This window comes from Mesorhizobium sp. B3-1-9, assembly GCF_006439595.1.
Lineage (GTDB): Bacteria > Pseudomonadota > Alphaproteobacteria > Rhizobiales > Rhizobiaceae > Mesorhizobium.
Genome location: NZ_VFTJ01000002.1, coordinates 277,122 through 330,980, shown reverse-complemented (window position 1 = coordinate 330,980; position 53,859 = coordinate 277,122). Strand labels below are relative to the sequence as shown.

The window sequence follows — 53,859 nt, the reverse complement described above, 5'->3', positions numbered from 1 at the left end:
GAAGCGAACGACGGTCGGCGTGGTGCGAGTGGTCACTTGCGGCTTCCTGCGGAAACGCGCGCATGCGCCTTCCGCTTCAATTCCAGCCGAACCGCCGAAACGATGTCCGACGCTGCCAGTACATCCGTGGTCAACGCCGGCATCATTTCAGGGTTCAAACGAAGCGAGTTGCCGCGCCGGGAGCGGCGCAGTGCATTCGCTATCGAAAATTCGGAGGCGGATGGCGAGGCTTCACTATGACGAAAGCCACCTCGACCAAATCAACGAATTTTATGTATGCACCCCAATTACGCTGCGAACAAGATGGCGGACGCGCTTTATTTTTCCTGGTTAAATAAAAAAGCGTCGCTTGGAGACTGAAAAACAAACAGAAATTCTTCTCATCCGCGCTGATATTTTCCGAGTCTCGTAATTATTCCGCCCGATATTTTTAGGGAATCCAGCTGTTGATTTCGGCATTCCTATCTATCGCCCGTCAGGCCGTCTATAAAGACAGGCATCCTCGCCTTTGCCGACACAGGAAGACGCACCCTTGAAATCCGCTCTCCCAAACAATCGCGTCATCCGGCGCGCCGCTCCCGGCACCCGCCACCACCTCGATACTCGGGGTCCTCTCCATGCCTGAACCGACGCCTCACGCCCTCGGCAAATTCGACGCCAAGGCGCCGGCCGCCGTGACGGAGCCAGCCAGACCGAAGCGCCTGGAGAATGCAGCGGCGCGTGGGCTGGCGGCGCTCTCTTCACACGGATCGCTCGCCTTGAAGCTGTATGTGATGCTTTGGATCGTCGCCTTGGCGGTGTCGGTATTTGTCATGGTGAAGGCCTGACAAGGTCGGCCCGTCGCCTGGAGGCGCAAACGAAAAGGAATGTGTGCATGGCAAACCGTTACGCGCTTCGAATGGACCGGCCAAACAGCTGGACCGTCTTCGACATCTTCACCGGCCAACCTGCCGAGGTCGAGCAGAAGATCATGGTCGGCATCAGGACACGCCGGGCCGAAAAGCTGGTTGTCGAACTGAACATCCAAGACGTCAAACGGCGGGAAGACGCTCACAGGACGTCCTGATCCCGCCAAGGCGGGTGGCTCCCATGCTTTGCTGCATCTATAGGGTAAGGATTCCTGGATGGAGCCAGCCAGCGTGAGCGACGACAAAGCCCTCATCACCTCCCTTCGCATTGCCTGCGCCACCTCCACCATCTGGAACGCCGCCGAGCTCGCGTCGCGCGATCCCGGCTTCGATGCCCGCAATTTCGGCGCCTCGGCGCTGGTGCGGCCGCGCGATGTCGAGGGTGTTGTGGCGCTGGTGAAATTCTGCGCGGAGCATGGCATTAGCCTTGTCCCCCAGGGTGGGCGCACGGGGCTGGCGGGCGGGGCGGCGACTTGCTCCGGCCAGGTGATCTGCGATCTCGGCGGGCTGAACCGGATCGAGGAGATCGACCCGTTCGCGCGCGTGGCGATCGTGCAGGCGGGCGTGACGCTCGGCGCGTTGCGGGAGGGGGCGGCCCGGCATGGGCTGGACCCGGGCGTCGACCTTGCCGCGCGCGGCAGCGCCACGATCGGCGGCATGGTTTCCACCAATGCCGGCGGCATCATGGCGTTTCGCAACGGCACGATGCGCCACCGCGTGCTCGGCCTGGAAGCCGTGCTGCCGGACGGGCGGGTGTTTTGCGATCTCACCCGGGTGCTCAAGACCAGCGCCGGCTATGATTTGAAACATCTCTTCATCGGCGCGGAGGGCACGCTGGGCATCGTCACCCGCGTGGCGGTGCGGCTCGATCCGGTTGCCGGCGCCAGCGCCACCGCGCTTGTCGGCGTGCCGGATGCACGAAGCGCGCAGCGCATCGTGCGGCATTTTCTGGGCTCGACCAGCGCCCGGCTCACCGGCGCCGAGATCCTGTGGCGCAATTTCGCTTCGCTCATGCAGCGGGCGCTGAACTATGCGCCAGGCAGCCTGCCGCTCGACGCGCCCTGCCTTCTGGTGCTGGGGCTCGGCGCCGACAGCGTCGAGGCGGCGCGACAAGTGCTTGAGGGCGGGCTGGCGGCGGTCTGGGAAGAGGCCGGCATCATCGATGGGCTGGTGGCGAGCTCCGAGGCCCAAGCCGCCGCGATGTGGCGGCTGCGCGAGGAGACCGAGCAGATCGAGCGCGCGCATCCCCTGGCGCCCTCCTTCGATGTGTCCGTGCCAGGCGGCGGGCTGGATCAGTATGTGGCGCGCATCGAGGCGGGGCTGAAGACGCTCGACGCCTCTTACGCACCATACGTCTACGGCCATCTCGCCGACGGCAATCTGCACATCTCGATCAATTGCGACGGGCCGGTCTCGCATGAGCGGCACGCGGCGATCGAGGACGTGCTTTACGAGGGTCTGCGCGAGGCCGGCGGCTCATTCTCGGCCGAGCACGGGGTCGGGCTGGAGAAGCGCGACGCCTATGAGCGGCACGCGGACCCGGTGAAGCGGGATTTGGCAAAGGCGATCAAAGAGATGATCGATCCGGGTAATGTGATGAATCCGGGAAAGGTCGTAGGGTGAGGTTGGCGGCCCTAGCCTTTCGGAGTGCGACTCTTCCCCCTACTCGCACTGGCGGCGCGGACCGCCGTCGAAGGGCTGGTAGGAGTTGTCCTGCGGGTCGTAGGAGCGGTAGCGGCTGAAGCAGTAGTCGACGTGGTCGCCCGATACCGGGCGACCCGATGCCTGTTCCCGGGCGGCCTCTGCCTCGGGCGAAATCTCTTCCGGCGGGCCGCCATAGGTGGTGGCGTAGCCGTCGGCCGACGGGGCGTAGCCTTCCATCTCGGCCTGGTCGTCGCTCATCTGATCGTCGCTCGTCCGGTCGTCAGGCATGGCGTTCTGGCGATCGCTCGCTGCTGTCTGGTCATTCTGGCCTGCGCCCGTCGAGGCGGTGCGGCCGTCGCCGGGATCGTAATAGGGTGAGACGCAGGGGCGCAGCTCGCCGCTGTAGGAACGGTAGCTGTTTTCCGCCGGGCGGTAGCTGCGATAGCGGGTGGCGCACCATTGCAAGTGGGCGACGGGCAATTGCTGCTGCTGCGCCTGCTGATCGACTGTCGCCGGCTGTTTGGCCACGCCGGCGTCGGGCGCTGGCTGGCCCGGGCCAGAGACGTCGGGCAATGGCTGCAGTGGCGGCGCCGCAGGAGCCGCCGTGGCCCCGCCAAGCGCCGTCGTCTGCATTCCGCTATCGGCCTTGGCCGGCTCGCCAGTCTTGGCGGGCGCAGCCACTACCTGTCGGGCGGGAATGCGTTGAAGGTTCTGTTCCTGCCGATCGACCGGCTGGGCATCCTTCGTCCAGAGCTCGGAAACGCCGATCGCAGGCGTTGCCTGCCGCACCGGCTTGGCGGCGAGCAGCCAGGTGGCGAAGGCAAGCCCGCTGGCAAACACGGCCAGGGTCAACACGAAGCCGCCGGCAATTCCCAACAAAGCCTTCACGCAACGCTCCTTCAGCTCCCTCTCATAGAATGCAGGGCGCGGGATGGAGTTCCTTGTGCCGCGCAATGGGGCCAAAGTCGGGCGGGCACGCGCAGTCGCCGAACGCCGGTAACGCAGATCGTCGCGGCCTAGACAATCACTTCCTTGTACTCCCGCACCTTGCCGTCCTGGCCGCTGATCCGCCAGGTATCGCCTTCGCGGCCCTCGATATGGCTCGCGGCCAGCGCCACCTTGCCGCCGCCGTCGGGGAGGTCGATGACATAAGTCGGGTTGCAGATGCCGGAGAGGCGCCGGCGCAGTTCGGCGACCAGCACCTGGCCTTCGGCAATCGTGGTGCGGCGGTGCGCCATGCCGCGCGCGAGGTCGCCGTGGTGCAGGTAATAGGGTTTCACGCCCAGCCGGTACATCAGCTCGCGGCAGAGTTCCTCCAGCACCTCGACCTTGTCGTTGACGCCTTTCAGGAGAACGCTCTGGTTGAGCAGCACGAAGCCCGCCTGTCGCATCGTGCGGCAGGCCGCCTCGGCTTCGGCGGTGAGCTCGCGCGGATGGTTGAAGTGGGTCACAACAGTCACCATCAGCCGGCCATGCAGCGCCTCGACCAGGCCGAGTGTGATGCGTGACGGCAGCGCCACCGGCACGCGGGTGTGGATGCGCAGAAGCCTGAGATGCGGGATCGCCTCCAGGCGGGCGCGGATTTCGGCCAGCGCCTTGTCGGGCAGCGACAGCGGATCGCCGCCGGTCAGGATCACCTCGCGGATTTCCTTGTGTCCGGCGATATAGGCCAGCGCCGGCTCCAGCGCCTCGCGCGTATAGCCGCGGCCGATCGAGGTCAGCGACTCTTTCCTGAAGCAGAAGCGGCAATAGACCGCGCATTGATAGGTGGGGAACAGAAGCACGCGGTCGGCATGGCGGTGCGTCAGCCTGGCCACCGGGCTGAAGGCATGGTCGCCAATCGGATCGTCGAGCTCGCCTTCGGCGGCGACAAGCTCATCCGGCGACGGGATCACTTGGGCGCGGATCGGGTCGTCAGGGTCGTTCCAGTCGATCAGATCGAGATAGGGTTTGGGCACGCGCACCTTGTGCGCGGTTGCGGCTTCCTGCGCGGCGGCGCGCTCGGCTGGCGAGAGCGGCAGGGACGCGAGGTCGCGGACATGGCGCACACCGGCGCGGACGTCGTCTTGCCAGGCGGCGCCATTTTTTCGGGCGGAATCAGGATCGCCCGCGGCGGCCGGTTCTCTGAGGTCTGAGGTCATCGGGATCTCGGGTGGCAATTCGCGCTGGATATCGGCCCGATCGACGGCGGGGTCAATGGCGAGCGACGTCGCGGCTCCAGCAGCACCATAGGTATTTGAGCGAAATAGCTTTAGTCTGCGCTCTCAGGGGCTTCGGGACGACACAAATGAATTTCAGCGCAGGTCATGGCTACCTCCTCATCGGCGGTCTCATCCTGGTCGGCGCGGGACTGCTGATCCTCTCGCTGATCGTCAATCTGCGCGTAGCCCTCAGCGTGCGCGACGACGTGCGCCACCGCGAAAAACTGCTGGAATACTACCGCAACGTCTTCTCGCAGCTGGGGGTGATCCTGATCGGCATCGGCGTCTCGCTGTTCATCTTTTTCTTCCAACAGAACTACCAGGACCAGCGCAAACGCGAGACCGAGCTGCAGCAGGTGCTCGCCAAGCTCGCCGCACGCATCGCCCGCGGCGCGCCGGTCATGCAGTCGCTCGATGAGTTCGACGAGTTGCTGGATGAGGGCGGCCCGTATCTCAGCCCCGATCTCGGCGGCAAGAACACCGCCGTCAGCCTACAGGGGACAGAGCTCGGCAAACAGGCGGCCAAGATTCTCCTGGTCGAGCGCGACGTCGATCTTGGCGACTTCGAAATACTGAACCTGTCGCGCGATTTCGAATCCTCCTTCGTCGTCAATGAGCTTGATCCCAGGCTGTGGTTCGACATCGTGCGCGACGAGAGCGAGATCAAATACGCCACCACACAGCTTGCGCTCGACTACAAGGACCTGCAGCAGACGATCGGCGGCGAGCCGGCGCAGACAGGGGTCGCCGATCCCGAAAAGGAGCGCAGGATCAAACAGGAGGTGCTCGACATCTTCTACGATGCCGACTTGCTGCGCCAGCGCGCCAGAAGGCATCTGGCCCGGGCCTGCTGGCTTTTCAGCCAGGGGCGCGGCTTCGTCAAAGCTGTCCCGGTCGATGAGATCGAGGCCGATGCCAAATCGCACCAGCAATGGCTCGACCGGTCGAAGCCGGTGCTGACGCAGTCGAAATCAGGCAGCGGCGACTGTTTCGCGCTGCTCCAGTACGGGCGGGCGTCCTGACCGCCCGACCGCTTTCAATCGGAGATACGTCGCAGCGTGCCCATGTGATTGTCGTCGAGGAAATCGATGGTCATCGCCGACGCTTTGCCGTCGGGGCCGACGGCAAAGCTGACGCCGGCGGGCCTGTCGGGTGTCTCCGCGTCAGGGAAGGTCACGAAGCGGTCGCCATCGAAATGCGCCAACGAATAGGATCGCGCCCCTGACGGTCCGAGCTTGAGCACAAGGCCCTCGCCGGCGCCCGACACCACGGCATCGCCGATGAAGTCGTTGGCATAGCGGCCGGCATAGGCGCCGGCGCGCCGGGACGGGGTCGGCCTGGGCGGCGGGCTAGCATAGGCGGCCTTGGCCGCCTCGATCATCGGGCCGAACAGCCCGACATAGATGCCGTTCCACGCCGCGATCCAATCTTTCTCGACTTTACCGTCGAAGACGAGATCGGCGAAGCTGTCGGACAGCCCCTCCGGCACTCCTGTCGGAAAGGCGTTGGCGAGGATGACGATACCGAGCTTCTCCTTTGGAAAGATCGTCACCAGAGTGCGGGCGCCGACGCTGAAGGCACCGGCATGGCTCCAGCTCAGGCCGTGCCGGCCGAATTCGATGTTCCAGCCAAGGCCGTAGAAGGATTCGCCGCCGGAGACCGGGTTCTTGCCGCGCGTCATCAAGGGCACGTGGGTTTGGTCCAGCGCATCGGCGGCAATCAGGGTCTTGCCGGCATAGGAGCCGTCGCCGAGCAGGAGGCGTACCCATTGCGCGAGATCGCGCGCGGTTGAGCTGACGCCGCCGGCAGGCGCCTGGGCGTCCGGATCGCGCCTGATCTTGGCAGCCCAGACGCCGTCGACCCTGACGTGGAGCGCGGCGCGATCGGCGCGCCTCATGAAGTCGGCGTGACGGGAGCTGGTCGAGGCCATGCCGAGCCGACGGTAGAGTTTCTCCTCGGCGATTTCTTCCCACGGCTTGCCTGTCGGTTTGGCGGCCGCGACGGCGCCTTCGGTCAGACCGAAATTGGAGTAGGAGTAGCCGGCGCGAAAGCTCGACGATGGCGGCACGAAGCGCAGGCGGTGGAGGATCGTGGCGCGATCATAGCCTATGTCCTCGAGATCGTCTCCAGCGGTGCCTGGAAGCCCGCTGCGATGCGAAAACAGATCGCGGATGGTGAGCTCACTGGTTGGATAGGGATCGGCAAGCCGGAAGGCCGGATCGAGGTCGACGACCTTGGAATCCCAGGATACTGCTCCGTCGCTGACCAGCGCGGCTACGATCGTGGCCGAGACCGGCTTGGAGAGCGAAGCGATCTGGAACACCGTGTCGGCATCGACGGCCTCCGGCTTTCCGGCTTCGCGATGACCGAACCCCTTGAGAAAGACCACCTCGTCGTCGTGCACGACGGCGATGGCGAGGCCGGGAACATCACCATTGGCGACGGCGCCTTGCGCCAGCACTTCGAGCCTGGATAGCGCGGCAGTGATCCGCTCGGGCGTGATGGGGTCAGCCGCCGTCGCATGGGGCCAAAGTGCGAACCCCACGACGACGGCCCAAATCCTGAAACGACAGAGATTCCGATCAAGCCGCATGCGCGCCCTCCCCTCCCTGCATTCACCAGGCCATAGTACAGGGTGGTGCGCACGCGGCCAATCCTTGCACAACTCTCCTCCGCAGCAGCTTCGGAATGGGCAGGAGGGGAAACACTGGCGAAATGCGCCCGCCCCTGTCGATCTGCCTCACCGCTCGAACTTCCTGATCGCCTCAGCCGTCACCGGGGTGAAGAAATTCACCAGATTGCCGTCGGGATCGCGAAACAGAAGCGAGCGGTTGCTCCATGGCATGGTGGTGGGCGCCTGCACCAGCGCGCCATCGATGAAACCGCCCAGCCGACGGTACGCGTCATCGACATCGGCGACGCGGAACTCGACGATGGCGCCGCGGTTCTCGCCGGGGCTAGCGACATGGTCGCCACCGAAGAGTCGAAGCGTGCGCGTGCTGCCGATCGCCAGCGTGCCGGCCGCGGTGACGAGCTCGGCGAAATCCTCGGTGTAGAGTGTGAGCTTGATGCCCGTGACCGTCTCGTAGAAGGCCACGAGCCGCTTGACGTCGGTCGTGATGATGCGGGTCGAAACGAAATTCATTTGGTCGTCTCCGTGGAGTGGCCGACGAAGAAATCTTCGCGGCTGGACGCGCCCGTTCAGGCACCCTGCCCCGACTTGTGGACCAGGCCTGCTGCCACCATAGTGGCAACAGGAGACATGCCTTGCGCCGCGCCGACAGACTGTTTCAGATCATCCAGATCCTGCGGCGCTCGAGCCGGCCGATCACCGCCGGCCAGATCGCCGAAGAGCTCGAAATCTCGCGCCGCTCGGTCTATCGCGACATCGCCGACCTCATCGGACAGCGCGTGCCGATCCAGGGCGAGGCCGGCCTCGGTTATGTGCTCGACCGCGACTACGACATGCCGCCGCTGATGCTGACGCCGGACGAGCTGGAGGCGGCGGTGCTCGGCGCGCAATGGGTGGCCGACAAGGGCGATGCGGTGCTGGCGGGCGCGGCGCGCGACCTGATCGCCAAGATCACCACCGTCGTACCCGAGCGGCTGCGCCCCTTCGTCAGCCAGCCCAGCGTCGGCGCGCCGCTCAGCCGCGCGAGCCTGCCCGACGGGCTGGATATCGCGCGGGCGCGGGCCTCGATCCGCAACGGCCACAAGATCCGTATCTTCTACCGCAACGAACAGGGCGACGAGAGTGAGCGCGTCGTCTGGCCGACGATGATCGGCTATGCCGAAACGGTGCGGCTGCTCGCCGCCTGGTGCGAGCTGCGCCAGGATTTCCGTCATTTCCGCACCGACCGGATATCCGCCGCGACTTTTCTCGACGAGCGCATCGGCTGCCGGCCGGCTGAGCTGCGCGGCCGCTGGAAACGGCACATGGAAGCGCAGGGAATTCAACTGCCGCAAAGCTAGCTGGCCCCTAACTTGCTGGTTGGAAACGCTTTGAGCGGCGAAAGCTTCCTTCGCGCAACCGTCGTCGCCTCACTCTCGACTTTCGCCGCAATCGACCCGCGTCCTCTTTTCATGCAATCTCGCCGAGCGGCGATCATGGGGAGATGTGCGCCGCCGAGGGAGGATTGCCATGACCAAGACGCAAGCGCGGCCGCGCTATGAGGATGCCGTTGCGCAATTCCGCATCGAGGACGAGATCGCGCGCCTTCATGGCGACCCGGCCACCGGCATCAACGCCTATGTCGAATGCTGCGGTCGCTACACGGGCGAGAGCCGGCTGGCGCTCCGCGCGATCTCGGCTGGCGGGGAGTTGCGCGAATATTCCTTCGACGACCTCGCCGACATGTCGGGCCGCGTCGGCACAATGCTGAAGGAGCTTGGCGTACGGCCCGGCGATGTCGTCGCGGGCATGCTGCCGCGCATTCCCGAGCTGGTGGCGTTGATCCTCGGCGCATGGCGCGTGGGCGCGGTCTACCAGCCGCTGTTCACGGCTTTCGGGCCGAAGGCGATCGAGCATCGCCTGAGCTACAGCAAGGCCAGGCTGGTGGTGACCAACCCCGCCAACCGCGGCAAGCTCGACGAGGTGGAGAACCGTCCGCGCATCGCCACCATCCTTGGCCGCGGCGACATGCTGCCCGCCGGCGACATCGATTTCCGCGCGGTGCTCGCGACCGCCTCCCCCGACTGCGAGCCCGTGATGCGCAAGGGCCCGGACCTGTTCATGATGATGTCGACCTCCGGCACCACCGGGCACCCGAAGGGCGTGCCGGTGCCGCTCAGCGCGTTGCTCGCCTTCGGCGCCTATATGCGCGACGCGATCGGACTACAGCCCGACGACATCTTCTGGAACATCGCCGATCCCGGGTGGGCCTATGGGCTCTACTACGCCATCACGGGGCCGTTGCAGCTCGGCATCGCCACCACCTTCTACGAAGGCGCCTTCAACGCCAAATCGACCTACGACATCATCGAGCGCCTGGGCGTCACCAGCCTCGCCGGCTCGCCGACGGCCTATCGCCTGCTGATGGCGGAAGGGTCCGAGGCCGCGGCGCGCGTCAAAGGCAGGTTGCGCGTCGTGAGCAGCGCCGGCGAACCGCTCAACCCGGAAGTGATCCGCTGGTTCGACGCCAATCTCACCGCGCCGATCCACGACCATTACGGCCAGACCGAGAACGGCATGATGGTCAACAACCATCATGGGCTGGCGCATATCGTGCGCACAGGCTCGGCCGGCTTCGCCATGCCGGGATACCGCATGGTGGTGCTGGATGACGAAGGCAACGAGGTCGGCCCCAACCAGCCGGGCGTGCTCGCGGTCGATATCGCCAGATCGCCGCTGCGCTGGTTCGGCGGCTACCACGAGGCCGAGACGCCGGCGATCGTGGGCGGCTATTACCGCACCGGCGACACGGTGGAATATGAGCCGGACGGCTCGGTCTCCTTCATCGGCCGGGCCGATGACGTCATCACCTCGTCCGGCTACCGCATCGGTCCGTTCGATGTCGAAAGCGCGCTGATAGAGCATCCAGCGGTCAATGAGGCGGCGGTGGTCGGCGTGCCCGATCCGCAGCGCACCGAGATCGTCAAGGCCTTCGTGGTGCTGGCGCCCGCCTTCAAGGGCAGCGAGGCGCTGGCCGAGGAACTCGCCCAGCATGTGAAGAAGCGCCTGTCGGCGCATTCCTATCCGCGCGAGGTCGAGTTCGTCAGCGAACTGCCGAAGACGCCAAGCGGCAAGATCCAGCGGTTCCTGCTGCGGAAGGCCGAGGTGGAGAAGCGCAAAGCGGAATAAAGATTTGCCGCTGCCTTGATTTCCGCCACGCAAAAGCCGCCAAGTCGGGCGATGGCTCGCAAGGGTTCTTGATCGCTTACCTTGGGGTGCAGCATGCGGTTGGTTTTAACGCTTCTCTTTGCACTGGCGGGCAGCACGGCGCTCGCCGCCTCGCCGGAAGACGATTACGTCGCGGCGCGCGACAAGGCGATTGCCGACATCACCGCGCAGGAAAGCGCCAATACCGCAATCGAAACCATCGATGCCCAGAACGAGAAGGCGCTGGCCGACCTGCAGCAGCGTCTCGCCGCCATTCTCGGCCCGCTTGCGGTCAAGGGCTTTCCAACGACGGGCACCATGAACATCGAAAGCCTCAACGCTTCCGACATCGGCTATGGCATGCTGGACGGGCTGCGATATGCCCAGAGCGACGACGGTCCGAGCATCGTCGTCTCGACGCGCGGGCTGACCGAGCGCTGGCTCAAATCCAAATCGGCCGAAACGGAAGCAGATTTCAAGCTGCCCGCCGATATCGGCGCGGCGCTGAAGCTCGACAGTTTCTACACCCAGGCCATCGGCAGCGACGCGGCATTCTCCGGCACGCTCGATTTTTCGCTGAAGAAGCCCGACGGCGCCGATGCGGCGGTCGCCCGGCTCGGTGGCTGGACCCAGGATGTCGGACCGATCTACGACCAGCACGTCGTCGTGGCGGTCGTGAAGGGCGACCGCGTGCTGATTGCCGAAGCGCCCGCCTCGCCCGCCGTGCCGAAGATCGCGGCGTGCGGTTCGCTGTGGGCAGCCGCCGACGCCGCCGCGCAGAAAACCCAGCAGAGCGATGATGGCGCGGACCAGGACGACTCGACCGCCACCGATGCCGCCAACGCCGCCTGGGAAAAGGGCGACGCCGACTACCGCGCCTGCATGGCCCAGCGCCTGCCAGGTGATCCGTCCTTCCCGGCGCTGCTCAAGCAGGCGCAGGATCTTGCCGACGGCATGGCGGGGCAATAGCCGGCAGAGCGATCTCCGGAATTACGCAGCGATTTCTCAGCTTCCGTTTGCCCGCATGTTGCGCCGAGCAACACGCCGGGCGGTGGCGCGCCCCGCTTCCGCGATGATCCCATTGGCCTGAGGCGGGGCATCCTTGCGCGACCTTGCGTCGGTCACCCTATGCAGCCGCTCGTAAGGCAGCAATTCCCGGATGCGGGCATTGAGCGCTTCGACTTCGGCGTGCAGATCCTCGCATTCCTGCTTCTGGATATCGAGCTGGATCTGCTCGGACGCCTGCTGCAGCGAAAGCTGTGAGAGATTGGTGCTGACCGCGGACAGGTTCTTCTTGTCGGTTTCGCTCTCGTCCTTGAGAACGGCGAGCCTTTCCTCCGCAATCTGGCGTTCGGTGACGGCATCGTTCAACTGCGCCCTGAGCCTGGCGATCTCGGCCGTGGCTTCGTCGTTGTCGGCGGAGACGTGATCCAGGCGCGATTGCAGTTCCTGGATCTCAGCACGCAAACCGCGCATTTCCGCCTGACCGCGCGCCAGTTCGGCGGCACTGTCGCTTTCGGCGATCCGCGCCATCTCGGCGGTTTCGGCAAGCTTGGCTTGCGTTGCCTCCAGCGTTTTCTGTAGTCGGGTTTCCTCTTTTTCGTGGTTGCCGAGTTGAGCCATCAGCTCGGCGATGTGAGCGGTTTCGCCGGCGTGGGTTGCCGCGAATTCGTCGAACCTGTGCCGGGCCTCCTCCTCGCGCTTTTGCGCCTGCTCCAGATCGACCGAGAGGCCGACCTGCTTTTCGCGCAGCAGCTTGTTCTCGGCGCCGCGTCTGTCGAGCTCCACTGTTTTGGCCGCCAGAGCCTTGGCGATCTCGCCGAACTCCGTCTCGCGCCTGGTGCTCTCGTTGCCCATCTCCACCAGCTCCAGGCGCACGGCCGCAAGCGCTGAGCGCAGTTGCTCCCGGTCCTGAACGAGACTCGCCTCGCGCTGCTGCCACGCCTCGGCCGCGCCGTCGCGTTCGCGCTGCCTGCGGGCGGCGTCAAGCAGTTGTTCTGAAAGCGTTTTGTGTTCCGTGGTGAGGGCGAGGTTTGCCAGTTCCAGCTCGTTGGAGCGCAACACGTCGCGATGGAACACGTTGAGGACTTCGCGCGTCATATGGTGCGCGGTGGCGATCTCGGCCAGCTTCGCCTCGATCTCCTGCAGATGGCTCTGGCCATCCCGGAAAAGCCCGGCGACGGCCTCCAGAGCGGCCAGCCGCGTCTGGGTATGCGGTGTCAGCCGCGATGTCGCTGTGCCGGACGGCTCTTCAGCAGGCGGATTCTCGTCGCTTGCCACCAGTTCCTGGCCGGCAACGGCATCGTCCTCCGAGGGCTGCTGTTCATCATCTTTAAGAACGTCCTCGAATGCTTCCGCCAGATCCGATTGAAGTTCCTGAAATTCCTTATCGACGTCCTCGGCCCGCTTTATCAGAGACTTGAAATTCATCACGGCACATCCCTTACGATCGACGACACACCTTTTACGCTCGCCCCAAGCGTACTTAACGAATTGCTAATCTATCCCTTTACCTTCCGTTCGGGAAGCCTGGGCAAAGGAAACCAGAATTAAGGTTATCGCCGGTCCCAACCTTATGCGGTTCCGCCCTAGGTGATCCCTTCTTCCGCTCTTAACATATGTTAGTGTTCTCTCAGGGCAGGTGCTGAAAGCATGCTCAGCAAAAGGGAAAGACAGCGAGCTGCTTGTCATCATTCACATGAGCGATGCGAAGACTTTCAAAGCCACAAACAAGCACTAAAAACAGAGTTCCTCTGCCGACCCGATCGCAGAGCGTTCGATGGAGTCGGCTTTCCACATACCTCTCGCCGCCTCTTGTTGCCTTCCCCTCGCATCCCGATATTGTCCTGCCGAAGCCGGTCCCGCCTGGGCCGCGGCACAATTGAACAATCGTGGGATGAATCCCTGAAACGCTTCTGGCGCGTCAGGCAGAGTGGAGATTTGGGAAAGGCGAGATGACGGATCAGAATACGGAAACCAGGACATTCGAGGCGGACGTCTCGCGGCTGCTGCACATGATGGTGCATTCGGTCTATTCGGACCGTGACGTCTTCCTGCGCGAGCTGATCTCCAACGCGGCCGATGCCTGCGAGAAGCTGCGCTTCGAGGCGGTGAGCCGGCCTGAGTTGCTGGGTGACGATGCCAAGCCGCGCATCACGATCGCGGCCGATCCGGACAACAGAGAGCTTGTCGTCGAGGACAATGGCATCGGCATGAGCCGCGACGAGATGGCCGAGGCGCTGGGCACCATCGCGCGCTCCGGCACGCGCGTCTTCCTGGAGCGCGTAGAGGCCGGCAAGGCAGCGGAAGACACTCAGCTCATCGGCCAGTTCGGCGTCGGCTTCTATTCCGCTTTCATGGTCGCCGACCGGGTCGACGTCATTAGCCGCCAGGCCGGCAGCGACGAGGCCTTCCGCTGGTCGTCCGACGGCAAGGGCACCTATGAAATCGCGCCGGCGCCGCTCGAGGCGGCGCCCAGGCGCGGCACCCGTGTGGTGCTGCATCTGATGGAGGACGCCTCTTCCTACACCACGTCCTACCGGCTCGAGGGCCTGGCGAAGTCGCAGTCGGGCCATGTGCCGGTGCCGATCACGCTTGTCGAGAAACCCGGCGCCGAGCCGCGCGACATTGCCGACGGCACGGCGCTCTGGGTGCGGCAGAAGAGCGAGATCAAGCCGGAAGAATATACCGACTTCTACCGCAGCATCGCCGGCCAGTATGACGAGCCGGCCTCGACCATCCATTTCCGCGCCGAGGGCCGGCAGGAATACAGCGTTCTCGCCTTCGTGCCGGGATCGCGGCCGTTCGACCTGTTCGACCAGGACCGCAAGGGCCGCATGAAGCTTTATGTGCGGCGCGTCTTCATCACCGACGACGCCGACGTGCTGCCGCGCTACCTGCGCTTCGTGCGCGGCCTGGTCGATTCCGCCGACCTGCCGCTCAACGTGTCGCGCGAGATGATCCAGGAAAGCCCGTTGCTCGCAGCGATCCGCAAGGGCGTGACCAACCGCGTTCTCGGCGATCTCCTAAAGCTCGCCGACAACGATGCCGAAGCCTACGCCAAAATCTGGGAAAATTTCGGCGTCGTGCTGAAGGAAGGGCTTTACGAGGACTACGAGCGGCGCGAGCAGTTGCTGAAGCTTGCCCGCTTCCGTTCGACGACTTCAGGCGAAGGCTGGCGCAGCCTGGCCGATTATGTTGGAGCGATGAAGGAAGGCCAGAAGGCGATCTTCTTCATGGCCGGCGACGACCGCGCCCGGCTGGAGGCCTCGCCGCAGTTGGAAGGCTTTCGCGCACGCGGTATCGAGGTGCTGTTGCTCACCGACCCGGTCGACAGTTTCTGGGTAACGATGGCGCCGGAGTTCGACGGCAAGCCGTTCAAGTCGGTGACGCAGGGCGCGGCCGAGCTTGCCGATGTCGCGCTGCCCGAGCACGCAGCAAAGCCGGACACCGAGACGTCATCCGACATCGCGACGTTCCTTGCCTTCGTGAAGACCACGCTCGGCGACGAGGTGTCGGACGTGAAGGCCTCCGACCGGCTGACCGAAAGCGCCGTCTGCCTGGTCGCGCCGGAGCATGGCCCGGACCGCCAGTTCGAACGTCTGCTCAACGCCGCCGGCCGGCTCGAGAAGGCCGCCAAACCGATCCTCGAGATCAACCCGCGCCATGAGCGCGTGGCGGCGCTGGCAAAGCTCGGCGACGACGAAAAAGCGTTCAAGGAAGACGCAGCGCACCTGCTCTACGACGAAGCGCGCGTGCTCGACGGCGACAAGCCGGCTGACGCCAAGGCCTTCTCGGCGCGCCTGGCGCGACTGATCGATCGCGGGCTAGCGAGGGGGTGATGAGGCCCCTACCGAGATGCGCCGCCCGTGCCTCGTCATCCTAGGGCGAAGCAAGGAGCGCAGCGACGAGCGCAGACCCTAGGATCCATGCCATGACGCTAAGCCGTTGCAGCGGTTACAGAATTCTGCACCGCTGAGCTCTACGACACGTGTCACGGCATGGATTCTCGGGTCAAGCCCGAGAATGACGAACGGAAAGGCGTCGGCGCCAAACACCACCGGAAGTTGGCACATTGCCAATGATGTACCAAGCGTTACCGTAGGCTCGCGAAACGAGCGGCAGGTGTTCCTATGAAGCGCATTGTTCTGGTCAGGCATTCGGAAGAGCCGGGCGACGATCATGTCCAGACGACGCTTGAGGCGAACGGCCATGCGATCACGACCGCGATGCCGTTCAAGGGCGATCCGATCGACCTCGGGTCCGTCGATGGAGCGGTGATCTATGGCGGTCCGTTCAATGTCTTCGACACCGACATACACCCGTTCCTAAACGACGAAGCCGCGCTGATCGAGCATTGCCTGGACAACGATCTGCCGCTGCTCGGCATCTGCCAGGGCGCGCAGCAGATCGCCTGGCATCTCGGCGCCGATGTCGGGCCGGTGGAAAGCGGCATCCGGGAGTTCGGCTATTTCGAGATCACGCCGACGGCCGAGGCCGGCGATTTCCTCGACCGGCCGCTCTTCCTGCCGCAGAACCACTTTCATACTTTCGCCGTGCCGGCCGGCGCCGTGCATCTCGCTTCGAGCGACACGTTCCCCAATCAGGCGTTCCGGATCGGCGACAAGACCTATGCGCTGCAATTCCATGCCGAGCAGGGTCCGGCCGGCTTTCGGCGCTGGCAGGAACGGCAAGCCGCGCCCTACGGAACGCTCGGCGCGCAGGACCGGGACGAACAGGACAGGTTGATGGCGGCCCACCACGCAGCGCAGCTTGCCTGGTTCAGCGGCTTTGTGACCAAGCTGTTCGGTTGAGGCGCATTTGGTGGGAATTCGCGCATGACCATAGACGGCGTCTGCGATCCGCGTTTTGCCGGAGTGCGCGATGCGTTCGCCTGGTGTTTCGCTCAAGGCCTCGAGCATGGCGGCGGCGTCTCGGTCGTGGCCCACGGCAGGACCGTCGTCGATCTCTGGGGCGGCCATGCGGATGCCGCGCGCACCCGCCCGTGGCGGCGTGACACGCTGGTCAACGTCTGGTCTTCGACCAAGGGCGTCGTGGCGCTGGCGATCGCGATGCTGGTGGAGCGCGGCAAGCTGGATTATGCCGCACCGGTGGCGCGCTATTGGTCGGAATTCGCGGCGGGCGGCAAGGAATACATCACGCTAGACCAGGTGATGTCGCACCAGTCCGGGCTGAACGGTCTTGCCGTGCCGATGGATGAGGCTGGCCTGCTCGCCTGGGCGCCCTATGCCGACGCGCTTGCCACCATGTCGCCGCTATGGGAGCCCGGCAGCCGCTGTGTCTACCATGCCCTGACCTACGGCCATCTTGCCGGCGAGGTGCTGCGGCGCGTCGACGGGCGCAGCATCGGCCGCTTCATCGCGGAAGAGATCGCAGTCCCGCTTGGGGCCGATTTCCATGTCGGCCTGCCGCAAGCCCAGGATTCCCGTGCCGCCGAGATGATCGAGGGCCCGAAGACGTCCGATTGGGTCGACTTCGTGCGCGCTTCTCCCTTTCCCCACGCATGCGACAATCCGGCCCCCCGCGCATTGGCGCCCAACGACCGCGCCTGGCGCGCCGCCGAGGTGCCGGGCGGCAACGGCCAGTCCACGGCGAATGCGCTGGCGCGTATCTACGGCATGATGGCGGCGGGCGGGAGCTTTGAGGGCAAGCCCCTGATCGGCCGAGCGGCGATCGAAGAAGCCGCACGGCCGCGCTTTCGCGGCATGGACGACAGCTTCGCGCTGCCAGCCGCCTTCGCCGCCGGCTATCAGATCGAGGATCCTGTCTATGCCCGCCGCGCATCGCCGCAGACATTCGGCCATACCGGCTGGGGCGGCGCCATCGGCTTTGCCGACCCCGGCGCCGGCGTTGGGTTCGGCTATGTCACCAACCGCATGGTGGGTTTCGACGATGTGGACCCGCGCCGCAAGGCCCTGATCGACTCCATCTACGACGCGCTCTGACGCCAGATGAAGCGCTACCGCGCTGTCGGCCGAGGGCCGGCCCTGCCTACCCTCTCAGCCCCGGCGCTTCCTGGCCGGTGCGCGCGACATATTCGGTATAGCCGCCGCCATAGGTGTGGATGCCGTCTGGCGTCAGTTCCAGCACACGGTTGGAGAGTGCCGCCAGGAAATGGCGGTCGTGCGAGACGAAGAGCATGGTGCCTTCATATTGCGCCAGCGCCTCGATCAGCATTTGCTTGGTGGTGATGTCGAGATGGTTGGTCGGCTCGTCGAGCACCAGCAGGTTGGGCGGGTCGAACAGCATCAGCGCCATCACCAGCCGCGCCTTCTCGCCGCCCGACAGAACGCGGCACTTCTTCTCGATCTCGTCGCCGGAGAAACCGAAGCAGCCGGCAAGCGCGCGCAGCGGCGCCTGACCGGCCTGCGGAAACGAGTCCTCCAGCGTCTGGAAGACGGTGCGCTCGCCATCGAGCAGCTCCATGGCATGCTGGGCGAAATAGCCCATCTTGACGCTCGGGCCGCGCGCGACGGAGCCCTCGTCCGGCTCGGAGGCGCCGGCGACCAGCTTCAGAAGCGTCGACTTGCCGGCGCCGTTGACGCCCATCACGCACCAGCGCTCGCGGCGGCGGATCTGAAAGTCGAGGCCCGAATAGATATTGCGGCTGCCATAGGCCTTGTGGATGCCCTTCAGCGTCGCCACGTCCTCGCCGCAGCGCGGCGCCGGCTGGAATTCGAAGGTAACCGTCTGGCGGCGCTTCGGCGGTTCGACGCGGTCGATCTTGTCGAGCTTCTTCACCCTGCTCTGCACCTGGGCGGCATGGGAAGCGCGCGCCTTGAAACGCTCGATGAAGGCGATTTCCTTGGCCAGCATCGCCTGCTGGCGCTCGAACTGCGCCTGCAACTGCTTGTCGGCCAGCGTGCGCTGCTCCTGGTAGAATTCGTAATTGCCTGAATAGGAGGTGAGTGCGCCGGCGTCGATCTCGATGATCTTGTTGACGATGCGGTTCATGAACTCGCGGTCGTGCGAGGTCATCAGCAGCGCGCCGTCGTAATCCTTGAGGAATTTCTCCAGCCAGATCAGGCTTTCGAGGTCGAGATGGTTCGACGGCTCGTCGAGCAGCATCACGTCGGGTCGCATCAACAGGATGCGAGCCAGCGCGACGCGCATCTTCCAGCCGCCGGAGAGTTTCGAAACATCGCCGTCCATCATCTCCTGGCTGAAGCCGAGGCCGTCGAGCACCTCGCGGGCGCGGCCGTCGAGCGCATAGCCGTCGAGCTCTTCGAAGCGGTGCTGCAGTTCGCCGTAGCGCTCGATGATCTGGTCCATCTCGTCGGCGCGGTCGGGATCGCCCATGGCGTGTTCGAGCTCGCGCATCTCGGCGGCCACCGCGCTGACCGGCCCTGCGCCCTCCATGACCTCTGCCACGGCGCTCAAACCGCCCATGTCGCCGACATCCTGGCTGAAATAGCCGATGGTGACGCCGCGATCGACCGAGACCTGGCCCTCGTCCGGCTGCTCCTGTCCGATGATCATGCGGAACAACGTCGTCTTGCCGGCGCCGTTCGGGCCGACCAATCCGACCTTCTCGCCCTTCTGCAAGGCGGCCGAGGCTTCGATGAAGACGATCTGTCGGCCGTTCTGCTTGCCGATATTTTCAAGACGGATCATGGGCTCGTAGGGAGTAGGGAGTAGGGAGTAGGGAGTAGGGAGTAGGGAGTAGGGCCAATAATCGAATGCGCGGGATAAAGGAACCCCTCATCGCTTCTCGGCCTCGACGTAACCTACTGCCTACTGCCTATTGCCTATTGCCTACTGCCCTACTGCCTACTGCCTACTCACCTCGCGTCGTGGAAGATGATCCCGACCGTATGCCGCCGCCCTGACCGCAAGCGGCTCACGCCATGGCGCAGGTTGACGCGATAGTACCCCTTCGTGCCTTGCACCGGCCGGTTGTGAACCGCAAAGATAACCGCATCGCCGCGCTTCAGCGGCACCACCTCGGCGCGGCTTTGCATGCGCGGGCGCTGCTCGGTGAGCACGAATTCGCCGCCGGTGAAATCCTCACCCGGCTCGGACAACAGGACCGCCACCTGCAGCGGAAAGGCGAGTGCGCCGTAAAGATCCTGATGCAGGCAGTTGAAGTCGCCGGGGCCGTATTGCAGCAGAAGCGGCGTCGGCCTCACCTGGCCTTCGTCGTGGCAGCGCTTCAGGAAGGCGGCGTGTTCGGCCGGATAACGCTGCGCCACGCCCATCTTCTCGTTCCAGTCATTGGCGACCGTGGCGAGGCGCGGATAGAGCGCGGTGCGCAGGCCCTCGATCAGGTCCGGCAGCGGATATTTGAAATAGCGATATTCGCCCTTGCCGAAGCCGTGGCGGGCCATCAGCACATGGCTGCGGAAATGCTCCTCATGCGGATAGAGCGCAGCGATATCGGCGCATTCCTCGGGCGAGAGCAGGTCCGGCATGACGGCGCAGCCATTGACGTTGAGCTCGGTGACCAGGACGCGCCAATCCTGCGCAGCGACGCGGGCTTCGGTTGAGCGGCTGGCGCGTTTGGTGTTCAGGGAATGGATGGTCATGGGTTGGCTCCATCGCTTGCTTGCCCGAAGATGGGGCGAGCGACGGGGCCAAACCACCCGATTCATGGCAAAGTGGCGAGGCGATCGAGCTGCCAATCTCCGTCCTTGCGGGGGAGATCAGCAGCTTCACTGCTGGCGATACGCCTCCAGCTCCGGATCGAGGTCCACCTTCACCGCATTGGTAAACACACACGTCGCCACCATGATGCCGGCGAAGGCAACGAGATTGACCAGCAACGCCTCGTCATAGCGCGCCTTGAGCGCGGCCCAGGTCTCGTCCGGGACGGCATTCGCGTCCACTGCGACCGCCTTGCCGAAACCGATCAGCAGCGCCTCGTCGGTCGACGGCTCAATCGCCTCGGGATCGAGGCCGTTGTCGATCAGCGCGCGGCGGAAGAAAGTAACCGGGATTTCTGCCCGCATCGCCTCGGCGATCGTCTTCGAGAACAGCCAGATGGCGCGGTCGTCGAGCGTTGGCTTCAGCAGATCGCGCAGCGTGAACCATTCGGCGTAGATGCGATGCGCGGCCGGCGAATGAAGCGGGATGCGCTTCATGTTTGTCATGCGGCCGCGCAGCGCGAGCTCGCGGTCGTGCTCGGCGCGGATCTCGGCGGAAGCGGTGGCGTAGTCGATCGGCGAAAGATGCGCCATCGGCCTCACCCGAGCTTCGCGTGAAGTGCCGGCGCGCCGCGCAGCGTGTTTGAGACGGTGCAGATATCCTCGGCATCCGCCAGGATCCGTTCTTTCGTCGCGGCGTCGAGGTCGCCGGCGATCGTCAGGCGAATATTGAAGGTTTCCAGCCGCGACGGCTCGTCCTTCGCCTTGTCGCCGGTCACATCCGCCCCCACCTCGCCGAGCCGGTCGGCGATGCCGAGACGGGTGGCGGCGATGCGGGCGCTGAGCACCATGCAGGCGGCTAAGGAAGCATAGAGCAGATCGAGCGGGCTGAAGCCGGGCGCGCTGACCTGCGTGACCACATCGACCGTGCCGCCGGTCGGTGTCGTGACCAGCGGCAGGCCGCCCGGCGGCAGGACGGCGAGCGCGCCGGCGTTTCGGGTTCTGACTTTCAGGTCTGCCATTGCGAGGTCTCCAATTCGGAGACATTGATAGCGGACGTGAATTCACTGAGGCAATCGCCGAGGCAGGCCGTGGGCGATTGGCGTTTCCTCGCCCTCATGAAATGGGGGAGAGGTGGCTCGGCGAAGCCGAGACTGAGAGGGGAGCGCCCTACGAAGGCCCCCTCTCCGTCCGCTTCGCGGACACCTCTCCCCCGCCTCTTGGCGGGGGAGAGGAACCAGTTCTGAAACGCTACTTCGTCAGGTCGAGCGCCGCCGTCAGATCCCCCATCGGCGGCTGGTCGTTGTTGCGCAGCGCCTTGTCGCGGGCGATGAGGCCCGGCAGCACCGGCAGGTCGTAGCGGGCGGTGATGAAACGCAGGATCGAGGTCGTGTCGTATTGGGTGTGGTCGACCGTGCCCATCTTCGCATAGGGCGAGATGATGAAGGCCGGGATGCGGTTGCCCGGGCCCCAGCGGTCGGCCTTGGGCGGCGCGACGTGATCCCAGAAGCCGCCATTCTCGTCATAGGTGATGACGACCAGCATATGGGCCCATTGCGGGCTCTTCTCCAGATGCGAAACGAGGTCGGCCAAGTGCTGGTCGCCCGAGGTCACATCGGCATAGCCGGCATGTTCGTTGAGGTTGCCCTGCGGCTTATAGAAGGTGACGGACGGCAGCTTGCCGTCGTCGATCGCCTTGATGAACTCCACGCCGTCAAGGCCGCCATCCTTGAGGTGCTCGGCCCGCGCGGTCGTGCCCGGGGCATAGGCCGCGAAATAGTTGAAGGGCTGGTGGTGGAACTGGAAGTTCGGCACAGGCGTCGCGTTCTTGCCGTCGAGCGCCGCCTGCCAGGCGCCCGCATACCAGGCCCAGGAAATGCCCTTGAGCGAGAGCAGATCGCCGATGGTGATCTCGTGCTGCGGCGGGAGCGTGGTCGGCTGCGCCGGATCGGCGAGCGTCTTGTCGCCGCCCTCGGCCGGCTTGTTGGCGCTCGGCTGGTAAGGCGGCTGCATGGTGTTGACGGCGTAGAAGTCGGGCGTGATGGCGCCGTCATTGGCGAATTTCGGCACGCCGCCCAGCGCCGAGGCGGGCGAGTTGTCGGCCGGCTTCAGCGTCACGCCATCCGGCTCGACAACGGCGATCTGGCCCTTCACCGGGCTGGTGTCGGCATTGGGATAGTGGGGCGCGCAGGCGCAGGCGAGCATGAAGTGGTTGAGGAAGGAGCCGCCGAAGGCGCCCTGGAAGAAATTGTCCGCCAGCACGTATTTTTTGGCGATCGCCCACATTGGCAGGTTGGAGCCGTCATAGTGGCCCATGACCAGCGAGCCGGAATCGGCCCAGGCGACGAACTTGTCGTTCCGGCCGCCGTCGATCTGCATCTGCTCCTGGTAGAAGCGGTGCCAGAGATCGTGCGTGACGACGTTGGTGCCCTCGTTGAAGCCCTTGGGATCGTCGATGGCGAAGGTGGCGTTGGCCAAATGCGCGCTCTGCGCCTCCGTCACCGCCGGCGTGACGCCCTTGCCGGTCAAGCCGCCCCAGGCCGGCGGCAGTTCGGAAAGCGGCTTGCCATCGCGGTCGAGCTGACGCGCCTGGTCGGGCGAAACGTTGGCCAGGCCGTTGGCGCCGGAGAAGCCGCCGTAGAGGTTATCGAAGCTGCGGTTCTCGGCGTAGATGACGACGACGGTGTCGATCTTGTCGTAGCCGGGAGGAGCCGCGTAGGCAGCAGCGGAGAACGATGCCAGCGCCGTGGAGGCGAGGCAAAGCGAGAGGAAGGACCGGGGGGAGAGAAAGAATCGGGTCATCGGGAAATGCCTCGTGGCTTGGGAATGGCTGGAGGACGGCAATGCAGGAACGCAACTGCATCAATGCCGAGCTACTTCGGCGCCTTGTCACCCATGTGACAGTTCCGCAGCGTCCGAACACGGTTTCGTGAGCGAGAAAGCCGGTCATCAATCCGTTGCACTCGATCCTTACGTCGCGAACGAAATCGGGCGAAGGAAATCAGGGATGTCGCCGCAGACGATGGGACGGAAAAATCACGCGATCGCCCTTCTGGCGGCCTCGATCGTCGGCTTGACCGCGCCTGCGAGCACCGCGGAGCCGTCCGGTGTCCACCCCGGGCCGATGTCGCGCCAGGAAGCCTTCGCCCGCGCCGAGGCGCTGACGGCGCTCGGGCGGCAGATGTTCCTTGACCCTTCGCTCTCCGCCTCGGGCAAGCAGGCCTGCTCGTCCTGCCACGATCCCAACCACGCCTTCGGACCGGCCTCGGCGGCACCCGTCGAGATGGGCGGAGCCAAGCTCGACCAGCCCGGCGTTCGCGCCGTGCCGTCGCTGCGCTACCTGCAGGCGGCGCCTGCCTTCACCGAGCATTTCTACGACTCCGAGGACGAAGGCGACGAAAGCGTCGACAATGGCCCGACCGGCGGCCTGACCTGGGACGGCCGCGCCGACCACGGCAAGGACCAGGCGAGAATCCCGCTGCTGTCGCCCTTCGAGATGGGCAACAAGGACGAGGCCGACGTGGTCGCGGCGCTGCGCAAGGCGCCCTATGCCGGCGCCTTCAAGGCGGCGTTCGGCGCCGATGTGTTCGAGCACCCGCAGGATGCCTTCGACGCCGCGGTCGAAGCGCTCGGCACATTCGAGCAGAGCAGCGCCGATTTCTATCCCTATTCCAGCCGCTACGATGCTTTCCTCGCCGGCAAGGCGCAGCTCTCGGCGCAGGAATTGCGCGGCCGCATGCTGTTCGAGGACGAAGCGAAGGGCAATTGCGCGAGCTGCCATCTCAGCGAGCCCGCCAATGACGGCGAGCCGCCGCAGTTCACCGACTATGGCCTGATCGCGATCGCCGTGCCGCGCAATCCGGCGATCCCCGCCAATGCCGATCCCAATTATGTCGACCTCGGCCTGTGCGGACCGCTGCGCACCGATTTCAAAGGCCGCGCCGAATATTGCGGCCTGTTCAAGACGCCGACCCTGCGCAACGTGGCCTTGCGAAAGAGCTTCTTCCACAACGGCTATTTCCACTCGCTGCGCGAGGCGGTCGCCTTCTACGCCAGCCGCGATACGGATCCCGGGCGCTGGTATCCGAAGAAGGCGGACGGCACGGTCGACAAATTCGACGACCTGCCAAAGGTTTACTGGCCGAACCTCAACACCGACCCACCCTTCAACGGCAAAAAGCCGGGCGACAAGCCGGCGCTGAACGACGCCGAGATCGACGACATCGTCGCCTTCCTCGGCACGCTGACCGACGCCGACCAGGCTGGGCAATAGGGCGACCGGCAGCCAAGGAGACTGGTGGAACACACGGCCTGCTTGCAGCCGGAGCCGTGCTATCCACCGCAAAAGTGTGCCAATGTGAGCCACGTCATAGGAACGCCAAGTCGCGCCTGCTATATTGCCCACCTCTTCACAGATGGAGTCTGCGATGAGGTTCGTCGCGGTGCAGGAGCCGCCCGGCGGCAGTTGGGCGGTGTTCGATGCGGGCAATGGCGCGCCGGCCGAATATGCCGGCCGGGTGCTTATCGGCCTGACATCGCGCGAGGCCCGCTGGTTCGTCGCCGCGGGCAACGACCAGGCGGCTTGGCCACGGCCCGGCCGGCCAGGCGCGCAACTGCGGTTGGTCAGCGGAGGCGGCTCGCCGCCGATGCGCGAAAGGCACGGCCAAACAGGCGGTTGAGAAGACGCACTGACGGATTGATTCAAGCCGGCGCGACCTCGGTGTCGCTCCTCATTGTGCCGGCGCGTAGCGGCTCACCACCATGCCGCTGGCATAGGGCTTCGAGCCGAGGAGCTTCAGCTTGGCAAAACCGCCCTTCTCGAAGATGCGGCGGCCGCTGCCCAGAACCGCCGGATTGATGAAGAGCTGGAACTCGTCGACCAGGCCGGCGGCGATCAGCGCGGCGGCAAAGCCCGCGCCGCCGAACACGGCGATGTTGCCGCCCGCGCCTTGCTTCAGCGCATCGACCTCGCGCGGCAGGTCGCCACTGACGACGCGGGTGCGTTCCCAGCGCGAAGCCTCGAGCTTGTCGCTCGCCACGATCTTCTCAGCCTCGACGATGCGTCGCGCGAAGGCATAGAAGCGATCCTTCGGGTATTTTCTCGCCGCGTTGCCCCAATGGGTCAGATACCCCTCCTCAGCCATCTTGCGGCTCAACAGGATGGTGTCGATTGTTTGGAAGACAGCGTTGAAATCCTGCTTGAGTTCTTCGTCCCAGGCATTGTCATCGCCCCATTCCCAGAGCTGCCAGCGATGCCCCTCGTCCGCGCCGACAAAGCCGTCGACCGACATCTGCATCTGAAGGATGAGCTTTTTCATTTTGGGTCTCCTCGCTAGGAATTTCTGCCGTGAAGGTTCAGGCGGCTCAGCGCGAACGGGCGAAAGTCCGCGCCCAGTCTTCGAAGGTGGTCGGCGTGGCGTTTTCGGCCGAGGGTGCCTCCAGCGCCCAGCGCTCGCCTCTGTTGAAGCTTGCCGCCGTTTCGCCCAGCGCATCGGCAAAACTCGCCGATATGCCGTTGGCGACCATGCCGGCCCGCGCTTCGGCGAACGGCGCTTCATGATAGGCGACATCCTTGCCGATCGCCCGGCCCAGGATCGTGGTGGCCTGTTCGAGCGTGTAGGAACCGCCGCCGTGCAATTCGACGACGCGCCGGGCCGGAAAATGTTCGGCGCTCAACAGGGCGGCGGCGCGCTCGCCAACGTCCTTGGCGGCAATCAACGGCATCGGCAGGTCGCCGCGGAAGGGCGAGGCGAAGACGCCGGACGCCGCCTGCTCGACGAAGCCCATGCCCTTGACGAAATTCTCCATGAAGAAGGAGGCGCGCAGATAGACGAGCTCCTCCAGGCCCAGCGCGGCAAGCCGCTCCTCCATCATCGCGGCGCCAAGCGAGGTACCCATTCTGAGATGGGCATTGAGGCCGCTGAGCAGCACGACACGGTGCAGGCCTGCCTTGGCGATGGACGATGCCAGCCGTGCGCCGACTTGGTCCTCGAATCTGTGCAGGTCGGGCGTGGTGACATCGAAAGGGATCATCACATAGGCGCCGGCGGCGTCCGAGAAGGCGGCGTCGAGCGCCGCCTGGTCGTCAAGCGCAACGCCGAGGCTGCGGGCGACGCCGCGTACCGTATGCCCTGCCCTGGTCAGCTTTGCCGAGACCTCGGCGCCGACCTCGCTGGTTGCACCGACGACCACCACCGTGCGGTTCGCTTGCTGGTTCATGACGCTCCTCCTCTGTGCTCAAATGATTTACTTTTGGAACCATTTGACGCAACGCGAGAACGATGTCAATAGTAAAGTGATTTAAAAATGGAACCATATTGATGTCGACCAAGGGAAGATCCGGCTGCCCGATCAACCTGTCGCTCGAGCTGCTCGGCGACCGCTGGACGCTGCTCATCATCCGCGACCTGATCTTCGCCGGGAAGAAGCACTTTCGCGAATTCCTGCAATCCGACGAAGGCATCTCGTCGCGCACGCTGGCCGAGCGGCTGCAGACGCTGCAGGACGAAGGCATCCTCACCCGCAGCGACGACCCGAGCCACGGGCTGAAGGCGATCTATCGGCTGACCGATGCCGGCATCGACCTTTTGCCGGTGCTCGCCACGCTCGGCGCCTGGGGCGGCAAATATCGACAGGCAGACGACAAGCTGGCACAGATAGCGGATGAGCTGGCGGCTGGCGGCCAACCGGCGCTTGAGCGGATGAAGCAGAAGCTGAGAGCCGAGCATCTGGGGTAGGCGGCGCGACCTGCCTCTGCGCGCTGGCCTTCTCAATGCCGCAGCTGGGCCAACCGCCGGCGCCTGCTATCCGCGAGCCGTTCGATCCTCATTGGACAACAATTCCCCGCGGTCCGTCAGCGAGCCCGCCCACTTCCCAGCGGCCTGACCGGCTCCTCCGCCGGAGGCTCCCCGGGCAGCCCCAATCGCAGCCGCTCCTCTTCGGCAAAGATCTCGGCCTGCGCGTGGACATCGAACACTTGCTGTGTCAGCCTGCCGCCGTCGACGACGCGCACGATCCATTGGTTATTGACGGCTTTTACGCGGACACTGTCTGGCTCGCTTGTTACCATATACAGCTCCTGCTCTTCGCTCGAAGAATTGCCTGTCTCCGACCCAATACGATCTAGCGCGCCTGGAGTTGCCGAAAAGCATGGCTTATTGGTTTTTAGCGCAAAGCGGCTCGCCGTTATTCGACCTGTTTGCGAAGCCTCACGAATAAAAACGAGTATGGTGCAGCAATTGCACGTCGGCGCAGCGGAATTCGACTTCGCCATGGCGTTCGGTCGGCAGCGGATTTGGAAGGCGTCCGAATGGAACTGCGGATCGCGCAGCCCGTCACTTGGCCGTGCGAGAGTGCGGATCAACTCGCCGCGCGCCGGCGGCCCGGCAGCCTTGGGGGGTGATACTGGGTTCGGCGGCCGGGCCTGACCGGAGTTTGCGAGGCCGCCGGCTGTCGTGAGGATGCGCTTGGGGCCGGCCAAGGACAAGAACGACCTAGGCCCTAGGACCAAAGGGCATAGTCAAGACGGCCGAATTGTCATTGGCCAATTGCGATCGGATTGACCGGAAATAAGGCGCGTCGCAAGCCGGCCGCGTCAAAAGCCGAAGAAATGCCGGCCGACGAGATAGCCGAGGGCCGCGACGACCAGCGGAAACACCGCCGGCGCGGCCTTGCTGAACAGCGAGGTGTTTATCTCCTTGGCAGGAGCACTGGGTTTGGCATTGCCGAGGTTTTTGGTCATGGGATCTAATTACCGGTTGGGGCTAGCTGCCGGCCGAACCATTAAATTAGCAGTTGCTTATTAAATTTCCGGCAAGCCCGACGCTACAATTCGCAGCAATTTATTCCGATTGCTGCGTACGCTCGGCAAGCGCGAAGGCCTGAAGGTTACGCGACTTGCCGGGATCCTGGTCGGCGTTGGCGATAATGGCGTGGAAGGCCGCGCGGGCAATATCCTTCTTCTTGGCGTCCGGGTGCAGTTTTCGCACCGCCTTGAGCAGGTCTTTCGGTTTCATATCGGGGGTGACAACGCGCATCAGCGTATCGCCTATGGCCTGCAATTCGCTGGCATCCATAATGATGAACCCTGCTTTAGCGCATCCAGCTTGGCATATAGCGGTGAGAGCGCGTCATTTTTGTGATGCCCCTCGCGGACTCGGAGCCGCCTCTGCAAGAATTTCGTGGCGAAGCGTCAGCCTTGACGCCGGCGAAGGCGCGGGAACCCTGGCGTTGTCACCGAGTTTAGATCCCGAGACGAATTGCCATGGAAGACAAACCGCCAGCCGAAAACCCGGGAAGGACCCTCGTCACGGTGCTGGCAATCTGCGTTCTCATCTTCGCCCTGTTTTTTATCGGCTTCAAATATTCGGGGCCTGACCAGGGAGCGCTGATCGTGCCGGGCGCAGTACAGCAAGGCAGCAAGTGAATGACTGGCGAGCACCAAGGCCTGACCAGGCTGGTGGAGCGCCTGGCAATCCCCAAGGATTTCGCGCGGCTGCGAAGCCAGTGAGATCGGGCTGACTGTTCCGTGCCGCACCGAGGTCGCCCCGCCCGCCCGGCAGGGTGACTTTTTTTGGGGCGATCGTCGCGAATATGCGGCAGCCGACCCCCCCGAACTCCTCGCCGCCTGGCCCAGAAGTTTTTGCAACTGGCTTTTTCAGTATTCTTCAGGCTGTCGCATTTTAACCCTAATCGGCCTCTAGCCGGCCGGAGATGCTGCGGTTCCAGCCTTCACGGTTTCTTGACAGGGGCCGGAAAAACGGGCAGCAAGTCGGGTGAGGGAGAGCATTTCTCCCGTGGCGCAGACCATGGAGAGCTCTTTTTTCGCATGGACCGTCGCCAAATCGGCGATTGGTGGAGGGATTGGTTAACCATCTTTGTCCATCTTTTGAATCAATCGGCAACAGACGCGTGAAGGTGCAGGGGGCACCAGCGAACTGTGATCGTGACGGGTGCCAGGTCCGCAAACCGGCATGCCGATTGAGAGTGGTCGTATGGCGTTTTTGCGTTTGAAAAGCCGGGGTGACGCTCCTCATGGGGGGGTAACTTCGAAAAAGTCTGGTCATCGTTGGGTCGTGGTGCCTGCTGTCGGCGCCGCCCTCGCCCTATGGTCTGTCGCCACCTTGGCGGGGCTCTATTCGGTGAGCACCTCGCTGACCGCAGCTTCCAATGGATTGCCGCAAGGCCTGCTTTCGCCGCGCAACATCGCGCTTGGCGACCAGCGCCGGCTGATCGCCAACGCCTGGGCGCCGCGCCTTTCCGCCAATGGCGGCTACCAGGCGGGCTCGCTCATTGGCGGCTGCGACGCCGACTGTTTCAGCCTCGCGACAAACTTCAGACATGATAGCCAAGCTGTTGAAAAACCAAAGAATGAAGGCCACGACGGCAAGATGGCGCGCCTCAGACTGCCGGCGCCCGACAGCGTCGCGCAGGAGAAGGTGGTGGTGGCTTCGGCCGCCGGAGCCGCCGACCGTTTCGACGGCGTGGTGAAAAAAGCCGCGCTTTCGCCGCAGAAGCTTGCCGAAGCCTTTGCCCGCGCCGAGAACGCGCCGTTCCTGCTTGCCAGCCTGCCCTCGGCCAGCCGCTTCGGCGGCGCTGAGCCGGATGCCCCGGCGGAAGCCCGCTTCGGTTCGCAGCCGGCCCAAATCGCCGGCGCTTCCGAACTGGCGCTGGCGCTTGCCAACGTGGCGCAGGAGGATACGGCGGACGTTCCGACCGCCGTCGCGCTCGAAAACAGCGACGCGCCAAATGTCGCCGACACCCCGGGCAACGGCCAGGACGGCGAGTACCAGGTCGCCTCGCTGCCGCCGCAGGACGATTTGCCCGACACCATCGCCGTGCCCGGCCTTCGCCCGCGCACCACACTCGAGCGCGCTACCGAGGCGCCCGAACAGAACGCAGCCAAGTCGCAGAAACCAGAGAGCGCGAAGCCGCAGGCGGCCAGGGCCAAGCCGCAGCCAGCCGCTCCCGACACCGCGCAAAGCGCGCCGCCGGCGGTCTCGCCCAGGAACGGCGACCAGGCCCTGCCGGGCGTGCCGGGCTCAAAGCCGCTCGGGGCCGACTCCAAGCCCGGCAAGCGCAAGGCGCAGGCGTCAGAGATGCTCGCCTATGCCAAGCCTGACACGCCGGAAAGAGGCGGCCTCGGCAGCGCGTTCCGCAATCTTTTCAACGGTCCCTCCACGGGCAATGGCGTCGCTGTCTACGATATTTCGGCGAGAACCGTCTACATGCCCGACGGCTCGAAGCTGGAGGCGCATTCGGGACTTGGTTCGATGGTCGACCAGCCACGCTTCGTGGACCGCAAGAATGTCGGTCCGACACCGCCCGACACATACAATCTGTCCATCCGTGAATCGCGCTTCCATGGCGTCGAGGCGATCCGGCTGACGCCGGCCAGCGGCAGGAACAAATACGGCCGCAACGGCCTGCTCGCGCATACCTACATGCTGCGCGGCGGCCGCGCCGAGTCCAATGGCTGCGTCGTCTTCAGGGACTACCACCGCTTCCTCGCCGCTTACAAAAAGGGCAAGATCAAGCGTCTTGTCGTCGTCCCGCGGCTCACAAGGTCCCCCACCCAGGTCGCCCAGGAAGGCCGCCAGGGTTAAGCCGAACCTGCCCGGCGCGCTGGTCGCCGGCTGTTATCGATCCCCACTTGCTGGTCCGAAGGGCCTGGCGCGAAGACGCGCCCAGGTGTTTGCCGTCGCTTAAGGCCATGGCGACGATCGCAACCTCATCGGAGGAAGCGATAACGACCCTTCCCAGAAGTGAGATATGGCGCAGCCCGGGCTTGCGGCAAGCCCCCGGCCATGGCGTATCAACGCTGCTCCGAAAAACCACAACGGAGCACGGAATGCGTATCCTGTTATCGACTTACGGCTCGCGCGGGGACGTCGAACCGCTGGCGGCGCTGGGCGCGGCGTTGCGGGCGCACGGCGTCGAGGCCAAAGTGAGCGCGCCCGGCGACGCGGAGTTTGCAGCCCTCCTGGCCCGCGCCGGCGTGACGATGGCCCCGGCCTTCGAGCCGGTGCGCGAATGGGCGAAGGAAATGATCAACCGGTCGCGATCGGCGTCGCCCGAGGACCGGGCCAGGCTGATTTCCGCCCAGGCGGCCGAGATCGTCGCCAGGCAATATGAGGCGCTTAGCACAGCCGCCGAAGGCTGCGACGCCGTGGTGGCGTTCGGGCTCTTCCCGTCCTGCGCCGCCGCGCGGCTGATCGCGGAACAACGCGGCATGCGCTACATGCTCGGCACGTTCTGCCCCGTCTGGCTGCCGTCGCCGCACAACCGGCCGCATGAATATCCGAGCCATCCGCTGCCGCCCGGCGCGACCGACAACCGGTTGCTGTGGGAGATGGATATCCGAACCAAGAACGCGCTCTTCGGCGAGGCGGTCAACGGCCAGCGCGCGTCGCTCGGGCTGCCCCCGGTGGAAAATGTCCGGGATTATGTCTACGGCAACAGGGTCCTGCTCGCCTGCGACCCGACGTTCGGGCCATGGCCGGGCTCGGACCTGATCGACGCCGTCCAGACCGGCGCCTTCATCCTGCCGGACGAGCGGCCCCTTCTCGATGGCCTGGAAGCCTTTCTCGATACAGGCCCGCCACCTGTCTATGTCGGCTTCGGCTCGATATCGGTAGCCAAGGAAGCCGGCAGCACCGCCATCGCGGCAATCCGCGCCAGGGGCCTTCGCGCGGTCATCGCGCATGGCTGGGCCGAGTTCGGCCCCGTCGACGACCGCGACGACTGCTTCGCCGTCGGCGAGGTCAACCAGCAGGCGCTGTTCGGCCGCGTCGCCGCCGTCATCCACCATGGCGGCGCCGGCACGACCGTTGCCGCTGCGCGGGCGGGAGCGCCGCAGGCGATCGTGCCGCAGATCGGCGACCAGCCTTACTGGGCGCGGCGGGTGGCCGAACTGGGCATAGGGGCGGCGCATGACGGTCCGGTGCCGAGCGCGGAGTCGTTGTCGGCGGCGTTGGATGTGGCGCTGGCGCCCGAAACTAGCACGCGTGCTGCGGCAGTGGCCGGCAAGATCCGCGCCGACGGCGCCGAGGTGGCGGCAAGGCTGCTGATTGAATTGGCGGGGCAACCTAGCCGGTGAACTCATTGCGTCGTTAGTTCCGCCAGCGCCCTTTGCAGGGGCGTCGGCGAGACCTGGATCGGGCCTGAGAAGGGACTGTCCATGTCGATGATCAAATAGACCGCCGCCGCCGCCAGCGCTCCGGAAACGAGGCATGTGAAGACGACGGTGCCATTGTGCGGTGCCCGGAAGCCGAAGCTGGCGAAAATAAGCGTCAGCCATGCCACGAGCAGCACGATCAGCGGCGCAGGGATGGCGCCCTCGGATTGCTCGGCCAGTATCCAGCGCTGCTCGATCAGCTTCTGGAGTTGCTGCGTCGCAGCCTGTTGCGCGGCGGTCTGCTTGGCATCCGCGGGCGTCAATCCCGCCAGGATGTCTCCGACCTGATAGAGCAGCAGTTCCGACAGCCTGTTCGGGACGACGGTTGTGTCGCTGTCGGCGGTGGAGGTGTCGACGACGCGCTGGACATAGGCAGCGAGCGACTGCCGGGCGCTGTCCGCCTCCGGCCCGTAATGCCGGAGTGTTCGGTCGAGCAGAATAATCTCGGTGGCGAAGGTGTGTACGTTGCCGTTGATGGACTCAAACGTGTTCTTGGCCGAGTTGATCATCAGACCGAGCATAAGCGAGGACATCACCACGAAAAGGTTCGCGGCAAGCCGCACCACCGCGCTGGTGTCGTCCCTAAGGTGGTGAGCGGGGAAGCGCTCGTGCACCATCAAGCTGACCAGCGAGGCCCCGGCCAGGCAAGCAAAGATCGCTGTCCCTACAAGCACTTCGCCCATGGCTGACATTGTAACCGAGGCGCGGCGCTTGCCAATTGGCTGTGCGAGGGTTGAATTAACGTCGAAGCATAAGGACGTATATCGCTGGCCGGTAAGGCGACTTTCATGCCGGGCTCCATGCACAGCGAGGCGAAGGTCGAAAACCGCTTTCAATACCGGGCGAAGGCGCTATCTATGGCGCGGGGCGGCTCCCAATCACACACGAGGCTATCCATGACAATTCGCGCTGTCGTCTGGGGCGAGAACATCCATGAGCGGACCAATGAGGTGGTCGCCGGCATCTATCCGGAAGGCATGCACGCGACCATCGCCAAGGCGCTGAATGCGGACAAGGCGATCTCCGCCTCGACGGCGACGCTGGAGCAGCCCGAGCACGGCCTGCCGGAATCCCGCCTCGCCGAAACGGACGTGCTCGTCTGGTGGGGCCACAAGGACCATGGCGCGGTGACCGACGAGGTGGTCGAGCGCGTCGCAAAACGCGTCTGGGAAGGCATGGGACTGATCGTGCTCCATTCCGGCCATTTCTCGAAGATCTTCAAGCGGCTGATGGGCACGCCCTGCACGCTGAAATGGCGCGAGGCCGGCGAACGCGAGCGGCTTTGGGTGACGAGCCCCAGCCATCCGATCGCCGACGGCGTCGGCGAATTCTTCGAGCTCGAAAACGAGGAAATGTATGGCGAGCAGTTCGCCGTGCCGGAGCCGCTGGAAACCGTCTTCATCTCCTGGTTCCAGGGCGGCGAGGTGTTCCGCTCGGGCCTGACCTACCGGCGCGGCGCCGGCAATGTCTTCTACTTCCGCCCCGGACACGAAACCTACCCGACCTATCACGATGCGACGGTCCAGAAAGTGCTGCGCAACGCGGTGAAGTGGGCGCACAACCCGCAGGGATCGAAGCCCGCCATTCTCGATGCGCCGAACGTGCCGGTGGAGAAGGCGCTGGAGCCGATCGAGGAGCGCGGGCCCAAGCTGCACGCGCATGGCGAGGCCGGCTTCCGCTAAAAAAGCACTTCCCTGCTTCGCTTGGGATTGCGCCGATACAGCGCCTGGGTCACATTCGCCCCACATGATTGAATCGAACCAAATCGCTCGGAGGAGCAGAAAATGCGGCTTTTGATACTCGGTACCGGCTGGATGGCGCAGGAACATGCCCGCCGATTCGGCGCCATCGAGGGCGTGGAATTGGCGGCAGCCGTCGATGTCGATGAAAAGCGCGTCGGCGAGTACGCAGACGGCTTCAAGATTCCGAAGCGCTTCACCTCGCTGGAGGCGGCGCTCGACTGGGGCGATTTCGACGCGGTCGCCAATGTCACGCCGGACCGCATCCACCACCCGACCACCCTGGCGCTGGTCGCCGCCGGCAAGCCGGTGCTGTGCGAAAAGCCGCTGGCCGAAAATTTCGGCAGGGCGAGCGAAATGGCCGATGCCGCGGAAGCCGCCGGCATCGTCAACATGGTCAACCTCACCTATCGCAACGTGGCCGCGCTGCAGAAGGCGCGCCGGATGGTGCAGGCCGGCGAGATCGGCACGGTGCGCCATGTCGAAGCCTCCTACCTGCAGAGTTGGCTGGTGTCGAAATTCTGGGGCGACTGGCGCACCGATCCGAAATGGCTATGGCGGCTGTCGCGCGGCCACGGCTCCAACGGCGTGCTCGGCGATGTCGGCATCCACATCCTCGATTTCGCCAGCTATGGCGCGGCGCTCGATATCGACCATGTGTTCTGCCGGCTGCGCGCCTTCGACAAGGCGCCGGGCAACCGCATCGGCGAGTACCAGCTCGACGCCAATGACAGTTTCGCCATGACGCTCGATTTCTCCAATGGCGCCTTCGGCGTGGTGCATGCCAGCCGCTGGGCCACCGGCCACATCAACGAACTGCGCCTGCGCATCCATGGCGACAAAGGCGCCATCGAGGTGGTGCACAATCTCGAGGGCTCGGCTCTGAAGGCGTGTGTCGGCAGCAATGTCGAGAACGCCAAATGGGAGGAGCTCGATGCCGGCACGGTGCCGACCAACTACCAGCGCTTCGTCGAGGCGGTGAAGAGCAGCGTGCAGACCGAACCCACCTTCCGGCACGCGGCGGGCCTGCAGAAGGTGCTCGACCTTGCCGTGGTGTCGGATGAGAAACGGGCGGAGTTGAGAGCCAAGGCGGATACGCAGTGAAGGTTTCGCGATGCAGGGAAGCGCTGCGCTCTACGGCGCCCCCCTCTGTCCTGCCGGACATCTCCCCCACAAGGGGGGAGATTGGCAGCTTCGCGGCTGCGCTTCTTTAGACGCCAACAATAGGCGAAAGCCGGCGCGACATCGATCTCCCCCCATGTGGGGGAGATGGCCGGCAGGCCAGAGGGGGGCGCTGTCCCGCCAGCCTAGCATGTTTTATCGAGACCGATAAATCCCGACCGCCGCAGCCACCAGCGCGGCATTGCCGTCCGCCACGCTGGCGTCCGGCAATTCCTTGCCGTCCTCCAGCCCGACCCGGGTCGACAACTTCCGCGCGGCCGCCCTTTCGACGAAGGGCCAAACCGTAGCGTTCTCGCCATGCAGCAGGATCGAGCGGCGGATGCCGGCGCGTTGCAGCACCTTCTCGATGCCGTCGGCCACCGCAAAGGCCTCGTCCAGCGTCTGCTCGGAAATCTCGATCAGCACGCGCAGCACCCGGCCGCCATGATCGAGGCCGGCCAGTCGTTCGGCGTCGGCGACGGACGCCAGGCCCGCCTCGATGCCGATGCCGCGCTGGCGCAGGCTTTCCATGACCACAGGTGCCGCCGTCTCGCTGAGATTGACCGAGGCATAGTCGGGCAGTTCGCGCCAGCCGGAGATGGCGACAAGCCTGCGCAGGTCGTCCTTCTCGATCCAGGCGCCGGTGGAGACGCCGATCAGCGTGCCCGGGCAGCCGCGGCGGAGTGCCGCGACCGTCCTGTCCATCGCTTCCGGCGCCAGGCTCTCTCGCCCGTCGGCGCCACGTGCGTGGACGTGCAGCTCGGCCGCGCCCGCAGCAATCGACGCGGCGGCGTCGCGCGCCATCGCTTCGGGGTCGAGCGGCAAGGCGGGGTGGAAATCGGCGGGTCGAGCGCCGTTGATGCAGGCCTGAACGATCATCCTTGCGGCAATCCTGTTTCGGTTGGCTGAAGCCTAGCCCAGGATCGGAGTGGCCGGAACCGGAACGATGCAATCTCCTGACAGGCCGCGCGATCAATATCCCCCCGGCCTGCGACCAGAGGGATAGACATTCATCGCGGGCGATCGCCGAACTTCGAAAGCCCCCTAGGCCGGCACGCGCTTCAGCGCCTGCGCCATGCAGTGAATGCCGCCGCCGGTCTTGGAAATCTCGCTCATGTCGACGGCCGCGACCTCGAAGCCTTGAGCTTTCAGCTTCTCGATCAGCGTCTTGCTGGAGGTCGGGGCGATCACCCTGTCCTTGCCGAGCGACATGAAGTTGCAGCCGAGCGCCATCGTGTCCTGGAAGGGCACGTCGATGATCTCGTGGCCCTTGCCCTTCAGCCAGTCGACGGTGCCGGGCTCGGTGCAGGCAAGGCAGACGGCGGTGAGCTTTTCGGCGATCGGCACCACCATCAGGTCGATATGGACGTAATATTCGTCGATGAAGGCGAGACGCGTCTCCCAGCCTTCCTTCTCGAACCAGTCCTGTACCTGGCGCGCGCCCTCTTCCTGCGTGCGGGCGCCGCCGCAGCCGATCAGCACCACGCCCTCCTCGATGACGTTGAAGTCGCCCCCCTCGAAGGTGCCGGCCGTCACCATGTCGTAGATCGGGATGCCGAGTTTTTCATAGGTGCGGATGGCGGCATAGTTCTCGCCGCGCCGCCACCAGTTGGCCATGGCGGTGATGAAGGCGCCGTAAGGCGTCATGACGCTGGAGTCGCGCGAATAGACCTGCATCGGCAGTTCCGGCGTCGGCTCGTGCCAGTGGATGTTGACGCCGAAATGCTCATAGGCCGCGACGAGGTCCTTGTGCTGCGCCTGCGCGATCTGGACGTTGCAGGGGGCCTCGCGCAGATATTTTCTCGACAGCGAACTGGTCGACAGGTGGCGCAGGAAATTGGGCGAGCCGAGCAGGACGTCAGTCAGCACGTCGGTCTCATTGGCGAAGCCCCACGCGGTCAGCGGCTTGGTGCCGCCATTGGGGTTGCGGCGCTGCAGCGAGAACGGCTCGGCGACGATGCGGTCATGGACAGTCATGGAGTTCTCCTCGAGCTGGTGTCGTTGTTGGTCAGTCATGCGGTGGAAGCGGCCGGGATCCACCAGCCGCACCCGCGCGGCGTGGTGACATATTCCGGCCAGCGGAAATGGATGGGCGGTTCGTAGTCGCAAAGCGGCGCGATCCAGTTCGAGCCGCCGACGCCACCGCTGGTTCGCTTGACGAATTCGTCCATGGCGGCTTCGCGCGCGGCCTTGTCTTCCAGCAGGCGCAGCGCCGTCAGCGCGACCGTCTTGGCGGCGCAGGTCACCATCGGATCGATGGTGGCGGAAATACCGCCCAGCGCATTCATAACCCAGGAGGGATAGGCGTGGCCGTTTGCCGAGCGCAGCGCCGGACGGGCGACATAGAAGCGCGAGGTCGGCGCGTGCCAGCTCATGTCGGTGTAGTCGTCCGAGGTGGAGTTCATCTGCGACGGCGGCAGGTCGCGGCGCAGGATCGCCTCGGCCTCCCGCGGCGAAATCAGCCGCTCCAGCTCGTCGATGAACGGGTTCTCGGTCGCCTCGCCGCCGGCGTTGACCTGGACCACGCGGGCGATGACCCTCGCCGCCTCGTCCCAGCGCGGCGCGCCGACGGTCGAGAGTGACTGATAGGTGATGTCGGCCATGGCGTGGTTGGCCAGTCCTGGGCGCGACTTCGATACCCAGTGGCGCTCGTAGCGGCAGCCGCTCATCTTCGCCGCCGCTTCCGCGTTGCGGTCGAGCACGGCGGTCACCTGCTCGGCCATGGCAATGGTCGGCACGCGGATCATGTACTGGATTTCGGCCAGCCCCGCCGGCAGATTGTCGGCCGTCGCCTGCCCTGCCGTCAGGATCGCCTCGCTGATCGACCAGCCGCCCTGATGCGTCAGCATGGAATCGCGCAGCGCCTTGGAGACCATGTACATCATCATCAGCGCATCGTTGGCGCCGGGCGCCCGGACCGCCGAATGCGCCTGCGGGATCGGTGCGCCGTCGCTGGCGCGAACCCAATTTTCCGGTTGGTCGCAGACAAAGCGATAGATCATCGAATAGGCGGCGCCGCAATGCGTGTCCCAGCGCGCGGTGTTGCAGAGCGGCAGCATGTAGAAGGGATGGAAGGAGATCATGCCGGCGAGGCCGTCATAATAGCCTTTTGCCGCATGGATCGGCTTCGAGCCCCTCACCTTCTCGGCCGGCTCGCCGGTGAAACGCAGCGTGCCCTTGATGCCATGCTCCAGCATCGCCGCCTTGGTAGCCAGAAGCCCGCCGAGGCTGCCGATGCCGAGGCCCGAATGTGGATCGGTGTGCCCGCCGGCCTCGACGCCCAGGCCCGGCCGCGCGCGTTGGACCGTCGCGGCATCCTGGCAGTTGCCGGGCACTGCGTCATATTCGCCATACATGCCGATCGTCGGCCCATCGCCATTCGTCCAATGGGCGCAGAAGGCCGTCGGCATGCCGCCCGAGCCTTCCTCGACCGAAAAGCCTTCGCGCTTCAGCCGATCGACATACCAGGCGGCCGATTGATACTCGCGCCAGGCGGTCTCGCCGAAATCGAAGATGGTGCGCGTCCATGCCGACAGCAGCGGCTGGATGCTGTCGATGCAGGCGAGCGCGGTTTCTTGCGCCGAAGTCGTCACCGGTTTGTCCATGGCTCAAAGAAAGCAGTGAAGCGGCTCATCAAAAAGTGATATGTTTTCCCGGCTCGTGCAAATTCGGTTCACCTGAGGCCTCTTGCGAATACCTTCCACGCAGGCGCTGCGCGCCCTCGACAGCTTCGCCCGTCACGGCAGCGTTTGGCGCGCCGCCGACGAGCTTCACCTCACCCGAAGTGCTGTCTCGCATCAGTTGCGACTGCTCGAGCGCGATCTCGGCTTCGATCTCTTGCAGCGCATCGGCAAGGGCGTGGCGCTGACGCCGCGCGGTCAGCGCTATGCTGCCGATGTCCGGAAGGCGCTGACCGTGCTCGGCGACGCGGGAACGCAAAACAGCGGCGCCGGCGTCGGCGGCTCCTTTGGCATCTCGTGTCCGCCGGGCTTCGCCTCGATGTTCCTGTGCACGCATATCGGCGAATTCCAGCAGATGTATCCGGACGTGGCGCTCTCCGTGCTGACGCCGCGGCGGCTCGACGAAGTCTCCAACCCGAAGGCCGACGCCTTCATCGCCTTCGGCGTCGGCAACTGGCCGAACCGGGCGGTGGAACTGCTTTGCGAAGTCCACTTCACGCCGCTGTGCAGCCCAACCCTGCTCAACAAGATCGGCGGCTTTTCCAAACCCGCCGACGTGCTGCGCGCCAATCTCCTGCATCTTTCCGACACTGAGGACTGGGCACGCTGGCTGGCGCTGTCCAAGGTGGAAAATCCCGATACCGAAGGCGGCATCTTCTTTTCCGACATGAACCTCGTCTTCTCGGCGGCGGTCGCCGGCCAGGGGATCGCCATGGGCGACGAACTGACTGGACGCCGGGCGTTGAGCGAGGGCCGGCTGGTCAAGCCGTTCGAGGCGTCGGTCCCCTCGCCCCGTTCGTATTACCTGGTGTACGAGCATGCGAAGGCCGGGCATCCGGTGCTGAATGCGTTCAGCGACTGGCTAAGGGCGAAGTTGTTGGAGAACAGGCTTTAGATTGAGCGGGGCGATGGAGAGCCAATCTCCCCGTGGGGGAGATTGGCAGTTCCAGCGCCACTCCCTCTCAGACGTGAATCGAATTTGCCGATCAGGCGAAAACTATTCGGTTGCGGTGAGCCGCAGCCATGCCTACGATTTCATTGGGAACTGAGGAAAGAGCCAGGATGCAGCAACCCGGCCGGGCCGCGGAGATCAAGGCGAACGGGATCGGCAAGAGCTTCGGCTCGTTCCGAGCGCTGGACAATCTGTCGCTGGATATCGGCCGCGGCGAGTTCCTGACGCTGCTTGGACCTTCAGGTTCCGGCAAGACCACCTTCCTGATGATCCTCGCCGGCTTCGTGCAGCCGAGCGAAGGCAAGCTTTTCAGCGACGGCGTGGACATAACCAGCCGGCCGGCCGAACAGCGCGCCGCCGGCATGGTCTTCCAGGGCTACGCTTTGTTCCCGCATATGAGCGTGGAGCAGAACATCGCCTTCCCGCTCAAGGTGCGCAAGAAATCCGCCTCGGAAATCAAGCAACGTGTCGGCGAGATGGTCGAGCGTGTCGGCCTCAAGGGCCATGAGAAGAAACTGCCGGCCCAGCTTTCCGGCGGCCAGCAGCAGCGCGTGGCGCTGGCCCGCGCGCTGGTGTTCGAGCCGGGCGTGCTGCTCCTCGACGAGCCGTTCTCGGCGCTCGACAAGAGCCTGCGCGGCCAGATGCAGGCCGAGATGAAGCGGCTGCACCAGGAAACCGGCACCACCTTCGTCTTCGTCACCCACGACCAGAGCGAGGCACTGGCGCTGTCGTCGCGCGTCGCCATCTTCAACCACGGCAAGCTCTTGCAGGTCGGCAGGCCGGACGAGGTCTACGACCGGCCGGCCAACCGCTTCGTCGCCGAGTTCCTGGGCGAGATCAACATGCTGCCGGTGAAGGGCGTGCGCCCCGCCGGCAGTGGCGCGACCGGGCTCTGCGAGGACCGCGCCGTCAACATGCGCTGCAAGGCCGAGACGATAAAGGGCGACGCCATCCTCGCCATCCGACCCGAGGACATGTCGATCGCGCCGGAAGCATCGGTCAACGAGAACGGCATCGCGGCGACCGCTGTCGCCTCGACTTATCTCGGTGCCGCGACCAAGCTAGACCTCACCACGCGCCAAGGCGCCAAGGTCACCGTCTCGGTGCCGAACGAGGTCGCGGCCGCGGCCTTGAGCAAAGGCAATTCCGTCTGGCTGACCTGGCCGGCGGAAAAAGGTTTCCTCCTTCCGGATGGAGGACAATAGAGCGCGCCGCCGCGGCCTGAAATCGCCGCATCGGCTTCCGGTTCAAATCAACGACAACAAGGGGAACTGACATGAACGACGATATGAACAACAAGACTCGGAAACAGGCAATCGAATCCCTCGCCGAGCGGACCAAGCGCGGCGAGATCTCGCGCCGGCAATTCGCGCAGCTCGCGGGCCTCGCGCTCGCCGGTACGCCGATGCTTTTGCGCTCGACCGGTGCTTTCGCCGACACCAAAGGGCTGGTGCTGGTGAACTGGGGCGGCGACGCCATCACGGCTTACGACGCAGCCTATGGCCAGGCCTTCACCAAGGACACCGGCATCCCGGTCAAGATGGACGGCTCCGGCCCGACCGAGGGCGCGATCGCCGCGCAGTACAAGAGCGGCGCGCCGACCTGGGACCTGGTCGACGTCGATCCGTTCTCGGCCATCACGCTCGGCGGCCAGGGCATGCTCGAGCCGATCGACTACAAGGTCGTCGACAAGAGCAAGATGCGGCCGGGCTTCGGCTGGGAATATGCGGCGTCGACCTACTTCTTCTCCTATGTGATCGCCTATGACTCGCAGAAGTTCGGCTCCAACGCGCCGACCGGCATGGCCGACTTCTTCGACGTAAAGAAGTTCCCCGGCAAGCGCTCGCTCTACAAATGGGGCGTGTCGAGCTGGGAAGCGGCCCTTCTGGCCGACGGCATCGCGCCGGCCTCGCTCTATCCGCTCGACCTGAAGCGCGCGCATGACAAGATCGCCGCCTTCAAGGAAAACGTCGTCTCCTACTGGGGTGGCGGCGCCGAAAGCCAGAGCGTTCTGCTCAACGGCGAGGCCTCGATGGCGATCGTGTGGTCGACCCGCGCCTCGCTGATCGAGCAGGATTCGGGCGGCCAGATCAAGTTCATCTGGGACCAGGGCCTGATTTCGCCCGGCGCGCTCGCGGTGCTGAAGAACAACCCCGGCGGCAAGGACGCGGCGATGAAGTTCATCGCCAGCGCGCAGGATCCGCAAAAGCAGCTCGTCATGTTCGACAAGCTCGGCCAAGGCCCGGCGAACCCGGCGGCCGACGCGCTGATTCCGGCCGACAAGAAGCGCATTAACCCCGTCGATCCGGAAAACATGAAGAAGCAGATTCCGCTCGACATGGAGTGGTACGCCAAGAATTACGGCGCCGCACTCGACGAATACACCAAGATCATCTCGGCCTGATCGGGCCGAGATTTTCCAACCGATGAGAGGCACCCTCTCCGACAGGATGGGCGCGGCGCTGCTGATGGCGCCGCTGCTCCTGTTCCTTATCCTTGCCTATGCCTGGCCGTTCCTCGGCGTGGTGAAGTGGAGTTTTACGCTTCCAACGCCAGGGCTGGAGCAATACCACGCCCTGCTTACCGATGACCTCGTGCAGTCGGTGTTCATCCGCACGCTGCGCATCGCGGCGATCGTCACCGTCGTCTCGGTCGCCGCCGCCTATGCGATCACCGTTGTCTGGGTGCGCGGCAGCCCGACGCAGCGCGTGCTTGCCGAATTCTGCATCCTGGTGCCGTTCTGGATCTCGGTGCTGACGCGCGCCTTCGGCTGGGTGGCGCTGCTCTCCAACCGCGGCCTGATCAACACCTGGCTGCAATCGATCGGCTTCATCTCGGAGCCGCTGACCCTGGTGCGCAACGAGTTCGGCGTCATCGTCGGCATGTCGCATTTCCTGATCCCCTTCGCGGTGTTCCCGCTGGCGTCCGCCATGCGCAGCCTGGACGAACGCGTGCTGCTCGCGGCGCGCGGCCTGGGCTCCAGCCGCATGCGCACTTTCTGGACGGTGTTCGTGCCGATGACGCGCTCCGGCATCATCGGCTCGGCGCTGATCACCTTCGTCTTTTCGCTGGGCTTCTTCGTCACGCCGGCAATCCTCGGCGGCGGCCGCAGCGTGATGATCGCGGAGCTGATCTATCTGCGCATCTTCCAGAGCCCGGACTGGGGGCTTGGCGCGGCGATCAGCGTCGTTCTGGTGGTGTTCGTCGGCGCGCTGATGGCGCTTCTGTTCCGCTACGTCAAACCGAAGCAACTGGTGTAGCGCGATGCCGACTTATCGCCCCGGCCCCGTCTCGCTCATCCTCGCCGTGCTGGTGGCGCTGTTCCTGCTTATGCCGCTGCTTGCCGTCATCCCGGTGTCGCTGACGCCGAGCCGCATGCTGACCATGCCGACCGGTGAATTGTCGCTGCGCCATTACCGCTCGCTGATCGAGGATCCGCGCTGGCTGGAATCGATCCTGCTCTCGCTCAGGATCGGCGTCGTCAGCAGCATCCTTTCCACCGCGCTTGCCCTCACCTTCAGCCTCGGCGTGTGGATGTTCCAGCCGCGCTTCACCGCCGCCCTTGTCGGCTTCGTGCTGTTGCCGATGGTGGTGCCGCCGGTGGTCTCGGCCGTGACGCTCTATTTCCTGCTCACCTCGGTCTCCGGCCTCACCTCCTTCTTCGGCTACGATACCTGGCTGGGTGTGGCCATGGCGCATTCGGTGATGACGGTGCCTTTCGCCACGGTGCTAATCCTGGTGTCGCTCAGCCAGCTCGACCGCCGTATCGACCTTGCCGCACGCGGCCTTGGCGCCAGCGTTTGGGAACGCGCGACGCGCGTCATCATGCCCAACATCAAGTTCGGCATCGTCACCGCGGCGCTGCTCTCCTTCGTGCTCTCCTGGGAGGAGATCGGCGTGACGCTGTTCATCACCTCGGTGAACGCCATCACCCTGCCGCGGCTGATGTGGATGGGCCTGCGCGACAACATCGATCCGGCGATCGCGGCGCTTTCGGTGATCCTGATCATCATCACCGTACTGGTGCTCGCCGTGCGCAGCGTCGTCACAAGGCAGCGAACCGCACGCTAAACGGCCCGATCAGACAAACCTGACCGAGACACGGCCGAACCTGCCCAAATCGCCGGTGACTTCATCGCCGGGCTCGACTTCTATCGGCTTGACGCAGGTGCCGGTTATCACCACCTGCCCCGGCTCGAGCGCTATGCCCAGGCCCGACAATTCGTTGACGATCCATTGAAGGGCAATCCGGGGGTCACCCAGCACGGCCGCCCCCGATCCGTCATGGCGCGACTTCCCGGCGACGAACCCGACCACCGGGTGCTTTGCCAGATCCACATCGCGCCAATCGTCCTCCACGGCCTCGCCGATGACGAACAGATTGGCGCAGGCATTGTCCGCGATGAGCTGCGCCGCGCCGACCGCGCAGAAATCGTCGTATCGCGAGTCCGGTATTTCGATCGCCGGGTGCAGGGTCGCCACGGCATCCATCACCTCGGCGATCTCATAGGGCTCGGCGCGCGGCTGCATCTCGCGGCCGAAGCGAAAGGCGAATTCGATCTCGGTCACGCGCATCCTGCTCGTCGCCAGCGAAACGGCTCCGCCGACATCGACCGCCTTCTCGGCCAGCAGGCGCCCCGCCATCGGACCGTCGACGTTGATATGCCTTTGCCCGGCCAAGCTGGTGGCGGCTATTTTCCAGCCGAAAAGCGGAGCCGCCGAGCGGTCCATCACATGGGATTGGACGGCATAGCCTTCCGAGCGCGTTTGCGGCCGCACCGTCTCGGGTATCGCATCGAGACGGGTGCCATTGTCCCAGTGGGCCACCAACAGGCGCGAAGCGGCCTTGGCTTTTTGCGTATCGAACATCGACAGCACCGAAGATCAAAAAATGCCACGCCGCCCGGCGCTTCGCGGATCAGGAGCCCGGCTGGGACCATTGCGCAATGTGAACCAGGCGAGACGATAGGCGACGGGGTATCGAGAGTCCACATTGCCAGTCGGGAGCTTCCCGACGACACCAAGCCGGTGATCGCCCTTGGTGAGCGCGGCAAGGCACGGGACCGCAAAACGAAAGAGGCCCGCCGGGAGCGGCGGGCCTCTTACGGAGCCGAAGTGGAAGCTCGGCGCCGTCATGATCCGGGGGTGTGGATCGACTCGAAATTTAGCCAACAGCGCCCGGCCCGGCGACTTACAAATCTGTAATCTTCGGCCCGGCAGGATCAGGCGACACCAACAAAAAGAGGCACGTTATCATAGTCTTGCGAGCGTCCGCGATCGCGCCGTCACGGCGCCTTCAATCAAAAGTGATGGAGCGGAAACCGGCTGACTACCGATTCCGCGGCAACATTCTGGTCAGCACCGTGTCCCGGCGAATGAAGTGGTGATAAAGCGCAGCCATGGCGTGCAAGCCGGCCATGATCAATATGCCGTTCGCGCAGAGCGAATGAAGCTCGCGAATAGTGCGTGCGGTCGCCCTGTCCGGGGCGAAGGGTGCGGGAATCGTAAACAGGCCGAAGAAGCTCAACGCGTCGCCCCGGAACCAGGTCAACAGAATCCCGAGGACGGGGATGGCGATGAGCAGGGCATAGAGAATGAAATGCCCGATCTTCGCCGCTGCCTGCTCGGCAGCGGGCATTTCCGACGGAAGGCCAGGCGCGCCCCTAAGGCCGCGCAGCACCACCCGCCAGAACACGAGCGCGGCCAGGAGAAGGCCGAACGAAATGTGCAACCGCCAGAAGAATGCGACCGCAGGATCCCCGCGAGAATAAAAAGCGTCACCATAGGTCAGGGCGTAGAGCAGGACGACGAGCGCGAATAGTGTCCAGTGAAGGAACTTCTGGGTGGACGTGTAGGTCATGGCGAGGGCCATTCCGAAGGGCTCCTTTTGACAGGTCTTCCCGTTTCGGACGCTTTGCCGGCAGACTTGTGGCCGCTAAATTAAGAATTCGTAAGACTACAACAAACCGGCAAAACGCAAACCAGCGCTTTGCCTGTCGCATTGCCGTCTATTCTCGTCCACGCCATCGAGGCGCCGCACCGGACGAAGGCCCCCCGGCCTCGTCCGTGCGTGCAGGCAGTTCAGGCGGCCTGCGGCCGCCGCATCCTCTCGACAAAGGCCTGCCTTGCCGGTCCGGCAAGCGGCTTGTCCATGGCCAGCAGGCCATCGAGCAGCGCCAGGAGTTCGCGCGCTGCCGAAGACTTGCAGGAGTAATAGACCATCTGACGATCGCGGCGGGTTTCGACCAGGCCAAACCTGCGCAGTTTGGCCAGGTGTTGCGACAGCGCCGATTGGCTGAGTTCGACTTTGTCAGCGAGCACGCCGACAGAGAGTTCGCCCTCGGCCAGGTAGTTCATGATGAGCAGACGCTTCTCGTTGCCCATCACCGCGAGAAAGGCTGCCGCGCTTTCTGCGTTGGCGGTAAGTTTCTTGGTGACCATCGATTTCCCCGTGGTTCATGCTCTTCCGAAGGCCATGGGGGCGATGGCTTCAGAGTTCCAGAGCGTTGGTGAGCATGCCCCGATTTGGACACGGGACCTGCCCTGCTTCTTTTCAACCAGAACCCCTTCGTAACCCGGTTGCCACCACGTCGGGGTTGTTGGTCTCGGACAGAACGCGCGGTGCTTTTCTGGGCGCAAGTCAATGCAGACTCGGAAAAATTCCACGCTGCTAATGCGTATCAGCGAAGCGCTCATTCGGCAAGAATATAACGAGGCCGGCAAAGCAATGGCCAACCGCGGGCACGCAAGCACCGCAGCCGGCGTGACCGGTCGAAGAGACCTCGGCCACGATGTTGCCGCGACTCACTCCCAATCTCGAAGCGTGCTAATATTAGCCGGGCAAAGGGGACCGGGCTGTAGGAGGAAGCCATGTCCGTCGTACGCAACACATTCACCCCCGACGAGACGGCCATGCTCGGCCGTGTCTACGAAAACGGCAATGTCGAGGGCGAGACCGCCGAGCAGAAGGAGGCGCGCGCCTCGCGCATCCTCGCCAATTACATGGCGGGCATCACCGACGAGGCGGAACTGATGGAGCTTTCGCGAAGGCCGCTTGGACGGTGAGCAGCGCGTGCCGCACCGGTGAGACGGCTTCACGTTAAGTTGACGTTTCGCGGGGCAACTCTACGGTAAAATATCGTTCTCCGACATTTTTCGGGAGGTTGGCGATGATCCAAGGATGGTTTTCGAGGCCGGTCGAAGTCGCCGTCGGCGTTTCCGGCTCGATCCGCCACATATCCAACGCCGAGCAGGCTGTCGAACTGCTGACCGGCCAATGGCGCGATGCCGGCAGCGCGCCGCACGGCGCGGCGCTGCGCGCGTGCCGCCGGGCGATCCGCGGCGACGTCGCGGCGGACAATGCCAGGGAGGCCTTTGTTGTCGCCGCGCGCGAGGCGCATGTGCTGGTGGAATAGAGCGGACCGGCGTTCCACAAGCCCGCCTATCGATAGTAAAGCCACAAGAGCACCAGCACCGCGAACACCGCCGGAGAAAGCAGGATTCCGGCCCGAAAGATGCACATGGCCAGCTGAAGCGGAGTGAACATGCCTGGCGGCGTCGGGCCTATCGATCGCGCGACTTGACGGAAAACCGACGCGCCATTCCAAACGCGCGTAAACGATCAGTTTCAGCGCGGGCACGGCTCAGCCGCATTTCCTCGTAGAGTCCGAATGCGGTCGCCATCAAGGTGGCGACGGTCATGGTGGATGCGAGCACGGCGATAAGCATGAGAGGTCTTCCCGCGTTTTCATCAGCCTGCCGGATTCATTAGCGCCGTCCGCGAGGGCGCGGCAGTGACTTTGGTCACGCGATTTTTCAGCCGTCCGGATCGCGTATCCGCCGGCCCATGGACCCGTCCGGACGCTGCCAATCGTCGGTTTGAAATTCTTCGGAACCTAATGCGCGGTGATTGGTTAACGCGCGGGTCGGCAATCGCCCTCGGCCTGCATCGACGCCATCCGGCGTCGCTTGCTTGCCCAAAATACGATCATAAGAACGGAGGAAGTGATGAACGATGTCTGGTTTTCCGAACCGGTCGTGATCGATTTCCAGCCAAACGGCCAGCGCAAGGTATCAAGCTGTTTCGAAGCGATGGAATGCCTCGACCAACGCTGGCCGGGACAGGCGCGCGACGGCGCCTGGCGCTCGGCAAGCCGTGTCTGCCGCGATGCGCTCGACGGTCTGCGCAGCCCGGTGGAAGCCCGCAAGACACTGCGCAAGGCGGCCAAGGTCGCCGGCCTGCTGGCGTAGCCTCGATTTCCCATGGCGTCCTACCGGGGACGCCGCCAAGCCCGTCGCGGTTTCCCATTGCCGTGGCGGGCTTTTGTTTTCCATGAGGGCGAAGCGACGGCCGACGCATACTCCGGAACACGTTCAAGCACGCATCCCCTGGGGCACATGAAAACGACGGCCGCTGGGCTTCGGGGCCTGACGGGTTCAGGCCCTTCCATGTCGGCGAGTCGGATGCCGGGCTGCAACGCAAGCGCCGGCGCGTGGCAACCGGGTGGTTACTATCCACAGCGGCGGAGGCGAAACCAGGCTTGCGCGACCCGATCAGGCGAATCCGCCAAGCACTTCCGGAAACTGGACCGCCATCGCTCCTTCATCCGCCTGCCGGGCGTAGATCCGATGCATCTTCGTGCCGTCATACTTGGCCCGGCGGCGTTGCACGTCCTTGCCGAAAAGGCCCGCAACAGCATCGAAGCGGCGGACGAAGCGCTTCATCACCCCGCGCTCGAATGGTATGCGCTGCTCGAACGGCTTTTGCCAGGGCGTGTCCTTTGCCAGGTCGCGCCAGATGCCCAGCGCTTCGAGTTCGACCCCGACCTGATTGCCCCACGGCTTGCCGCCCGCGAAATGCCTGGCCCAGGCCTGCGAGAAGCGGAATTCCCTCGTTCCGAGCGATTGCAGATTCCAGTTTGGGTGCATCGTCTGCCATTTGCCCTCGAAGGCGACGTTCAGAGCATTTTGGTCATTCATCTTGCCATCAATGGCGGTCTTTCGCGTCCGCTCCAGCAGGGCCTTCTCCCGGACATCGTTCATATCGAAGACGACCACACCGGAATTGAAATAAGGCGCGCCGGGCGCCAGCTTGAGCTTTTGCCGGTATGAAGGCCTGAAATACATGTAGTCGTCATGCGCGGCGAGCAGCGGGGCGCGCAGCGGTTGCCCGACCAAGTCGCTGATGTCCCTGTTGAAGAGGACGTCGCAGTCTGTGTATGCGATGCGATCGTACAGCTCGAAAACCGGAAACTGGTCGGCGAAAAGCCGAACGTAAGCGGCAATGCTGTATGTTCCGAAGCGAAAGCCGAAATTCGTCATGAAGTCCGTGACATCGACCAGCTCGACCTTGCCTTTCAGCAGATGGCGGGCGACGTCTAGGTCCGGTTCGCTCGCACCGGTGTAGAGCAGAAAGCCGTCGACCGGTGTCGAGACATCGATTATCCGACGCGCCGCCAGGCAGGCATATGGAAAGTATTCGGCGTCCGTGGCCAGGAAGAAACACGATTTGGTCATTCGCCACCGCAACCCTTATTTCGCCGCGGTGCCTGCCACAAAATGCTTCTCGACGAAAGCCTCGATCGGGCCGGTGAGCGAGGCCGCCTCGCTCTTGATCTTGTCATCGTCCCAGCGCCACCATTGGATCGCCAGAAGCTTCGATATGGTCTCCTCCGGGAATCGATACCTGATCAGGGTGGCCGGAGACCCGCCGACGATCGCGTAGGGCGGCACTTTTTTGATGACGACGGCTCCGGCGCCGACAATCGCGCCATCGCCGATCTCCACTCCCGGCAGTATCATCGCGCCGTTGCCGATCCAGACATCATTGCCGACGGTGATGCCGGCCGGTTTGCCGCCATTAACGATCGGCTCGGGCTGCTTCAGCAATCGGCTGTAGATCGGGAATGATGTTGCGCTGTCGGTTGGATGCTGGCCAGAGCAAATGAAAAGCACTCGACCGGCAACCGAGCAGAAGGCTCCGACTTGCAGCGGAGCATCCTTCAAGGGGAACAGAACCTTTCGCCATGTCACGCCGTAGGTGTGACGGCCAACCGTTACATGCTCCGGCAACTTGGAGCGCATGTCCCTCAGCCATTTGGAAAGCGCCGACATTCAGATCTCTTCCCCAACGCTCATGCGACATAGCCCCGGACCGGCGGAACCATCAACCGGGAACTTTGGGCGGCGCAAGGGAGCGGCCCACCCGAAAGCGCACCGACATCAGGAAAGTTTTGAGTGGATTGCGGTAGCGCGTGTTGGTAGTGGGAGGTCCCCGGCACTTCTCCCATTGATCGAATGAACGACGTTTTTGGTTATATCGCTTATGGCGATAACGAGGTTTATCACTTTGGCGCATTGCTGAGCGCACTTAAGCTTTTGCACAATTGCCTAGGCGCCAGAATAATCGTTGCAACCGACAGGCCCGAGCTTTTTCGCGGATACCCCGTCGAGACGATTGCTATAACCGCCGAGCAGAAAGAGTTGATGTCTTTCGGCTGGCGTTATCATTTCGGCATCAAGGCCGCGTTCCTCATCGAAATCCTGAAGCAAGCCGACCGCCTGATCTTCATGGACTCGGACCATTACCCTTATGTCGATCCATCCAGAGGGTTCCGACAGATTTCGCCGACTCGTTCATTCATGCGTAAGTGCGAGGGCGAGCATCGGCTTTACCCGGTTCTTACAGGCAAAGGCGTCAAAATCGCAGACTATACCCTGACTGGGCACGAACCGATGTGGCAAAGTGGAATCCTTGGCATTCATCGAGCCAATGTCGGTGCATTGACCGAAGCCTATTCCGCGATGCTGGCAGTACGCGAATTGACCAATACAGACGCACCCGAACAGTTTTGCATCGGTGTCGCGCTTTCTCGAAAAGGCCTGGCTCTCAGCCGACACCACCTTCCGGTCAGCGACTACAACACTCGAGGCAAGAAGGCCTTCGCCAGCCCACGCGTGCTGCAGTTCTTCAAGATGTACGGCGACTATCCAATTGCCGAGCAAATTAGGAGAGCCGGTTGGTATCGCCTATGGCGATCCCCCGTAGACCTTTGGCGCCAGCGGCGGAGGTGGTCGTTTTAGTTTGCTGTCGTCAGATCGTCGCCGGTGCGCTGGCGATCCCGAGTTCGTATCAATGGGTGTCGATAGTCAATTTGAGGCCGGGTTGCCCGCCCGATGAAATCTTCAGGCTGCTTGATTTTTCTTACGCTGCCAAGCAAAGGGAGTATCGGGGGGTTTGCCGCTTCGAGAGGCAGCCTTGGCATTCAAACCAATCGTGGACAGACTAAGCAGAAGCCAGGCCGTCATCCAGGCCAAGATGCTTCGCAACCAATTCGTCTATAAGAATTTCGAAAGTCGAGGACGGGCATCCGGGCACCTGCTCGCCAAGCAGTTACAAGACGCAAGCGTATCGCGCGTTTGCATTACGATCGCTTTCAATACGCCGTGGGTGATCGACGCCTTGACGAAGGCGTGGGAAATCCAGCCGCCGGGAATGACGCTGGTGGTCGTCGACAATTCGACAAAACCTGAGGCCAGGGAGGCCATTGCCCGCATCTGCCGAATTCGGGACGTCCCCTATCTCGCGCTGCCGATGCGGATTGAGAAGCATCTGTCGAGATCGCACGGATCGGCGATCACGTGGGCATTCAACAATATCGTGAGGCATTTGAAACCGGAGCTGTTCGGCTTCATCGATCACGACTGCTTCCCGGTCGCCCCCTTCGATATTCCGTCCAAGCTGGAAGACAAGGCGGCCTACGGGAAGAAATTCCTTCCGGGGGAAAACCACATCTACAAGCCAAAGCCGGGAGATCGGCACTGGAACCTGTGGGCGGGCTTTTGCTTCTACCGGTTCTCGGCCGTAGCTGGCCATAAGCTGAACTTCGAACCCCGCCTCAATCTCGGCTTGGATACTGGAGGCGCAAATTGGGCGCTCTTTTATTCTAAGTTGGACGCCGACAAGGATGTGGCCGTCGCATTGGTGCGTGAAAGCCCGATGACCATGGCCGGCGCGGTCGGGCACCACGAGTTCATCGACGGCGCCTTCTTTCACCTCGCCGGTGTGTCGTACCCCGAAAGACCGGGTTACCACCACCGAACGGAGGAGCACCGGGAAATGCTTCGGGATTATGTGTGGAACACTTATCTCGGCGGCCCGGCCGGGCAGACGGTGAGTGATTTCTGACGAGGTTTTTCGCGACCGAGCCGTTGGCGAAGGTTGGATCCAGAGTCAGCCAAGTCCCGTAAGCCGTTGAATAAACTGGCGATCCCGGCAGGATTCGAACCTGCGACCATCGGCTTAGAAGGCCGGTGCTCTATCCAGCTGAGCTACGGGACCGTCGGCCGGCCGGGCCGGCTGATGCGCGCTGCGCCAAGGCGAGGCAAGACTCGGGAAGTCAGTGCGTCCAGGGCGTCCTGCGGTCATAGCGGAAATTGTCCGAATAGGAAATCTGCCGGCGCTTGGCTTCCTTCGGCTCTTCGACGCGATAGGCGATCTTTTCCTTCTCGGCATAAGCCATGGCCTCTTCCTTCGTGTCGAAGGTGAGCTTCACCTGGCTCAGCATGTCACCCGAGGTGGTGTAGCCCATCAGCGGATCGATCTTCTTGCGTTGGGCGGGATCGAATTCCAGCACCCAATGTCCGGTCTTGGCCTTGCCGGACTGCATCGCGGTTTTGGCTGGACTGAAAATGCGCGCGGACATGACCACCTCTTTGCCGCCCGAAGACCGGGCACCTCGTTCAGCGCCTCCGGGGATTCTACGGAAGCCCCGATTTCACGCCAATCCGTCATTACTGTGCAATCGGCGCGGCGGCAAGGCCGCAAGCGCCCCTGCGTTCCCACGGCGCTGGGAACCTCGCCGCGCCGGCGACATTATCGAAAGGTCGGGCGGCGGGCCGGAGCCAGCCTTCCCGTGAACCATCCATCAGAAGCGGACGTTCGCCATGACCAATGCAACCGAACACCCCGTCCTGCAGCTCGCCGTGCTTGTCGGCAGCCTGCGCGCCCAATCCTTCAGCCGCAAGATCGCCAAGGCGCTCGCCGCCCGCGCGCCGGATTCGGTGCGCTGCCGCTTCATCGAGATCGGCGAGTTGCCGCTCTACAACGAGGATCTGGACGGCGACAGCCCGCCGGCGGCGTGGTCGGCCTTCCGCGCGGCGATACGCGAATGCGACGCGGTGCTGTTCGTCACCCCGGAATACAACCGCTCGATCCCGGGCTGTCTGAAGAATGCGCTCGATGTCGGCTCGCGGCCGCCGGGCAAGAGCGTGTTCAAGGGCCTGCCCGCGGGGGTCGTCAGCGTCAGCCCGAGCAAGATCGGCGCCTTCGGCTCCAACCATGCGCTGAGACAAACCTTCGTCTTCCTCGACATGCCGGTGATGCAGCAGCCGGAGGCCTATATAGGCAATGTCTCGGAACTGTTGGACGACAAAGGCGCGGTGACCAACGCCGACACCGCCACCTTCCTCGAGAATTTCATGGCCAGCCTGGAGACCTGGATCAGGACGGTGCATCCTGGCGGCTCGTCCTTCGATGCCTTCATGAAGCAGCGCGAGAAGATTGCCGGGGATTATGTGAATGGCGACGCCTCCTCGCTGAAAGCGATCGTCACCCGTGCCGGGCCGGCGACGTTCTTCTCGCCGCGCGGCGACCATCTCGAAGGGGCCGAAGCGGTTGCCGGCCGTTACGAGCGCGATGCTGCGAGCTTCCACAAGGGCGGCAACACCGACCTCGAGGTGCTGCAGGCGTCGGCAAGCGGCGATCTGGCCTTCTGGAGTGGCTTGCAGCATGCCAAGGCGCGCATGGGCAGAAACGGCGAGGCGACCGAGATGACCTTGCGGGTCACGGAAGTGTTCCGGCTGGAGGACGGCGCGTTCAAGCTGGTGCATCGCCACGCCGACCCGGTTCATTAGCCGGCGCTTGCAAAAATCCGCGACACAATGCCGGAGGTCTTTGCAACATAGGCCTATTCCTTTTG

Annotated in this window: 56 protein-coding genes and 1 tRNA gene (1 of these 57 cut by a window edge); 29 read left to right on the top strand and 28 right to left on the bottom strand. The window is 64.2% G+C overall.

The features are described 5' to 3' along the window. Window positions 1-36, bottom strand: partial view of a hypothetical protein gene (locus tag FJW07_RS05025; protein WP_140854849.1) — the 5' end (the start) only. Its footprint begins 228 nt before the window's first position; 36 of the gene's 264 nt are visible here — the first part of the coding sequence; the start codon lies at window positions 34-36; its stop codon lies off the left edge, out of view. 581 nt (window positions 37-617) lie between these two features. Between FJW07_RS05025 and FJW07_RS05020 the strand changes: the two genes are divergently transcribed. From FJW07_RS05020 to FJW07_RS05010, 3 genes are all read left to right on the top strand, one after another. Continuing rightward, complete coding sequence (locus FJW07_RS05020; RefSeq protein WP_140854847.1) at window positions 618-827, top strand: hypothetical protein; 210 nt, start codon at window positions 618-620, stop codon at window positions 825-827. 47 nt (window positions 828-874) lie between these two features. Beyond that, on the top strand, window positions 875-1,066 hold the full coding sequence (locus FJW07_RS05015) for a hypothetical protein (RefSeq protein WP_140644967.1): 192 nt from the start codon (window positions 875-877) through the stop codon (window positions 1,064-1,066). A gap of 73 nt (window positions 1,067-1,139) precedes the next feature. Continuing rightward, window positions 1,140-2,531: an FAD-binding oxidoreductase gene (locus FJW07_RS05010; protein WP_181182566.1), complete on the top strand. Its 1,392-nt coding sequence runs from the start codon at window positions 1,140-1,142 to the stop codon at window positions 2,529-2,531. Window positions 2,532-2,570: 39 nt separating this feature from the next. On the opposite strand, the gene FJW07_RS05005 is transcribed toward FJW07_RS05010, so the two are convergent. Together FJW07_RS05005 and FJW07_RS05000 are read right to left on the bottom strand one after the other, a co-directional pair. Next, window positions 2,571-3,440, bottom strand: a complete 870-nt coding sequence (locus tag FJW07_RS05005) for a BA14K family protein (RefSeq protein WP_246680657.1) — start codon at window positions 3,438-3,440, stop codon at window positions 2,571-2,573. A gap of 128 nt (window positions 3,441-3,568) precedes the next feature. Continuing rightward, entirely contained in the window at window positions 3,569-4,693 is a 1,125-nt protein-coding gene (locus tag FJW07_RS05000; protein WP_140854843.1) for a KamA family radical SAM protein, read from the bottom strand. A gap of 146 nt (window positions 4,694-4,839) precedes the next feature. Here FJW07_RS05000 and FJW07_RS04995 point away from each other — a divergent pair, with 146 nt between their 5' ends. Further along, window positions 4,840-5,775: a hypothetical protein gene (locus FJW07_RS04995; protein ID WP_140854841.1), complete on the top strand. Its 936-nt coding sequence runs from the start codon at window positions 4,840-4,842 to the stop codon at window positions 5,773-5,775. Between the two features lie 14 nt (window positions 5,776-5,789). Here the strand turns inward: FJW07_RS04995 and FJW07_RS04990 are convergent, their stop codons facing one another. Beyond that, on the bottom strand, window positions 5,790-7,346 hold the full coding sequence (locus FJW07_RS04990; protein ID WP_140854839.1) for a serine hydrolase: 1,557 nt from the start codon (window positions 7,344-7,346) through the stop codon (window positions 5,790-5,792). Between the two features lie 147 nt (window positions 7,347-7,493). Next, window positions 7,494-7,898, bottom strand: coding sequence for a VOC family protein (locus FJW07_RS04985; protein ID WP_140854837.1), 405 nt, complete (start codon window positions 7,896-7,898; stop codon window positions 7,494-7,496). 122 nt (window positions 7,899-8,020) lie between these two features. Here FJW07_RS04985 and FJW07_RS04980 point away from each other — a divergent pair, with 122 nt between their 5' ends. The 3 genes from FJW07_RS04980 to FJW07_RS04970 all read left to right on the top strand — a co-directional run bounded on the left by FJW07_RS04980 (window position 8,021) and on the right by FJW07_RS04970 (window position 11,540). Continuing rightward, complete coding sequence (locus FJW07_RS04980) at window positions 8,021-8,725, top strand: YafY family protein (RefSeq protein ID WP_140644973.1); 705 nt, start codon at window positions 8,021-8,023, stop codon at window positions 8,723-8,725. 169 nt (window positions 8,726-8,894) lie between these two features. Continuing rightward, window positions 8,895-10,553: an acyl-CoA synthetase gene (locus FJW07_RS04975; RefSeq protein ID WP_140854835.1), complete on the top strand. Its 1,659-nt coding sequence runs from the start codon at window positions 8,895-8,897 to the stop codon at window positions 10,551-10,553. Window positions 10,554-10,646: 93 nt separating this feature from the next. After that, a complete protein-coding gene (locus tag FJW07_RS04970) occupies window positions 10,647-11,540 on the top strand; it encodes a hypothetical protein (RefSeq protein WP_140854833.1) in 894 nt (297 codons plus the stop codon). A 36-nt stretch (window positions 11,541-11,576) separates the two neighbouring features. On the opposite strand, the gene FJW07_RS04965 is transcribed toward FJW07_RS04970, so the two are convergent. Continuing rightward, window positions 11,577-13,001 (bottom strand): hypothetical protein, encoded by a 1,425-nt coding sequence (locus FJW07_RS04965; protein WP_140703386.1) that lies wholly within the window; start codon window positions 12,999-13,001, stop codon window positions 11,577-11,579. Window positions 13,002-13,525: 524 nt separating this feature from the next. Between FJW07_RS04965 and htpG the strand changes: the two genes are divergently transcribed. The 3 genes from htpG to FJW07_RS04950 all read left to right on the top strand — a co-directional run bounded on the left by htpG (window position 13,526) and on the right by FJW07_RS04950 (window position 17,536). Continuing rightward, entirely contained in the window at window positions 13,526-15,412 is a 1,887-nt protein-coding gene (gene htpG, locus FJW07_RS04960) for a molecular chaperone HtpG (RefSeq protein ID WP_140854831.1), read from the top strand. A gap of 291 nt (window positions 15,413-15,703) precedes the next feature. Continuing rightward, a complete protein-coding gene (locus FJW07_RS04955; protein WP_140703382.1) occupies window positions 15,704-16,384 on the top strand; it encodes a glutamine amidotransferase in 681 nt (226 codons plus the stop codon). Window positions 16,385-16,408: 24 nt separating this feature from the next. Further along, window positions 16,409-17,536, top strand: a complete 1,128-nt coding sequence (locus FJW07_RS04950; RefSeq protein ID WP_140854829.1) for a serine hydrolase domain-containing protein — start codon at window positions 16,409-16,411, stop codon at window positions 17,534-17,536. A gap of 46 nt (window positions 17,537-17,582) precedes the next feature. Here FJW07_RS04950 and FJW07_RS04945 read toward each other — a convergent pair whose 3' ends face one another. The 5 genes from FJW07_RS04945 to FJW07_RS04925 all read right to left on the bottom strand — a co-directional run bounded on the left by FJW07_RS04945 (window position 17,583) and on the right by FJW07_RS04925 (window position 22,975). Continuing rightward, on the bottom strand, window positions 17,583-19,205 hold the full coding sequence (locus FJW07_RS04945; protein ID WP_140854827.1) for an ABC-F family ATP-binding cassette domain-containing protein: 1,623 nt from the start codon (window positions 19,203-19,205) through the stop codon (window positions 17,583-17,585). Between the two features lie 167 nt (window positions 19,206-19,372). Beyond that, window positions 19,373-20,116: a 2OG-Fe(II) oxygenase gene (locus FJW07_RS04940; RefSeq protein ID WP_140854825.1), complete on the bottom strand. Its 744-nt coding sequence runs from the start codon at window positions 20,114-20,116 to the stop codon at window positions 19,373-19,375. Between the two features lie 126 nt (window positions 20,117-20,242). After that, window positions 20,243-20,767: a hypothetical protein gene (locus FJW07_RS04935; RefSeq protein WP_140854823.1), complete on the bottom strand. Its 525-nt coding sequence runs from the start codon at window positions 20,765-20,767 to the stop codon at window positions 20,243-20,245. A gap of 5 nt (window positions 20,768-20,772) precedes the next feature. Then, a complete protein-coding gene (locus tag FJW07_RS04930; RefSeq protein ID WP_140854821.1) occupies window positions 20,773-21,195 on the bottom strand; it encodes an OsmC family protein in 423 nt (140 codons plus the stop codon). Between the two features lie 229 nt (window positions 21,196-21,424). Continuing rightward, window positions 21,425-22,975 (bottom strand): acid phosphatase, encoded by a 1,551-nt coding sequence (locus FJW07_RS04925; protein WP_140854819.1) that lies wholly within the window; start codon window positions 22,973-22,975, stop codon window positions 21,425-21,427. A gap of 205 nt (window positions 22,976-23,180) precedes the next feature. Here FJW07_RS04925 and FJW07_RS04920 point away from each other — a divergent pair, with 205 nt between their 5' ends. Beyond that, the gene (locus FJW07_RS04920; RefSeq protein WP_140854817.1) at window positions 23,181-24,446 is read left to right on the top strand and encodes a cytochrome c peroxidase; all 1,266 of its coding nucleotides are present in this window, start codon (window positions 23,181-23,183) and stop codon (window positions 24,444-24,446) included. 154 nt (window positions 24,447-24,600) lie between these two features. After that, on the top strand, window positions 24,601-24,852 hold the full coding sequence (locus FJW07_RS04915) for a hypothetical protein (RefSeq protein WP_140854815.1): 252 nt from the start codon (window positions 24,601-24,603) through the stop codon (window positions 24,850-24,852). 51 nt (window positions 24,853-24,903) lie between these two features. Here the strand turns inward: FJW07_RS04915 and FJW07_RS04910 are convergent, their stop codons facing one another. Both FJW07_RS04910 and FJW07_RS04905 read right to left on the bottom strand, forming a co-directional pair. After that, a complete protein-coding gene (locus FJW07_RS04910; protein ID WP_140854813.1) occupies window positions 24,904-25,491 on the bottom strand; it encodes a dihydrofolate reductase family protein in 588 nt (195 codons plus the stop codon). Between the two features lie 46 nt (window positions 25,492-25,537). After that, a complete protein-coding gene (locus tag FJW07_RS04905; protein ID WP_140854812.1) occupies window positions 25,538-26,392 on the bottom strand; it encodes an NmrA family NAD(P)-binding protein in 855 nt (284 codons plus the stop codon). Between the two features lie 101 nt (window positions 26,393-26,493). Between FJW07_RS04905 and FJW07_RS04900 the strand changes: the two genes are divergently transcribed. Further along, window positions 26,494-26,910 carry a helix-turn-helix domain-containing protein gene (locus tag FJW07_RS04900; protein WP_140644987.1) on the top strand — a complete coding sequence of 139 codons (417 nt, stop codon included), beginning with the start codon at window positions 26,494-26,496 and terminating at the stop codon, window positions 26,908-26,910. A gap of 116 nt (window positions 26,911-27,026) precedes the next feature. On the opposite strand, the gene FJW07_RS04895 is transcribed toward FJW07_RS04900, so the two are convergent. From FJW07_RS04895 to FJW07_RS04890, 3 genes are all read right to left on the bottom strand, one after another. Continuing rightward, the gene (locus FJW07_RS04895) at window positions 27,027-27,536 is read right to left on the bottom strand and encodes a hypothetical protein (protein WP_140854809.1); all 510 of its coding nucleotides are present in this window, start codon (window positions 27,534-27,536) and stop codon (window positions 27,027-27,029) included. A 231-nt stretch (window positions 27,537-27,767) separates the two neighbouring features. Beyond that, entirely contained in the window at window positions 27,768-27,914 is a 147-nt protein-coding gene (locus tag FJW07_RS31600) for a hypothetical protein (RefSeq protein ID WP_181175240.1), read from the bottom strand. A gap of 100 nt (window positions 27,915-28,014) precedes the next feature. Then, window positions 28,015-28,209, bottom strand: coding sequence for a hypothetical protein (locus FJW07_RS04890; protein ID WP_318014052.1), 195 nt, complete (start codon window positions 28,207-28,209; stop codon window positions 28,015-28,017). 227 nt (window positions 28,210-28,436) lie between these two features. Here FJW07_RS04890 and FJW07_RS31595 point away from each other — a divergent pair, with 227 nt between their 5' ends. The 3 genes from FJW07_RS31595 (at window position 28,437) to FJW07_RS04880 (ending at window position 32,270) form a co-directional block, all read left to right on the top strand. Continuing rightward, window positions 28,437-28,598, top strand: a complete 162-nt coding sequence (locus FJW07_RS31595; protein ID WP_181167121.1) for a hypothetical protein — start codon at window positions 28,437-28,439, stop codon at window positions 28,596-28,598. A gap of 652 nt (window positions 28,599-29,250) precedes the next feature. Continuing rightward, on the top strand, window positions 29,251-30,777 hold the full coding sequence (locus FJW07_RS04885) for a tlde1 domain-containing protein (RefSeq protein WP_246680656.1): 1,527 nt from the start codon (window positions 29,251-29,253) through the stop codon (window positions 30,775-30,777). A 245-nt stretch (window positions 30,778-31,022) separates the two neighbouring features. Further along, window positions 31,023-32,270, top strand: a complete 1,248-nt coding sequence (locus tag FJW07_RS04880) for a glycosyltransferase (RefSeq protein ID WP_140854805.1) — start codon at window positions 31,023-31,025, stop codon at window positions 32,268-32,270. 2 nt (window positions 32,271-32,272) lie between these two features. Here the strand turns inward: FJW07_RS04880 and FJW07_RS04875 are convergent, their stop codons facing one another. Next, on the bottom strand, window positions 32,273-33,031 hold the full coding sequence (locus FJW07_RS04875; protein WP_246677168.1) for a DUF4239 domain-containing protein: 759 nt from the start codon (window positions 33,029-33,031) through the stop codon (window positions 32,273-32,275). Between the two features lie 213 nt (window positions 33,032-33,244). Between FJW07_RS04875 and FJW07_RS04870 the strand changes: the two genes are divergently transcribed. Together FJW07_RS04870 and FJW07_RS04865 are read left to right on the top strand one after the other, a co-directional pair. Beyond that, on the top strand, window positions 33,245-34,030 hold the full coding sequence (locus FJW07_RS04870) for a ThuA domain-containing protein (RefSeq protein WP_140644992.1): 786 nt from the start codon (window positions 33,245-33,247) through the stop codon (window positions 34,028-34,030). Window positions 34,031-34,132: 102 nt separating this feature from the next. After that, on the top strand, window positions 34,133-35,191 hold the full coding sequence (locus FJW07_RS04865) for a Gfo/Idh/MocA family oxidoreductase (RefSeq protein ID WP_140854803.1): 1,059 nt from the start codon (window positions 34,133-34,135) through the stop codon (window positions 35,189-35,191). Window positions 35,192-35,404: 213 nt separating this feature from the next. Here the strand turns inward: FJW07_RS04865 and FJW07_RS04855 are convergent, their stop codons facing one another. The 3 genes from FJW07_RS04855 to FJW07_RS04845 form a co-directional block, all read right to left on the bottom strand. Further along, window positions 35,405-36,127, bottom strand: coding sequence for a 3-keto-5-aminohexanoate cleavage protein (locus FJW07_RS04855; RefSeq protein WP_140854802.1), 723 nt, complete (start codon window positions 36,125-36,127; stop codon window positions 35,405-35,407). Between the two features lie 165 nt (window positions 36,128-36,292). Further along, window positions 36,293-37,225 carry a dimethylarginine dimethylaminohydrolase family protein gene (locus tag FJW07_RS04850; protein ID WP_140854801.1) on the bottom strand — a complete coding sequence of 311 codons (933 nt, stop codon included), beginning with the start codon at window positions 37,223-37,225 and terminating at the stop codon, window positions 36,293-36,295. 35 nt (window positions 37,226-37,260) lie between these two features. Further along, complete coding sequence (locus FJW07_RS04845) at window positions 37,261-38,853, bottom strand: amidohydrolase (RefSeq protein WP_181182565.1); 1,593 nt, start codon at window positions 38,851-38,853, stop codon at window positions 37,261-37,263. An 82-nt stretch (window positions 38,854-38,935) separates the two neighbouring features. Between FJW07_RS04845 and FJW07_RS04840 the strand changes: the two genes are divergently transcribed. The 5 genes from FJW07_RS04840 (at window position 38,936) to FJW07_RS04820 (ending at window position 43,951) form a co-directional block, all read left to right on the top strand. Next, window positions 38,936-39,823 (top strand): LysR substrate-binding domain-containing protein, encoded by an 888-nt coding sequence (locus FJW07_RS04840; protein WP_140854797.1) that lies wholly within the window; start codon window positions 38,936-38,938, stop codon window positions 39,821-39,823. A gap of 167 nt (window positions 39,824-39,990) precedes the next feature. Beyond that, window positions 39,991-41,085: an ABC transporter ATP-binding protein gene (locus FJW07_RS04835; protein WP_140854795.1), complete on the top strand. Its 1,095-nt coding sequence runs from the start codon at window positions 39,991-39,993 to the stop codon at window positions 41,083-41,085. A gap of 83 nt (window positions 41,086-41,168) precedes the next feature. Beyond that, entirely contained in the window at window positions 41,169-42,284 is a 1,116-nt protein-coding gene (locus FJW07_RS04830) for an ABC transporter substrate-binding protein (RefSeq protein WP_140855163.1), read from the top strand. Window positions 42,285-42,306: 22 nt separating this feature from the next. Beyond that, window positions 42,307-43,140, top strand: coding sequence for an ABC transporter permease (locus FJW07_RS04825; protein ID WP_140854793.1), 834 nt, complete (start codon window positions 42,307-42,309; stop codon window positions 43,138-43,140). 4 nt (window positions 43,141-43,144) lie between these two features. Next, entirely contained in the window at window positions 43,145-43,951 is an 807-nt protein-coding gene (locus FJW07_RS04820; protein ID WP_140651913.1) for an ABC transporter permease, read from the top strand. A gap of 9 nt (window positions 43,952-43,960) precedes the next feature. On the opposite strand, the gene FJW07_RS04815 is transcribed toward FJW07_RS04820, so the two are convergent. The 3 genes from FJW07_RS04815 to FJW07_RS04805 form a co-directional block, all read right to left on the bottom strand. Continuing rightward, window positions 43,961-44,749 (bottom strand): fumarylacetoacetate hydrolase family protein, encoded by a 789-nt coding sequence (locus tag FJW07_RS04815; RefSeq protein WP_140854791.1) that lies wholly within the window; start codon window positions 44,747-44,749, stop codon window positions 43,961-43,963. Window positions 44,750-45,209: 460 nt separating this feature from the next. Then, window positions 45,210-45,752, bottom strand: a complete 543-nt coding sequence (locus FJW07_RS04810; RefSeq protein WP_140785147.1) for a cytochrome b — start codon at window positions 45,750-45,752, stop codon at window positions 45,210-45,212. A gap of 209 nt (window positions 45,753-45,961) precedes the next feature. Then, window positions 45,962-46,321 (bottom strand): metalloregulator ArsR/SmtB family transcription factor, encoded by a 360-nt coding sequence (locus tag FJW07_RS04805; protein ID WP_040988334.1) that lies wholly within the window; start codon window positions 46,319-46,321, stop codon window positions 45,962-45,964. A gap of 429 nt (window positions 46,322-46,750) precedes the next feature. Here FJW07_RS04805 and FJW07_RS04800 point away from each other — a divergent pair, with 429 nt between their 5' ends. Together FJW07_RS04800 and FJW07_RS04795 are read left to right on the top strand one after the other, a co-directional pair. After that, window positions 46,751-46,945 carry a hypothetical protein gene (locus FJW07_RS04800; RefSeq protein ID WP_140645003.1) on the top strand — a complete coding sequence of 65 codons (195 nt, stop codon included), beginning with the start codon at window positions 46,751-46,753 and terminating at the stop codon, window positions 46,943-46,945. A 104-nt stretch (window positions 46,946-47,049) separates the two neighbouring features. Continuing rightward, window positions 47,050-47,295 carry a DUF982 domain-containing protein gene (locus FJW07_RS04795; protein ID WP_140645004.1) on the top strand — a complete coding sequence of 82 codons (246 nt, stop codon included), beginning with the start codon at window positions 47,050-47,052 and terminating at the stop codon, window positions 47,293-47,295. A 148-nt stretch (window positions 47,296-47,443) separates the two neighbouring features. Here the strand turns inward: FJW07_RS04795 and FJW07_RS31590 are convergent, their stop codons facing one another. After that, entirely contained in the window at window positions 47,444-47,608 is a 165-nt protein-coding gene (locus FJW07_RS31590) for a hypothetical protein (RefSeq protein WP_181182564.1), read from the bottom strand. Window positions 47,609-47,887: 279 nt separating this feature from the next. Here FJW07_RS31590 and FJW07_RS04790 point away from each other — a divergent pair, with 279 nt between their 5' ends. Then, the gene (locus tag FJW07_RS04790; protein ID WP_095816412.1) at window positions 47,888-48,130 is read left to right on the top strand and encodes a DUF982 domain-containing protein; all 243 of its coding nucleotides are present in this window, start codon (window positions 47,888-47,890) and stop codon (window positions 48,128-48,130) included. A gap of 303 nt (window positions 48,131-48,433) precedes the next feature. Here the strand turns inward: FJW07_RS04790 and FJW07_RS04785 are convergent, their stop codons facing one another. Beyond that, on the bottom strand, window positions 48,434-49,408 hold the full coding sequence (locus FJW07_RS04785; protein ID WP_140854789.1) for a glycosyltransferase: 975 nt from the start codon (window positions 49,406-49,408) through the stop codon (window positions 48,434-48,436). A 3-nt stretch (window positions 49,409-49,411) separates the two neighbouring features. Continuing rightward, on the bottom strand, window positions 49,412-49,885 hold the full coding sequence (locus tag FJW07_RS32250) for a CatB-related O-acetyltransferase (RefSeq protein WP_281405324.1): 474 nt from the start codon (window positions 49,883-49,885) through the stop codon (window positions 49,412-49,414). A 291-nt stretch (window positions 49,886-50,176) separates the two neighbouring features. On the opposite strand from FJW07_RS32250, the gene FJW07_RS04775 reads away from it, so the two are divergent. Together FJW07_RS04775 and FJW07_RS04770 are read left to right on the top strand one after the other, a co-directional pair. Continuing rightward, window positions 50,177-50,962: a hypothetical protein gene (locus FJW07_RS04775; RefSeq protein ID WP_140645006.1), complete on the top strand. Its 786-nt coding sequence runs from the start codon at window positions 50,177-50,179 to the stop codon at window positions 50,960-50,962. 175 nt (window positions 50,963-51,137) lie between these two features. Continuing rightward, window positions 51,138-52,067 (top strand): hypothetical protein, encoded by a 930-nt coding sequence (locus tag FJW07_RS04770; RefSeq protein ID WP_140645007.1) that lies wholly within the window; start codon window positions 51,138-51,140, stop codon window positions 52,065-52,067. Window positions 52,068-52,143: 76 nt separating this feature from the next. Here the strand turns inward: FJW07_RS04770 and FJW07_RS04765 are convergent. Further along, window positions 52,144-52,220: transfer RNA gene (locus FJW07_RS04765), tRNA-Arg, on the bottom strand. Window positions 52,221-52,278: 58 nt separating this feature from the next. Then, window positions 52,279-52,584: an ETC complex I subunit gene (locus FJW07_RS04760; RefSeq protein WP_140645008.1), complete on the bottom strand. Its 306-nt coding sequence runs from the start codon at window positions 52,582-52,584 to the stop codon at window positions 52,279-52,281. 241 nt (window positions 52,585-52,825) lie between these two features. On the opposite strand from FJW07_RS04760, the gene FJW07_RS32245 reads away from it, so the two are divergent. After that, on the top strand, window positions 52,826-53,794 hold the full coding sequence (locus FJW07_RS32245; RefSeq protein ID WP_140651898.1) for an NAD(P)H-dependent oxidoreductase: 969 nt from the start codon (window positions 52,826-52,828) through the stop codon (window positions 53,792-53,794). The last annotated feature ends 65 nt before the right edge of the window (window positions 53,795-53,859 follow it).

What these genes read in the sequence shown, in the direction of transcription:
- FJW07_RS05020 (WP_140854847.1), top strand. Translation starts at nt 618, where the DNA reads ATGCCTGAACCGACGCCTCACGCCCTCGGCAAATTCGACGCCAAGGCG.
- FJW07_RS05015 (WP_140644967.1), top strand. Translation starts at nt 875, where the DNA reads ATGGCAAACCGTTACGCGCTTCGAATGGACCGGCCAAACAGCTGGACC.
- FJW07_RS05000 (WP_140854843.1), bottom strand. Translation starts at nt 4,693, where the DNA reads ATGACCTCAGACCTCAGAGAACCGGCCGCCGCGGGCGATCCTGATTCC.
- FJW07_RS04995 (WP_140854841.1), top strand. Translation starts at nt 4,840, where the DNA reads ATGAATTTCAGCGCAGGTCATGGCTACCTCCTCATCGGCGGTCTCATC.
- FJW07_RS04990 (WP_140854839.1), bottom strand. Translation starts at nt 7,346, where the DNA reads ATGCGGCTTGATCGGAATCTCTGTCGTTTCAGGATTTGGGCCGTCGTC.
- FJW07_RS04985 (WP_140854837.1), bottom strand. Translation starts at nt 7,898, where the DNA reads ATGAATTTCGTTTCGACCCGCATCATCACGACCGACGTCAAGCGGCTC.
- FJW07_RS04975 (WP_140854835.1), top strand. Translation starts at nt 8,895, where the DNA reads ATGACCAAGACGCAAGCGCGGCCGCGCTATGAGGATGCCGTTGCGCAA.
- FJW07_RS04970 (WP_140854833.1), top strand. Translation starts at nt 10,647, where the DNA reads ATGCGGTTGGTTTTAACGCTTCTCTTTGCACTGGCGGGCAGCACGGCG.
- FJW07_RS04965 (WP_140703386.1), bottom strand. Translation starts at nt 13,001, where the DNA reads ATGAATTTCAAGTCTCTGATAAAGCGGGCCGAGGACGTCGATAAGGAA.
- htpG (WP_140854831.1), top strand. Translation starts at nt 13,526, where the DNA reads ATGACGGATCAGAATACGGAAACCAGGACATTCGAGGCGGACGTCTCG.
- FJW07_RS04955 (WP_140703382.1), top strand. Translation starts at nt 15,704, where the DNA reads ATGAAGCGCATTGTTCTGGTCAGGCATTCGGAAGAGCCGGGCGACGAT.
- FJW07_RS04950 (WP_140854829.1), top strand. Translation starts at nt 16,409, where the DNA reads ATGACCATAGACGGCGTCTGCGATCCGCGTTTTGCCGGAGTGCGCGAT.
- FJW07_RS04945 (WP_140854827.1), bottom strand. Translation starts at nt 19,205, where the DNA reads ATGATCCGTCTTGAAAATATCGGCAAGCAGAACGGCCGACAGATCGTC.
- FJW07_RS04940 (WP_140854825.1), bottom strand. Translation starts at nt 20,116, where the DNA reads ATGACCATCCATTCCCTGAACACCAAACGCGCCAGCCGCTCAACCGAA.
- FJW07_RS04935 (WP_140854823.1), bottom strand. Translation starts at nt 20,767, where the DNA reads ATGGCGCATCTTTCGCCGATCGACTACGCCACCGCTTCCGCCGAGATC.
- FJW07_RS04930 (WP_140854821.1), bottom strand. Translation starts at nt 21,195, where the DNA reads ATGGCAGACCTGAAAGTCAGAACCCGAAACGCCGGCGCGCTCGCCGTC.
- FJW07_RS04925 (WP_140854819.1), bottom strand. Translation starts at nt 22,975, where the DNA reads ATGACCCGATTCTTTCTCTCCCCCCGGTCCTTCCTCTCGCTTTGCCTC.
- FJW07_RS04920 (WP_140854817.1), top strand. Translation starts at nt 23,181, where the DNA reads ATGTCGCCGCAGACGATGGGACGGAAAAATCACGCGATCGCCCTTCTG.
- FJW07_RS04915 (WP_140854815.1), top strand. Translation starts at nt 24,601, where the DNA reads ATGAGGTTCGTCGCGGTGCAGGAGCCGCCCGGCGGCAGTTGGGCGGTG.
- FJW07_RS04910 (WP_140854813.1), bottom strand. Translation starts at nt 25,491, where the DNA reads ATGAAAAAGCTCATCCTTCAGATGCAGATGTCGGTCGACGGCTTTGTC.
- FJW07_RS04905 (WP_140854812.1), bottom strand. Translation starts at nt 26,392, where the DNA reads ATGAACCAGCAAGCGAACCGCACGGTGGTGGTCGTCGGTGCAACCAGC.
- FJW07_RS04900 (WP_140644987.1), top strand. Translation starts at nt 26,494, where the DNA reads ATGTCGACCAAGGGAAGATCCGGCTGCCCGATCAACCTGTCGCTCGAG.
- FJW07_RS31600 (WP_181175240.1), bottom strand. Translation starts at nt 27,914, where the DNA reads ATGACCAAAAACCTCGGCAATGCCAAACCCAGTGCTCCTGCCAAGGAG.
- FJW07_RS04890 (WP_318014052.1), bottom strand. Translation starts at nt 28,209, where the DNA reads ATGCGCGTTGTCACCCCCGATATGAAACCGAAAGACCTGCTCAAGGCG.
- FJW07_RS31595 (WP_181167121.1), top strand. Translation starts at nt 28,437, where the DNA reads ATGGAAGACAAACCGCCAGCCGAAAACCCGGGAAGGACCCTCGTCACG.
- FJW07_RS04880 (WP_140854805.1), top strand. Translation starts at nt 31,023, where the DNA reads ATGCGTATCCTGTTATCGACTTACGGCTCGCGCGGGGACGTCGAACCG.
- FJW07_RS04875 (WP_246677168.1), bottom strand. Translation starts at nt 33,031, where the DNA reads ATGGGCGAAGTGCTTGTAGGGACAGCGATCTTTGCTTGCCTGGCCGGG.
- FJW07_RS04870 (WP_140644992.1), top strand. Translation starts at nt 33,245, where the DNA reads ATGACAATTCGCGCTGTCGTCTGGGGCGAGAACATCCATGAGCGGACC.
- FJW07_RS04865 (WP_140854803.1), top strand. Translation starts at nt 34,133, where the DNA reads ATGCGGCTTTTGATACTCGGTACCGGCTGGATGGCGCAGGAACATGCC.
- FJW07_RS04855 (WP_140854802.1), bottom strand. Translation starts at nt 36,127, where the DNA reads ATGATCGTTCAGGCCTGCATCAACGGCGCTCGACCCGCCGATTTCCAC.
- FJW07_RS04850 (WP_140854801.1), bottom strand. Translation starts at nt 37,225, where the DNA reads ATGACTGTCCATGACCGCATCGTCGCCGAGCCGTTCTCGCTGCAGCGC.
- FJW07_RS04845 (WP_181182565.1), bottom strand. Translation starts at nt 38,853, where the DNA reads ATGGACAAACCGGTGACGACTTCGGCGCAAGAAACCGCGCTCGCCTGC.
- FJW07_RS04835 (WP_140854795.1), top strand. Translation starts at nt 39,991, where the DNA reads ATGCAGCAACCCGGCCGGGCCGCGGAGATCAAGGCGAACGGGATCGGC.
- FJW07_RS04830 (WP_140855163.1), top strand. Translation starts at nt 41,169, where the DNA reads ATGAACAACAAGACTCGGAAACAGGCAATCGAATCCCTCGCCGAGCGG.
- FJW07_RS04825 (WP_140854793.1), top strand. Translation starts at nt 42,307, where the DNA reads ATGAGAGGCACCCTCTCCGACAGGATGGGCGCGGCGCTGCTGATGGCG.
- FJW07_RS04820 (WP_140651913.1), top strand. Translation starts at nt 43,145, where the DNA reads ATGCCGACTTATCGCCCCGGCCCCGTCTCGCTCATCCTCGCCGTGCTG.
- FJW07_RS04815 (WP_140854791.1), bottom strand. Translation starts at nt 44,749, where the DNA reads ATGTTCGATACGCAAAAAGCCAAGGCCGCTTCGCGCCTGTTGGTGGCC.
- FJW07_RS04810 (WP_140785147.1), bottom strand. Translation starts at nt 45,752, where the DNA reads ATGGCCCTCGCCATGACCTACACGTCCACCCAGAAGTTCCTTCACTGG.
- FJW07_RS04805 (WP_040988334.1), bottom strand. Translation starts at nt 46,321, where the DNA reads ATGGTCACCAAGAAACTTACCGCCAACGCAGAAAGCGCGGCAGCCTTT.
- FJW07_RS04800 (WP_140645003.1), top strand. Translation starts at nt 46,751, where the DNA reads ATGTCCGTCGTACGCAACACATTCACCCCCGACGAGACGGCCATGCTC.
- FJW07_RS04795 (WP_140645004.1), top strand. Translation starts at nt 47,050, where the DNA reads ATGATCCAAGGATGGTTTTCGAGGCCGGTCGAAGTCGCCGTCGGCGTT.
- FJW07_RS31590 (WP_181182564.1), bottom strand. Translation starts at nt 47,608, where the DNA reads ATGCTTATCGCCGTGCTCGCATCCACCATGACCGTCGCCACCTTGATG.
- FJW07_RS04790 (WP_095816412.1), top strand. Translation starts at nt 47,888, where the DNA reads ATGAACGATGTCTGGTTTTCCGAACCGGTCGTGATCGATTTCCAGCCA.
- FJW07_RS04775 (WP_140645006.1), top strand. Translation starts at nt 50,177, where the DNA reads ATGAACGACGTTTTTGGTTATATCGCTTATGGCGATAACGAGGTTTAT.
- FJW07_RS04760 (WP_140645008.1), bottom strand. Translation starts at nt 52,584, where the DNA reads ATGTCCGCGCGCATTTTCAGTCCAGCCAAAACCGCGATGCAGTCCGGC.
- FJW07_RS32245 (WP_140651898.1), top strand. Translation starts at nt 52,826, where the DNA reads ATGACCAATGCAACCGAACACCCCGTCCTGCAGCTCGCCGTGCTTGTC.